Genomic DNA, 57671 nt, shown 5'->3' on the forward strand with positions numbered 1-57671 from the left:
AAAAAACCGCAGCGCCCGTTCTGAAAAGCCGCTCCGTGCGCAGAAATGAGGCCCGCCGCGGGTACGCCAACCCGCCGACCTTCGTACGCATCCCACTCTGCGAGACTTATGACAACGCAACCGTCTCTGTCCCGGCCGGTTGCGCTTGTGGACACGGCGTGCCCACAGGTACACTGGTCTATGTAGGGCTGTCGACGTACAGACGCCAGCGCTTTGGATGGGGGCCGTGTGACCATTTACCGCGACAGCCGCAATTCGACCGCGGGCGACGGCAGCCGGGAAAGGGGACGATCATGGCGGGCGCGCATCAGGCTCCGGCGGGGGCGACCTCTCGGCAAAACGCGATAACCGGGAGAATGTGCGTGATGGTCTGCATGCTGCCGGCCATGCTGATGAGCGGGGTCACAGGGGCCGCACAAGACCATGGCGCGGTACTGGGATGGGGAGCGCAGGTTCTGGTTCAGCCTAGCGAATTGACCAATCTCGTGTCTGTCGCGGCGGGCGGGCAACACAGTCTGGGCCTGAAGGCGGACGGGGCGATCGCGGCCTGGGGGTGCAACGAGTACGCCGAGTGCACTGTCCCCGCACCCAACACCGGCTTCGTCGCCGTCGCCGCAGGCTCGTACCACAGCCTGGGCCTGAAGGTCAACGGCTTGATCGTGGCGTGGGGCTCGAACGACTACGGCCAGTGCAGCGTCCCGGCGCCTAATGAGGGCTTCGGTGCCATCGCCGTCGGCTGGGTGCACAACCTCGGTCTCAGGGCTGACGGGTCGATCGTGGCATGGGGACTCAACGACTACGGCCAATGCAACGTCCCCGCGCCCAATAGCGATTTCGTAGCCATCGCGGCGGGCGGAATGCACAGCCTGGGCCTCAAGGCCGACGGGTCGATCGTGGCATGGGGACTCAACGACTACGGCCAATGCAACGTCCCCGCGCCCAATAGCGATTTCGTAGCCATCGCGGCGGGCGGGATGCACAGCCTGGGCCTCAAGGCCGACGGGTCGATCGTCGCGTGGGGAGTGAACAACTACGGTCAGTGCAGCGTGCCGGCGCCGAACAGCACTTTCGTTGCCGTCGCGGCGGGCTATTGCCATAGTCTGGGCGTCAAGGCGGACGGCTCGATCGTGGCGTGGGGTTGGAACGACTCCGGCCAATGCTGTGTACCGGTGCCGAATAGCGGCTTCGTCCACGTCGCGGCGGGCCATGATCACAGTCTGGGGCTCAGGTCGGACGGGTCGCTCGTGGCGTGGGGAGACAATGAATGCGGCCAATGCAACGTCCCGGCACCGAATAGCGGCTTCATCGCCGTCGCGGCCGGCGATCGGCACAGCCTGAGCCTCAAGGCTAACGGGTCAATCGTGACGTGGGGCTACAATCGCTACGGCCAATGCAACGTCCCGGCGCCCAACGACGACTTCACCGCCATCGCGGCAGACGGCAGCCACAGCCTGGGCCTAAAGGCCGACGGGGCGATTGTGGCGTGGGGAGACAACTATAACGGCCAGTGCGACGTCCCGGCGCCCAACGGGGCTTTCGTCGCCGTCGCGGCCGGCAATCGGCACAGCCTGGGCCTAAAGACGGATGGCTCGATCGTGGCGTGGGGGAACAACGATTATGGCCAATGCGATGTCCCGGTGCCAAACACCGGTTTCATTGCCGTTGCCGGGGGCCTCTGGCACAGTCTTGGCCTGAAGGCCGACGGATCGATCCTGGCCTGGGGCTGGAACAACTGGGGCCAATGCGACGTCCCAGCGCCCAACAGCGACTTCGTCGCCGTCGCGTGCGGCGGGCTGCACGGTCTGGGCCTCAGGTCTGACGGGGCGATTGTGGCGTGGGGAGACAACCGCGCCGGCCAATGCGACGTCCCAGCGCCCAACAGCGGTTTTGTCGCCGTCGCAGGGGGCGAGGCCCACAGTCTGGGCCTCATGGCGAATGGGACGATCGTAGCCTGGGGCGCCAACGATGTGGGTCAATGCGACGTGCCGGCCGCCAACACGGGCTTCGCTGCTATCGCGGCGTGCGGAGAGCGGAGCCTGGGGCTGAAGGGCTACCTGCGCGGCGACCTGAATTGTGACGGCGAGGTCGATTTCCGCGACATCAACCCGTTCGTGCTCTACCTCAGCAACCTCGCGGCCTGGCAGGCCACCTACGATAATTGCCCGCCGCAGAACGGCGACATCAACGGCGACGGCCTATTCCCGTCGTTCGCAGACATCAATCCATTCGTAGCGCTGATCGCCAGCTACTGAAAATGGCCATCGTCCTGCCCACTCTCGAGGAGGGAAGGGAATCCATGTGGGGGCCGCGTTCCGGCGGCTGAAACCGCGGGCCGTGTTCGTACGCCGCGGCGGGGCGAAAAGAGAAGGGTGGGCTTCGCCATCCAGGGTCTGAGACCCTGGCAAACATCGTGCGCCCTACGGGCGACGAGGGAGAAGGCACGGAGGCAAGCGACGGAGCGACGGAACGACGAAGCGACGAAGCGACGGACAAGTGAGCAAAGCAGAGCTTTGCTCTCCCCCGGCTTAGCGGGAGCTTCGCACTCCCGGTCCTCTGTGAACCTCTGTGCTCTCGGTGCCTCCGCGATGATCCGTGCGGACGCCGTCGCTAGAGCAGCGACTTCAGCGTCTTGACTACGTAGTCGACGTCGCCTTCCGTCATGCGGTTGTAGAACGGCAGCGCCATCGTCCGCGATGCCAACGCCTCCGTGATCGGGAAATCGCCGGCCCGGTAGCCGAGCTGCTCCTGGTAGAATTGCTGCAAGTGGATCGGCGGGAAATACACGTTGCAGCCGATGCCGCGGGCCTGGAGCTGCTGCAGGATCCGGTCGCGGTCGGCCTGCGTGTAATCGTCGCTCAGCCGGACGACGAACACGAACCAACTGATCTTCGCGTCCGTCGGGACCTTCTGCAGCGACACGCGCGACTCGCCGGCCAGACGCTGGCGGTACAGGCCGGCGACGCGGTCGCGCTGTGCAAGGATTTCACCCAGGCGCCGCATCTGCACCGTGCCAAGCGCGGCCTGCATATCGTTCATGCGGTAGTTGTAGCCCAGCCGGGGATGCGCCAGCCAGCCGCCGTCCGGATCGCGTCCCTGATTGCGGAGCGACCGGACCTGGAACGCGATCTCGTCGTTGTTCGTGATGACCATGCCGCCTTCGCCGGTCGTCATTTGCTTGTTGGGATAAAAGCCGAACACGCCGGCCTCGCCGACCGTGCCGCACGGCCGGCCCTTGTATGTCGCGCCGAGCGCTTCGCACGAGTCCTCCAGCACACGCAGGTGGTGGCGACGGGCGATTTCCCAGATGGCGTCCATATCCGGCGGGGCCCCGAAGACGTCGACCGGCAGCAGCGCCTTGGTGTGCGGCGTGATGGCGGCCTCGATGCGGGCCGGGTCAAGCTGCCAGGTCAGCGGGTCGATGTCGACGAACACCGGCTTGCCGCCGTCGAACATGACGCTGTTGCTGGACGCGATGAACGAGAACGGCGTCGTGATCACCTCATCGCCGCGGCCAACGCCCAGCGCCCGCCAGCACATGTGCAGGCCGGCGGTGCCGCTGCTGCACGCGATGGCGTGCTTGACGCCGAGCCGCTTGGTGAACTCGGCCTCGAACTCCGGGATGCGGGGCCCGAGGCTGAGGCGCTCCGAGCGCAAAACGGCGACGACGGCGTTGATCTCGGCCTCGGTAATATCCTGGGCGGATAGATTGATCTGACGTTTCACTGCAATCTCCCAACCGCCGCGTCGCGGACTGCTGCACGCCGACGGCAAAGCCCGGTATCATATCGGCCAATGGACGACGCTGCTCGCTCACAACGCTGGCTGCCGAACTTCCGGCGGAGCATGAAGTACTTACGCCCGCACCGGCGGCCACTGGTTATCGGACTGTTGGCAGCCGTCGGCGTCAGCATCTTCTATACGTTCAGCGTGTCGAGCATCGTGCCGGTTTTGAAGATTATTTTCGCCGAACACGAGACGCTCGTCGACTGGCTGCACCGGTCGGAGGCGGAGCGGCGGCTGGGGGCCGTGCTGGCCGGGGACCTGCCGGACGACGCCCGTGGGCTGACGCTGGTCGATGTACGGCCGAATTCGCCGCTGGCGCGGGTGTTGCACGCCGGTGACCGGATCGTGGCGGTCGCGGGCGCGCCGGCGACGTCGTACGAGGTCATGCGACAGATCGCGCTGCTGCCGGGGACCGCGCTGGCGGGCGTCCACATTGTCGGGAGCAATGATGCCACCCGGGAGTTGACGCTAAACCTGAAGCCGCACGGCTGGTGGTGGAGCACGGCCCAGCGGGCGGCGGCGTGGCTGCCGGTCGGACGCACGGCGGCTGACCGCTTCAACATGCTGGTGGCGATCATGGGGGCGGTGGTCGTCATTTCGCTGCTGGGCGGCGTGTGCCGGTTTGTGAATGAGGGGCTGGTCGCGACGGCGGTGCAACGGACGATGCACGACGTGCGCACCGCGCTGGCCGACCACACGCTGCGCTTGCCGGTGCAGTGGCACAGCATGCAGCCGGCGGGCGACACGCTCAGCCGGTTCGCGACGGACATCGGCAAGGTGGAGGTCGGGCTGTCGACGCTATTCGGCAAGGTGACGCGCGAGCCGCTGAAGGCGTTGGGCGTGTTGACGCTGACCGTGCTGATCGACTGGCGGATGCTGGTCATCGCGATGCTGGGTTTGCCGATCGGGGCGGTGGCGATCCGCACCTTCGGGCGGCTGGTGAAGCGGGCGCAGCGGCGGGCGTCGGAATCGTGGGGGCGGCTGCTGGACCATCTCGGCGAGCGGCTCAGCGGCATTCGCGTAGTGAAGGCGTACAACATGCAGGACGCCGAGAGCCGGCGCTTTGCCGACGAGGGACGCGTCCTGACGCATGCCCAGACGCACATCGAGCTTGTGGACGCGGCAAGCAACCCGGTGCTGGAGATGCTCGCGTCGCTGGCCATCGCCGCATTCATCCTGTACGGCGGGAGCCGCGTGTTTCACCACGAGCTGGAGCCGCAGATGCTTTTCGGGGCGGTAATCTGCCTCGGCGGCATCTTCGACCCGCTGCGCAAGATGGGCAATGTCATGAACCGGCTGCAGGCGGCGGAGGCGTCGGCGCAGCGGCTGTTCGAGGTGCTGGATACCACGACCGAGGAGGCGAACGGGGCGACCGGCAGGCGTCCGCTGCCGCCGTTCCAGGGGGAGATCGAGTTTCGCGGAGTGTCGTTCGCGTATCCGTCGAACCCGGGGCGGCTGGTGTTGAATGATGTGAACCTGCGGGTGCGGAAGGGGCAGGTGGTGGCGCTGGTCGGGGCGAATGGCTCCGGCAAGACGACGCTAATGGCGCTGCTGCTGCGGTTCTTCGAGCCGACGCGCGGGCAGTTGCTGATCGACGGGCAAGACATCGCGGGCGTGACGCTGCGCTCGCTGCGGGAGCAGATCGGGCTGGTGACGCAGGAAGCCGTGGTTTTCTCCGACACGGTGCGGGCGAACATCGCGTATGGCGCGAACGGCGTGGCGGACGCGGACATTCGACGGGCAGCGCGGCTGGCGCGGGCTGAGGACTTTGTTGACTGCTTGCGGGTGGAGCACAGCGGGCGGACGACGACGGGCTACGACGCGCAGATTAGTGGGCGGACGCTGTCCGGGGGGCAGCGGCAGCGGATCGTGCTGGCGCGGGCAATCCTGCGCGACCCCCCGATCCTGATCCTGGATGAAGCCACGAGCCAGGTGGACAGCGAATCCGAGCGGAAGATCCAGGAGGCGCTGGAGGACGTGATGCAAAACCGGACGACGTTCATCATTGCCCATCGGTTCAGCACGATCGCGCGGGCGGACATGACCGTAGTCCTCGACGCCGGCCGCGTAGTGGGTGTCGGGCGGCACGAAGAACTGGTCAAGACCTGCCCGTTCTACGTCACGCTGGTGCGGACGCAGTTCGCGCAGGGGGTGTAAGGCGCGGGGCATCCGGTCCCACGTTCCCACGCCTCGATCCCTTTCTCCGTGTTCCCTGTTCCCCGTTCCCTGTTCCCTCAATCTCCGCGGGGTCTTGCGATTCTGGCCGACCGTCGTATTATCTTGACCTATGGCAGACCACGCACATTCCTCGAAGGTAATCGGCGAAGCGCTTACGTTCGATGATGTCCTGCTTGTGCCGCGGCGCGCGTCGGTGCATCCGCGCGAAATCGACGTCAGCACGCAGCTCACGCGCAAGATCCGGATCAACATTCCCCTGCTCAGCGCGCCGATGGACACGGTGACCGAGAGTAGCTTGGCCATCGCGCTCGCGCAGGAAGGCGGCCTCGGCATCATTCACCGCAATCTGAGCATCGAAGACCAGACGCGCGAGGTGCACAAGGTAAAACGCTCGGAAAGCGGCGTGATTCTCGATCCGGTGACGCTGCGGCCCGAGGACCCGGTCGAGCGGGCCGAAGTCATTATGCGGCTGCACAACGTGAGCGGTATCCCGATCACGCACGCGGACGGTGTGCTGGTCGGCATCCTGACGCGACGTGACCTGAAGTTCCTCCAGTCCGCGGGCCTGCGCGTCGCCGACGTCATGACCCGCGACAACCTCATCACCGCGCCGCCGAACACCAAGCTGGACGAGGCCGAGGCGATCCTGAAGCAGCACAAGGTGGAGAAGCTGCTGCTGGTCGATGAGCGTCGCCGGCTCGCCGGGCTGATCACGATGCGTGACATCGAGCGCTCCCGCGAGTTCCCGCAGCGCTGCTCGGACGAGCGCGGGCGGCTGCGCGTCGGGGCGGCGATCGGCGTGCATGACTACGAGCGGGCGGCGCAGTTGATCGGCGCGGACGTGGACGTGCTGGTCGTCGATACCGCGCACGGACACAGCGACGCCGTGATCGAGACGGTTAAGGCGCTGCGCAAGCAGTACAAGATTGAGATCATTGCGGGCAATGTGGCGACGGCAGATGGCGTGCGCGACCTGACGGACGCCGGTGCCGACGCGGTGAAGGTCGGCATTGGGCCGGGGGCGATTTGCACGACGCGGGTGGTCGCGGGGGCCGGCATTCCGCAGATCACGGCGATCTTGCAGTGTGCGGCGGATGCGAAAGTACCCATCATCGCGGACGGCGGAATCCGCTTCAGCGGCGACGTCGTGAAGGCAATCGCGGCCGGGGCTTCGTGCGTGATGCTCGGATCGCTGTTCGCGGGGCTGGAAGAGTCGCCGGGGCAGCTCGTGCTGTGGAAGGGCCGGCGGTTCAAGGAATACCGCGGGATGGGGTCGCTGGCGGCGATGGCGCTGGGGAGCGCAGAGCGCTATGGGCAGTCGGCGGACCAGCCGAAGAAAATGGTGCCGGAGGGCGTCGAGGGGAGGGTTCCCTACCGGGGCCGTTTGAGCGAATATGTATACCAACTCGTCGGCGGACTGCGGCAGGGCATGGGTTACGGCGGCGTGCGGAGCATCGACGAGCTGCGCGAGCAGGCGCGTTTCGTTCGCGTGACCCACGCCGGGATCGTGGAGTCGCACCCGCACGACGTGGTGATCACGAAGGAGCCGAGCAACTATGCCATCGACCTGGCGACCGATGAGTAAGATCATGAGCTCACACGCGGCAGGCGTTCGGTTGGCGCTCTTGGCACTGCCCCTCCTGATCCTGGCGGTGGGCTGCACCTATGTGCCGAACCAGTTCAAGGAGGACGGCCCGTCGACGACGGCGAGCTGGGACTCGCCGACGGCGGCAGACGTGAAGGCCCGCTACGCGGCGGCGGAACCAACCAATCGCGGCTGGCAACCGACCACGGTGGCGCCCGAGAGCGGCATCGTCAGCCACCTGCCGCTGTACATGGAAGACCCGTTCGAGGACAAGGGGCACGGGCGGACGGACGAGACGCATCCGCACGACGTCTACCGCGGCGGCTGGGAAGACTACGTCGCGATTCCGTATGGATTTTCGCGGTTCACGGGCAACTGGCTGATGTTCCCCGTCAGCGCGGTCGTCACGACGCCGTGGACGATCATGGAGAGCGACAGCTACCTGAGCCGCCAACTCCTGGGCTATGACCACGACGCGGTGCCGACGCCGCACCACGTTTTCGAGCGCGAGCCCGGCACGCCGGAGCCGGAGAGCACGCCCCCACCTGCGGAGCCGACGACTACAGGCGCGCCCACGTAGGGCCTCGCCAGCACGTGGTCGCGGCGCGCGTCAGCCGCGGTCGGGGCGCAGCTTGCGACAGACGGCCACCAACTGCGTGGCATGGTCCGGATCGCAGTAGCCGATCTGGGCGATAAGCGTATCCAGCAACCGGTAATACGGACGCACGAGCCGGTTCCCGTTGCGCCGCAAACCGCCGAGCGCGTAGTCCCCGGCCTGCAGGCACATGCACAGGCGGTAGCGCAGTCCCTGTTTCAGCATGCCTAACAGCCGTTCGATTCGAAACCAGGGTTGCAGCGTTGCCGCCAGCGTTTCGGCCGTGAAGTGCTGGAAGTGCTTCGCGGACACGGGCAGCGTGGCGGATGGAACGGTTACAACCAGGCATCCGTCAGCGGCGAGGCTCGCGTGCACGTGGGCAATCACCCTGCTCAGTTGCACCGGCTCGATGTGCTCCAACACCTCCATCATGATGGCCAGATCGAAGTCGCCGCGGGGTACCTCTTGAGTGATATCGCCAACGGTGAAGGAGGCCCCCGGTACGAAGGCACGCGCAAAAGCGATGGCCCGTGGTGAGATATCCATGCCGGTCACGGGCACACCGGCGTGCGTCAACTCGTAGCAGAGGCGGCCATCGCCGCAGCCAATCTCCAGCGCGTGCCGGGGATGAAGCGACCGGATCAACGCGACAATCTCTGTACGGTAGTAGTTGTATAGCCGGAAGGTCCAGGAAATCCGCGACAAAAGCGTGAGGTAGTGATACGGAAACTCGTACTCAGCCTCTTGAACGCGCTTGGGATCGGTCTGCGTAAGGACCGACATGATCGCTTCTCCGGTCAAAGTGCTGAGCATGTCAATGAAGCGCGAACGCGCACGGCGGGCCAGCAGGGTCGTGAAAAGCGGCGTTCGCGATCCGATGCTTCCCCACGCATCACACTGTCGATGGTAGCGCGGCGTTCGCGGAAGGTCAATTTCGAGCTAGCCCGAGCCCACGGGCAACGTGCGGCGCAACTCGCAGGCCCGCAAAGCCGAACCCTATTCCACGGCAGGAGGTTCGGGCGCGGAGGCGACGGGAGGCGGCGCCGCAGCCATGAGCGGGTCGCCGTGGTGCCATTCGCCGAGACCTTCCATGGGGAAATCCACCTGCGTGTAGCCGCGGCCGCGCGCCAACTCGGTAACGGCGGCGCGCAGCTCGGGGGGTGCATCCGCGTGCGGGATGAGCATCGCGTAGGTGCGGGCGCCTTCGCGATCGGTGGCCACGGTTGCCAGCCCCACCAGGCGCGGGCCACGAAACGCGCCCTGTAGGCTGCAGGCGCCGCGCTCCTGGTGCGCGATCAGATCGAGCGTGAAGGCCTCGGCGATTACGGCAGATTCCTCGAGCGGCACACGCGGGTCCGGCCCTGGTCGGTACTGCAGGAGCGTCACCATCGCCGGCCAGGCGGCGCGCGTCAGTTCACGCACCGTGACCCCATCGGCCGCGGTGACAAATGGGTCGCCCGTCACGCCCGCTCCGGTCCGGCACATCGTCAGCCGGTCGTACGGCGCCCAGGCCGCGCGGCGGAGCGGGGCAAACCCGAACTTGCGGTACAGCCCCTCATCAAGCTCGGTCGTCGTGCCGAGGAGCAGCCACTTGCCCCCGGTCATGTCGAACCACGACAGCAGGGTCTCGACGAGCTGCCGGGCGTAGCCGCGGCGGCGATGTTCGGGACGGGTGAAGCAGTGTCCGAGCAGGCCCACGTCGCCGCACTTATTGATGCAGGCACTCGCCAGCAGCGGGCCGCCGGCGGGGAGCACGGCGTAGGCGTCCTGCGCCCCGGGCACACCGGTCACGAAGCGGCGTTCGAGGTCGGTGAGCCAGGGTTCGCCCTTGTGGCGCAGAAGCTCCTGGATCGCGGGCCAGCGCGCCGGAGCGGGCGGGATGATGAGAATGGGCTTCATCGTGGCGCCTGCGGAAGGAACCGCCGTGCGCACCCGGGCGGCGCACAACGGCAGCATCCTACGCGCCGGGACTGACTTGTCCAGCCCGACCGGTAGGTGCGCGCCGGCCGCGTGCGAAGGGCGCTTCAGCGCCGGCGCGTCCGGTACGGAATCGGCTCGCCGTCCGGGTGTTCGTCGCGGACTTCCCAGAACTCGACGGCGTCGGTGCGCAGGTCGAGCGTGGCAACGGTGTGCGTCATCGCGCGGTGGAGGGCCCCCGGGTTCAGCACGCGCACCGTTCCAACGCGCGCGAGGGCGAGGAGGTGCGTGTGCCCGTGCAGAACATAGTCGCAATTGCCGAAATCCGCCGGCGGGGCCCCGGTCTCGAGCAGCGTGTTCATCAGGCGCCGGAACTCGGCCTCGTGGCCATGAAACACGGCCAACGACCGCCCGTCGAGCTCGATGCGCAGCGGGCCCGCCTGCGACATGGTAAGCCCCAGGGCGCTGGCGTAATCCTCCAGCGCCGGGTCGGGGCAATCGGTGTTGCCGCAGACAATCCACAGGCGCAGGCCGGCCAGTTCGGCCAGCACGCCGTCACCGCCCACGTCGCCGCAATGGACAAACGCCTCGGCGCCCACGCGGCGCAGCAGGCGCACAGCGATGGCCGTGCGCTCCTGCTGACCGTGGGTATCGGAGAGGACGCCGAGGATCACGGCAAGCATCCTACACGGGATCAGGAGCGCAGGCTGGCCAGGAACGCCGCCATGGAATCGAAGCGCTGCATGCGCTCGAGCAGCGTGGTCATCTGCTTCGGAATGGGCAGGTCGTCGAGCTGGCGGCGAAGCAGGTAGACCTTCTCCAGGGTCTCGCGCGGGAGCAGTTTTTCCTCCTTGCGCGTGCCGGACTGGCGCAGGTCCATCGCCGGCCAGATGCGCAGATTCGCGAGATCGCGGTTGAGGACCAGCTCCATGTTCCCGGTGCCCTTGAACTCCTGAAAGATGAAATCGTCGGCCCGGCTGCCCGTGTCCACGAGGGCCGAGGCGATGATCGTGAGGGAACCGCCGCCCTCGACGGCGCGGGCCGAGCCGAAGATCTGCTTGGGCTCCTGCAGGGCGCGGATGTCGAGGCCGCCGGTCATCGTGCGGCCGCTGCTGCCGACGAACGCGTTGAACGCGCGCGCCAGGCGCGTGATGGAGTCGAGCAGGATGACGATGTGCCGGCCCATCTCGACGAGTCGCCGGGCACGCTCGATCACCAGCCGGGCGACGCGGATGTGGGAGTTCACGTCCTGGTCGTTGCTGGAGGCGATGACTTCGCCGCGCACGTTGCGCCGCATCTCGGTCACCTCCTCGGGGCGCTCATCGACCAGCAGCACGATCATGTACACGTCGGGGTGATTGGTCGCGATGCCGTGCGCCATCTGCTGGAGCAAGATGGTCTTGCCGGTGCGCGGCGGCGCCACGATCAGGCCACGCTGCCCGCGGCCGATGGGCGTGAACAGGTCGACGACCCGCATGGTCAACGGTCCGCCCGGGGTGTCGAACCGCAGCACCTCGTGCGGATCGATGGCCGTGGTGTCCGCCAGCGGCGGCGGCGGCATCCAGTCCTTGGCCGGCTGGCCGTCGATGGCGTCGATGCGCAGCAGCTTGAAGCGCCGGTTGCCCTTGTTGTCAACGCGGCCCGCCGGCCCGCGGAGGAGTTCGCCGCCGCGCAGCGCGAATTTGCGTACGGCGTCGGATGACACGTAGGGGTCATCGACGTGGACGGCGAGGTGGCGCTTGGGAGAACGGATGAAGCCGGCGCCCTGATTGTCGAGCTCGAGGACGCCCTCGACCACGTTGGTTTCGGCGGCGGCATCGCCGTTCCCGGCCCGCTGCGGCTTTGCATCGGGCGCGCGCTCCGTCGCTTTGCGTTCGTCACTTGGCATGGATTGTCCTGAAGCGGCCCTGTTGAGGGCACGTGTGTACCGACCCGGGTGACGACCATTGTCGAGGGGCCGTCTCAGCCTCGTACGGATGACGAGAACACCCACTCCCCGTGTCCGCAGGCAGGCTGCGCCGCGCTTCCAGCGGTGCCCGCGAGTGGCTCCATGGTTAGTCTACCCACCCGCCCGCGTTTGGACAACCGTCCCGGACCCGCGATTTGCCAGGTTTCATTCCTCCAGAGCCACGGGATTCGCTAAGGTCCCCACACCTTCGATTTCGACTTCGATGCGGTCGCCGGCGCGCAGGAAGACCGGCGGCTGGCGCGCCAGGCCGACCCCCTCGGGGGTGCCGGTCAGAATCACCGTGCCGGGCAACAGCGTGAACTGCTCCGACACGTAGCTGATCAGCCTGCGGCACGAGAACACCATGTCCTGCGTGTTGGCGGACTGCATCAGCTCCCCGTTGAGCCGGCTGCGGATGGCACAGTTGTCGGGGTCCAGCTCGTCGCGCGTGACGAGCCAGGGCCCCAGCGGGCAGAAGGTGTCGAAGCTCTTCGCGCGCGCCCACTGCTTGTCGTTGCGCTGGCAGTCGCGGGCCGAAACGTCATTCGCGCAGGTGTAGCCCAGCACGAAATCGAGCGCTGCCTCTGGCGACACGCGCCGCGCCTGCCGGCCGATAACGATGGCGAGCTCGGCTTCGAAGTCCACTTCGTGGGGGGCGCTGCGCGGCAGCCGGATGGGCTGCCCGTCGGCCAGCAATGCGGTCGTAGCCTTCTGGAAGATCAGCGGCGCCGCGGGCAGCTGCGACCCGGTTTCGGCAGCGTGGGCCCGGTAGTTGCGGCCGATGGCGAAGATGTTCGGCGGCTCGACCGGCGGCAGGAACGCGTGGACAGGCACGTACTCATCGGCGAAAGCCAGCGCGCCGAACAACTCACCCGCGAGCGGCTGGGCGACGTGCGGATCCACCAGCCGCCCGACGAGCTGCCGTCCATCCGCGTCGACAAAACGCGCCAGCTTCATGCGCGTACCCGGACCTCGTGAGCGGTGCGAGGGCTGCGGCTCAATAGAACACGGTCATGATCAGGTGCGGATCGACGTGCTTGCCCTCGACGACGCCGATCGTGCTGGTGGCGAACTTGATCTCGATGGCATCATCGGCGTCGACCCACTCGTTGATCTGCTCGCACATGTATGCGATCGGGCCGTCGGCGAGCTTGCAGTGAAACGTCTTGCAGCGCGTGGCGTTGGGCGATCCACGGAGCAGCGGGCGGTGAAAGGCCTGCTCGACCACTTGCCCGACCGACAGTTTCGCCGGGCCGCCGCCGCCGCCCGTGCGGACGGCGGTCGGCTTCTTGTCGTAGGCGATCGGCTGATCGAGGACGGCACTCGGTCCGCCCGGCTCCACCTCCACGACGGCCACCGGCTCATCGCCGCCGGGCACGTTGCCGATCGCCGGCAGGCCCGCGGTTGAACCCGAGCGCTTCTCGCGCACACAGAACGGGCACAGCAGCTTGCCCTCGACGTGCTCGGCGGTGCCCTTGGCCAGGTGTTCGGGGTAGATCGTCGCGCCGCACTCCGCACACAGATCGAAATGCTCTTCGTCGCCGGCCATTGCGCGTACTCCTTCTAACGCCCCGGCGACCCACGTCCCGTCTCGCCCCACGACCGGCGAGCAGGGTCGTGCCCGACAGCCAAAGCTCCGCCGCGCGCGGCAGCACAACGGATCGCCCAGCGTCCGGGTCGCCGTGGTGGCGCTCCATGCCTCCAGGCGTTCGACATGTTCCAGGCTCATTCTAGCCCGACGGCCCGCGCCGCGCCAAGCGCCCAGCATAGTCGCCGGATCCCGTCGCCGCGCAACGCGGAAAGCAAGCTGCCAACCGCGCGGCCGCCGGTACAATGGACACATGGCGAAGAAGCGTCCAGGACGCAAGATGCGCGTCGACTTCCGGCAGAACCGGCAGGTCCGGGGTCGCACCGACGACTGGACGCGGAGCTGGCGCGCCGGCGAGCAGCAGGTCGAGGAGACGCAGCGCCGCGAGTCGGTCCGCGCCAAGGGCGAGCTCTCGCGCAAGCGGACCATCCTGGTCGACGCCCAGGACATGCCGACCGTGGACGAGGCGCTCTGGCGGCGGGGGACCGTGACCAAGGTGCACGGGCTGATCGCTTATGTGAACGATGAGCAGGGCCGCAACTGGGAATGCACGGTGCGTCGGGTGCTGCGCACGCTGCTCATCGCGCACCGCGCGCCGGTGTCGGTCGGCGACCGCGTCTGGTTTTCCGACCAGTCGCAGGTCACGGATGGCCGGGCAGCCGGCGTCATCGAGCGCGTCGCACCCCGCAGCTCAGAGCTCTCGCGGCGCGACGCCCGGCGGCGGCAGCATACGATCGTCGCCAACGCGGACCAGTTGCTGGCCGTGGTGAGCGTCGCGCAGCCGCGGCTCCGGCCGCACCTGGTGGACCGCTACATCGTGGCGGCGATGAAAGGCGCGCTCCGCCCGATTCTGTGCTTCAACAAGATCGACCTGCTGGAGCGCGACGAGCAGACCGACGACGACGACGCGCCGCAGAACGGTGCCTCGGTCCAGGACGTGATCGCCGAGTTCCGCGCGCTGGGCTACTGCTGCCTGTGTACGAGTGCCGTCACGGGTGCGGGCGTCGAGGACCTGCGCGCGGCGCTCACGGGCCACATGACAGTGCTCTCCGGCCAGAGCGGCGTGGGCAAGAGCTCGCTGATCAACAAGCTGCAGCCCGGGCTGGACCTGGCGACACGCGATGTGAGCGACGAGAACGAGAAGGGCCGGCATACGACTTCGCTGGCGGAGCTGCTGCCGCTGAAGTGCGGGGGCTTCGTCGTGGATACGCCGGGAATCCGGGCCTTCGACTTGTGGTCCGTGGCGCCGGGCGAGCTCGAGGCGTGCTTCATCGAATTCGTACCGCACGTGTCGCACTGCCGCTTCAGCGATTGTGCGCACCGCACGGAGGATGGCTGCGCGGTGCGGGCCGCCGTCGAGCGCGGCGAGATCAGCCAGCGGCGCTACTACAGCTATCTCAAGATGCTCGAAGAGGTCTAGCGCGCGGCACGCCGGGCGCAGAGCACCAGCAGAACGAGGGCCAGCGCAGCCGCGGGCTCCGGTGTCAGCGTCATCGACAGGGCGAACTTGTAGCCGTCCTCGCCCTTGTCAGTCGGATAGGCCGGCAAGACCAGTGTGAGCAGCCGGTCCGTCGGGACGGGCCACACCGTTCCGACGGGCGGGGCGCCTTCGATCCCGAGCGGCACAGCGAGCAGTTCCAGCGTATAGCTGCCTGTCTTGGGCGGGGGCCAGCCGTAATCGGGCTCGATCGAGAAGGCCATCTGGTCGCCGGGGTAGGTCAGGTCGGCCCAGACGTAGATCGGGACCCACACCTTGGCGACGTCGGGCGTCAGGACCGCCCGCCAGTCGTTGTAGTACATGCCCGTCGGGCCGGACCAACCGTCCGCGCCGGTCTCGTGATACACCCCCGCGTAGCCGAGGCCGCCCTCCACAGGCAGCGGGGTGTCGAGGCCGTCATCCCAGTCGTCGGTGGCGTCAGACCTGACGCCGAGTCGGCCGGCAACTCAGCAAGAGCCGCCAAAGGCATACCGGAACGCAAAATCAAGGTCGGCTTGCGCCGTCGCGGTGGTCGCCGCCAGCAGCGCGGCGGTGACGAAGAACAGACGTGTTTTCATGCGGGGGCCTCGCCTCCCAGCGCGTTCGGCCGGCTCGCCACAGCGCTTGTCGTTCTGATTACTTGTATCCCAATACGGACGGCGTGTGCAAGTGGAAACTGGATTGCCCGGCGCGCCGTGCAGCCCGATAAGCAGCCCATGCGATGCCTCAGAACTAGCCCGACAGGTGTGGTGTGGGCACCTTGCCCGCCCCTGCGACGGAGGAGACGCCCGTGTACCACCCCTGTTGTAAGGCACTTTCGAGACGGCAGGGCCCTAGACTCGTTTGGCGGCCCAGCGGACGGCGTTGTAGAGGATGCGGCACACGTCGGGGTTGTAGTACGTGGGCACGGACTCGTGGCCGGGCCGGAAGTAGAAGACGCGCCCGATGCCCATCCCCTGCCCGACGCCCTGCCCCGGGCCGGAAGCGAAGTCGGTGTCGATACCCGCCCCCACCGTCCAGGCGAGGCCGGAAGGGAAGAATTCGCCGCCGGCGGGGAAATAGGATTGCAGGATGACGACATCCGGGGGCGGAACGTCGTAGGGGGCGCCGTACATCTCCTCCTGGGCGAGCGTGAAATCGTGCACGCCCTGCGCGATGGGGTGGTGCGGAGCACAGACGTGGATCTCTTCCGGCTGCTCGTCCTCGCGCCAGCCGCCCTTGAGGTGGCCGGTGCAGTTCAACACGCGTTTGAACGGCTTGGCGTAGTGCGCGGAGTGCAGCGCAATGAACCCGAGGCCCTCTTCCCGGACGCGCTGGACAATGCGGTCCACGGCGGCGTCACTGACCTCGGCGTGGCGGACGTGGCCCCACCAGATGAGCACGTCGGTCGTCGCCAGCGCCTGCTCCGAAAGTCCCTGTTGCGGGTCGTCGAGGTGGGCCGTGCGGACGTCCAGGTGGGCGCCCCCCAGCTCGATCAGCCCGCCGGCAATCGCACTGCGAATGTTGTGGCGATAGACCTCGACCGGGACATGCGGGGCGTTCTCATCCCAAACCAAGACGCGAATCGGTGCGGCGGTCATGGTTGGTCTCCCTTCTCTCGCCCTCCATTGTGCAGCGCCAGGCTGCGGAGGGGAAGCAAAAACCGGGGGAACCGGGGCGGGCGGAGGGTCTGGTCGAACCGGCCGGGCCGGTCAGAACTCCGTGGGCACCGTGAACGAGCCGCCACGGCCGGGAGCATAGGTCTGAAGATGAAGTCAGAAGCGGCCGTGCGCGTGCACGCGGCTGAACGCGAGCGGGCGTTGGCTTTCGATGGACGGGAGGTCGGGAACCCGCTGCACATCGAGGCAGCGGGCGGATGACCGCTGGGCGCGCGAGAGAAGCGATGACGAGCGATGTCGTACGGAATCCCCACTGAATTGAGTAAGAACGCCCCGCGCGGCGGCACATGACCACTTGCGGTCATTGGTTGCTCACATCGTCGGCGGTGTTCGGCAGACCGTCGGGACCAGCGCTGCACAAGCGATATGGTGTTGCAGCCGCGCCGCCAAGGCGCTGGTAGAGGTATTCAGGCCCCCACGGGTCGCGCAGGATGGTCTCGTGCTGGATGAATGGACCTCCGGCGCGCTGCCAGCGGGCACGAGCCGCAACGTCTGGTGGCGCGCTGACGAGGGCGTGCAGCCCCGCGGCGGTCGTTGGGTAGTCGCCCAACGCGGAGCGGTACGATTCGAGCGCCAAGGCAAGCTGCCCCCGGCGACCGACCGCCACCTCGGCAAGTGCCCTTCTGGCGGCGTCGGCAGACCCATCGCGCGGCGGCACGCCGCAAGTCACGAGGTACAGCAGGACGGCACTCAAACTCACGATGCCGGCTGACGCGATCATCTGGACGGGGCCACCGCCAACGTACTGGCGCAGCGTGTTCGGGAGCATACGACCGCTCTACCGGCGAGGTTGACCTATTTGCGCCACTTCTACGCGCCGGGCACCGTGATGGTTGCAGCGACGCCGGGGCAATCGACGACTAACGGCCACGGTGCCATGAATCGTGCAGAGCATGGGGAGGGTGAAGAGCACGCACGCTTCTCTCGGAACCCGCTCGCTGGCGCTCGGGGCTCTGATTGGGGCGCTGGGGGCACAACTTGACGGCCGGCACGCCACCTCGGAAGATGCCGGCACGCTTGCCGCGGACCGCGCGGGCCGTGCCGGCGATACCCTCATGCTGGGAGCGACGTGAGCATCACTGCGCGAAAGATCGCCCTGCTGGTCGTACTCGCGGTGATCGGACTCGGGCTGGTCGCCTGGGAAATGACGCGGCTCATGCGGCCACGCGCGTTCAACGTCCGGTCGGCCACGATCACGAGGATCGACCCCGCGCGACGCAGCGGCGAAGTGGAGTTCATCCACCCGAAGAGCGGACAACTGACGATCGTGGCGGCGGAGAACATTCCCGAAGATTGCGAGATCGAAATCGACGGCCACCCGGCGACGGTCGACGATGTGCGGGTGGGAGACGCGGTGGCGATCACGGGAATGTTCTATCCGCAGAACCAGTCGGCCGTGCCGCGGTCGATCCATGTCACCCGCATGAACGCAGCGACCCAGCCAACCAGCGCTGCGACCGTGCCGAGCACACAGCCGTAGTCACATGGACCGACTGGCCCATCACGCCCCCGCATCGCCCGGCCCGGCCGGACGATGGCACCTGCTGGCCGCCGTCGGGCTGCTGCTGGCCGGTGCCGCAGCGCACCTGGTCTACCTGCTCAACCACTGCCCGCTCGACCTGTCCGGGGACGAGGCCCACTACTGGGAATGGGCGCGACGCCTGGACCTGAGCTACTACAGCAAAGGCCCGCTGGTCGCGTACATCATCGCGCTGGGGCGGTTGCTCCTGGCGAAATGGTCGGAACACATGGTTGGCCACGAGGCACTGGCCGTCCGCGTGCCGGCGCTCGTGCTCTCGGTCGCAACGGGGCTGGGGATCTACACGCTGGCGGCGGCGACGCTGCGTAGCTCACGCCTGGCGCTGGCCGCTGTCGCGGTCACCTGCACGATTCCGATCTTCGCCGTCGGCGCGATTCTGATGACGATCGATGCGCCGCTGGCGTGCCTGTTTGTGTGGACGCTGGTGGCCGTGGAGCGCGGGTTGCGCACCGGGCACAGAGGACCGTGGCTAATTGCGGGGCTGATGATCGCGCTGGGCATCCTGGCGAAGTACACAATGGTGCTGATTTTTCCGATGGTCGGGCTGACGCTGCTGTGCGTGCCGCGCTACCGGGCCGTGCTGCGCCGGCCGGGACCGTACGTCGCGACGCTGATCGGTGGGCTCGGCTTTGTGCCGATTCTGCTTTGGAACAGCCGGCACAACTGGGTCAGCTTTCGGCACGTCGCCGGGCAGGCGGGCGTGGCAGGCGGGCCGGCAATCGAGTGGCTCGGGCCGCTGAGCTACGTCACGGGGCAAGCCGCGGTCGTCGGCCCCATCTGGTTCGTCGCCACGCTGTGCGCCGTGGTGGCGTTGTGGCGACGACCCGGCGCTGAGCCCGGCGAGCTACTCGAGCCGGCGGCAACGCGCTTCCTGATCTGCGCGACGGTTACGCCGTGGCTGGTCTTTCTTGCGTTCAGCCCGATCACGAAGATCCAGCCGAACTGGCCAGTCCTGGCGCTGTTGCCGGGCACGGTGCTGCTGGTGGCGTGGTTGGCGCGCCTGCTCCGGCAACCGGCCACGCGTAGCACCGGGCGCGTGCTGATCGTCGCCGGGGTACTGCTCGGCGCGGGCAGCGTGGCCGTGATGCACTACAGCCATTGGCTGACACCGGCATTCGCGTGGCTGGCGCGCCGCGAGCCACCGTGGAACCTGACGCCCGTCGCGAAGTACGACCCGACGGCGCGGCTGCGCGGGTGGTCACAGCTTGCGGCGGCGGTCGACGAAGTGCTGGCAACCGAGCGGGCGGCCGGGCGCGAGCCGTTCATCGTGACGGACGACTACCAGACGGCCAGCGAGATCGCGTTCTATTGTCCGGGCGAGCCGGCGGTGTATTGTCTGCAGGCAGTGCTCGGCAACCGGCAGAGCCAGTACGACATCTGGCCAAACCCGATTCGCAACGCCGCGCAGTTCATCGGGCGGCCGTGCATCTACGTGGGCACGCTGAAGCCGGAGCTGATTGGGCAAGGCGCCTCGGCGCACGTCGCCTTACGCGGCGCGCGGCTGGCAACGACGGTGGAGCACCGCGTGCGTGGACACCTGTACCGCGTGTGGCCGGTGTACGTGTGCGAGGAGTTCGCCGGGCTGCCGCCGGAGCTGGGCCGGCCGGCGGAGGAATACTAGCCGTGCGCGGGACGCCAGACATGGCGGTGCAGCAGTCCGCGGGCGCGCGGCGCAGCAAGGGCCTGTGGATCTGGACGGGGCTGGCACTGCTGCTGATCGCCGTCGGGCTGGCGGGCTTCGACCGCTGGTTCTATGAGCACGTGTCGCGCGTCCTGAACACCGAGGACCGGCCGCTTGATCACGACTTCTACAGCCTGACCAAGCCGTTCTGGACTGTGTGCCGGTTCGTGTTCGGGAACGTACTCGGAGCGCTGGGGCTCTGCGCCGCGGTGGCGATCCTGCGGCCCGTGCGCTGGCGCACCGTCCTGGTCGCGTGGGCGATCGTGGCCGGCGTGGCGCTGACGGCGAACGTGGCCCAGCGGGCAATCGGGCGGCTGCGCCCGAACCGCGCCGAATCACATCTGGCGTTCACGCAGCCATTCGCGGAGCTGCTGACCAGGCCGCGGGTTTCGTTCCCGTCCGGCGAAGCCGCGACCGCCTTCGCGCTGGCCTGCGTCCTGGTACACCTCGTCCCGCGCGGCCAGCCGGGCTTCTATGCCCTGGCCACCCTGACCGCCGGGGCACGGCTCGTGAATGGCGCGCACTATGTAAGTGATGTGGCGGCGGGCGCGTTGCTGGGTGCGCTGCTCGCCGACGTGCTTTTCTGTTGGCTCGGGCGAACGCGGGCCGGACCGCGTGCTAATCCGACAGAGCCACCGGGGTCGGCTTGACCACCGGTAGCGGCAGACCGAGGTCCGGACTCGTTGTTTTCGCCTCGTCGTCTTCGGGCGCCGCCTCGAACGCGACGCGCGACCGGAGGTGCATGCGGAATGAGTCGTTGATCTTGTCCACGCGCGGCGAGGGCCGCGGCGCGAAGCCGTAGCGCTCCGCATCGTGCGGGGCCTGGATCTTCGCCATGCGTTTCCAGCCGCGGTTCATGCCCCACACGAAAGCCGCGGTGCTGAGCGAGCGCGTGCGGACGAGTGAGCGGAACGCCCGCTTGAGCACCCAGGGGCGCTGCGCGGCGGCGTAGCGCAACTCGTAGATCGCCTCATCCAGCTCCCGCGCCGACATGCGTTGCGGCTGGTAGACCGTCTCGGTGAACGTGTGGCGTTCCCAATCCTTCGGCCAATCAAGCGGCAGCATTCGCCCCTCGGAGCGCAACCGGTCGAACATCTTCGTGCCGGGCAGCGGCGTCAGGTTCGTGATCTGGATGATGTCGACGCCCATCTGCACCGCGGTAAGAGCCGTGTCGGCGACGGTCTGCGGCGTGTCCTCGTCGGAGCCGATGATGAAGCCGCCGAAGACGGCGATACCGGCCTTGTGAAAGCCGTTCACAAGCTCGGGGTAGCGGGCGAGATTCTTGCGGTTGATGCCCTTGTGGTAGCTCTTCAGGGCACGCTCGTTGAAGGTCTCGAACCCAACGAGCATGCCGCGGCAGCCGGCCTTGTACGCGAGGCGCAGGCCTTCCTCGTCCTCGCCCATGTTGATCGTCGTCTGGCTGAACCAGAGCCGCGACTTGCCGTGCCTGATAATGGCCCGCAGCAGCTCCTTGGCCCACTCGGCATGCTTCGCCCCGACGCCGAAGAAATTGTCGTCCACGACGAAAATGAACTTCTTCGGGGTCTGGTTCCATTCGGCGATGATCGAGCTGATCGAGCGGCGACGGATGCTCGGGCCGTTGAATTTCGTCACGGAGCAGTATTCGCAGCCGACGGGACAGCCGCGTGAGGTCTGGAGGGCAGCGACGTCGTACACGCCGTTGATCGGCCGGAGCGTCTGCCGGCCACGGCCCAAATCGAGCTTCTCCAGATCGGAGAGCGTGCCGTCGTAGCGCGGCTGAAGGCGGCCAGTAGCGGCGTCCGCGATGATTTGTGGCCAGATCTCGTCGCACTCGCCGACCGCGACAGAGTCGAAGTACTCCGCCGCTTCGTCCGGGCAGGCCGAGGCATGTGGGCCGCCCATGATCGTGGGGATCCCACGCTCGCGGCAGCCGGCGGCGATTTCGTAAGCGCGCGTGGCGCCGCTGGTATACGACGTGATGCCGACGAGGTCGTAGCGGCCGTCCTTGATCAGGGCGTCGGTGGCCGCGGTCCCGAATACTTCGTCGATGATGTCAACCTGATGCTCCACCGGCACGAGGTCCGCGAGCACCTGTAGCCCGAGCTGCGGGATGTAGGTGCCGATCGTGTGGTAACCCTGCGTGCGGCGGGTGATGGGATTGACGAGAGCTATACGCACAGCGCGTCCTTTCGCGTCGGCTGACGACGATCATGGCCGGAACCGCGCGCCCGGCCCTGGCTGAGGCCCGAACCATTAGCGCATTCTATCCGGCGGGGGACGGGCCGCCAGTCGCCAATGCCGAGTCGGCTAGATCTTGATGAAGATCCGCAGGCGGTAGAGCGGCCACATCAGCACGCACCAGACGGCGACGTAGGCGAGTGCATAGAGCAGCGAGGCGACCTTGGGTGCGGCCCAGGACGCCAGGTACGTGTCGTAGAGGAATTTCTGAACGGTCAGCGTCTGGCCGTCGGCGAGATGCACTGACCACGACATGAGCAGCTTCGCGCCGACACTCGACGCGAAATAGACCGCGATGGCGTTGGTGCCGAAGATCAGAAACGGCCGGGCCCAGCCGCGGTAGCCGTGCACGTCGATGAGCCAGAAGCAGGCCGCCAGGAAGTGCATGGCGAGGCCACCGGTGACGAGGACGTAGGAGCTGGTCCAGATCTTTTTGTTGAGCGGCATGGTCAGCGCGACCCAGAGGCCGATGACGAGCAACACGTTGGCCGCCAGGAAGAGCCAGCCGACGCGGTCGCGTTTCTCGCGGGTGGTGCGTAGCCAGCCGCCGGTGAGGACGCCGAGAAGGACGGTGGCGACGGCGGGGACGGTGCTGAGCAGGCCCTCGGGGTCGGGGCGCTCCTTGTAGAGGTGCACGCCGAGCAGCTTCACGTCGATCCAGTCGTGGAGGAGGCCTTCGGGGCGGGCCGCGGCATCGGGCATTTGGTAACCATCCGGCGCGTGGCAATAGGTCATGATCGCCCAATAGCCGAGCAAAAGCGCCACGACGCACAGCACGCGGAAGGTGACCCCGCCAAGCATGACAATGACGGAGGCGAAGAAGTAACACAGGGCAATGCGCTGGAGGACGCCGGGGACGCGGAGCTTGCTTTCCTCGAAGGCGCCGAAGTTGTAGATGAACAGGCCGACGGCGCCGGCAAGCAGCAGCCACGAGATGAGCTTCCGGACGCGTGGCGCGGTCAGTTTGGGCCACGAGAGCGGCGGCTCGTCCACAAACAGGAACGCGAGCCCGACGATCACGGCGATGTAGGGCAGGGCCAGTTGCCACGCGGGCCAGGTCTGCAGCGCTGGCCAGCGCGGGAAAGCCGCCATGAGCAGGCCGAGGACGAGGATGATGATCGTCCGGCGGACAACGTGCTCGAAGAGCCGCAGACGGGAGGCGCCGTCGGCAATTCGACGATCAAAGGAAAACGGCAACGCCACGCCGACGATGAACAGGAAGAACGGGAAGACGAGGTCGGTCGGGGTGAGGCCGTTCCAGGTCGCGTGGGCCAGCGGGCTGAACAGGTTGCCCCAACTGCCGGGGTTGTTCACCAGGATCATCCCGGCGATCGTGATCCCGCGGAAGACATCGAGCGAAACGAGCCGTTCGGCCGCGGGTTTGGTCGTCAGCGGAGGCAGTGGCGCCGCGACGGCAGCCGCTCCGCCGGCATCCGGCAGCGGTGTAGTAGGTTGTGTGTCCATGCGGATGGTCTACCACAAACCGGGCGGCGCGACCAGCAGTGCTGGACACCTGACTGTTGCAGTGCCTCAGAATCACCGCAACACAGTTGGTACGGAAATCTTGCCCGTTCCCGCGACGGACGGGACGCCCATATCACCCCCGTTATGAGTTACTTCCAGCCAGGCAGCACACCAGGTGCATCAGTCGTACAGGTCCACCTCAACATCACCCACCTTCGTCGCAGTAAGGCCGCTGGTGTCGCGGACTTCGACCGTCACGGTCAGGACGTATACCTGGTATGCGCCCGAGACTGGCGCAGGATGCAGGATGTCCTCCGCGTCCGTAACGTGCTCGCCGCGCTGCGCCTCCTCGCGCGTGTAGGCGTGGGCGAGCGTCGAATCGGCTGACCAGTCGATGTCGTACACGCCATCGCCGTCGAGGTCCCAGCGGTACTGCAAGCCGGTCTGGCCGTCCTGCTCGTCCCAGGTTTCGGACGCATCAAACGTGACGGGGGCGGCAGTGGTCGCACCCGCGGTGATGGCCACGCGGCTGACCGCATGTCCGAGCATCGCGTGCGGCGCAGTGTTGGCCGCGGCGCCAACGGGCACGAGGGTGGTCGTTTCCGCCGTCCGCCCGTTTTCGTCACGGACTTTGATGGTGTAGTGCGCCACGGTCGCAGCGCGGTTCTGCAGGCTGATCAGGGCGATCGCATTTCCGCCGTGCGTGGTGGTATTCTGCCAAAGCGGGGCGGACAGGAAGTTCGACTCGACCACCTCGAGGGTCGCGGACGCCTCCGCGTCGTACCACTCGAAGTACATATAGCTATCGGGGCCGGCCTGCTGGGCGGGCGTGACGTTCAGCACAACAGTGAGCGGCTCAAGCGTGTTCGGGTCAACCGTACCCCCGCTCGGAGGGCAGCCAGGCACCAAGGGCAGCAGCATGAGCAACTCCAAGAACCCCGCTCTTCGCCAAGACTTCTGCCACGCCATGTTCACACTCCTGATTTCCAATCCGTGCCGCGACACGCGGCAACGACGCCGGACGGCACGCCGCGACCCTGATCGGATGGCCACACGGCAACCCGGTTCCGCGCGTGGAGCACGCGCACCGGCACCGCTTCCGGCATGCGTCTGTGAGCCATAGTGCTGCGCTGCTGACAATCTGACAACGGGGCGCCGCTTTTTCCGGCTCGCGCGCCGGCCGGATCGCGCAGAGCTTGGGTAACGTGCGCCACGCACCGTGGCGACCGATAAAACGGCGCCCCTGTGAGCACGAGATCATGCCGCGCTCCACGTATCGGGCCGCCACAGCCCGCCGACCGATGATTACGGCAGGCAGGCGCGGATGCGCCCTGCGTAGAGGGAAATCGAATCGTGTGGCAAGCGTTGACACCGTCGATTTGCCGACCCCGCATCGTCCGGCGTTGTGCGTTCTCGCTGGTCGAACTGGTGTTGGTGATCGTGATCATCGGCATTCTGGCGGCGATCGCAGTCCCGCGGTTTACGCGTGGCTCGACTGCGGCCGCCGAGGCAGCGCTGAAGGCCGACCTCAGGCAGCTACGAACGGCGCTCACGAGCTTCGCGGTCGAGCACAACAACACGTTTCCAGGGCCACTCGGGCAGGACGTCGCCGACCAGCTCACGCGGTACTCCAACCTGGCGGGTGACACGGCGGACACGCGCAGCACCGCGTACCGGTTCGGGCCCTACCTGCATGCGATCCCCCCCTGCCCCGTCGGCGAGAACGCCGGCAAGGCTACGGCCAGCGCGATCCTGATCTCGACGGACAGTCCGCCGACGCCGGTGCCGGCGTCCGGCGAGGGCTGGGTCTACAACGCAACGACGGGGGAGATACTGCCGAATACGAACATGAAGGCCGAGTCGGGGGTCAAGTTCATCGAAGCGGAAGCGACGGCAGAGGCGCTGCCGTTGCCAGGGCCGTGAGAACGTAGTATGGCCTGTGGCCAAGCTGACAGGCGATCGGGTTCACCACCAATACGCAAGGCACGAAGCGAATTGCGGCTGAATGCGGCGGCGGTCAGGCTGCGACCTTGTCGGCCCAAGGTTCGGTGCGGCGCGCCGCGAATCCGCAGACTGTCTACCAGGTCGTCCCTTGCGGGCCGTCTTTCAGCTCTATGCCCAGTCCGGCCAGGCGCTGCCGGATCTGGTCGCCCATGGCGAAGTTCTTCGCTTTGCGGGCTTCGGCGCGGAGGTCGACGAGGAGCTGGATTAAGTCGTTGCGGGCTTTCTCGGCCGCCGCTCCGCCGGCCGTGTCCTGCCACTTCAGACCGAGCACGTCGGTGACCAGTCGCTGCATAAGCGTGTCCGCCGCCAGCAAGTCCGTCGCCGGGACGCCGTCGCGAATCCAGGCCCCGGTCTGACGGGCCAGATCGAACGCGGCCGCGATGCCGGCGGCGGTGTTGAAGTCCTCGTCGAGCGCTTCGCCAAAGCGCTTCTCGATATCGGTCAGGGCGGTGCGGACCGCTTCGGATTGGGCGACCACGGCCGGGCGCGTCGGCGCGGGGCCGCTACGCCAGGCGGCCTCCGAACGCAGCGCTACCGCTTGGCCCGTCGCTGCCGCTCCGGGTTCTGAAAGGCGGGCGAGGGTGGCTTTGCGCAATTCGCGGACGGCGTCCCGCAGCTTGTACGAGCCGGCCTCCGCCGCCTTGAGCGCCTCATTCGAGAAATCGAGCGGCGAGCGGTAGTGGCTGCTGAGGATGAAATGCCGGATCACCGCCGGCTCGAACGTCCGCTCCAGCAGCGGATGGCCCTCGTAGAAGAGCTGCTTGAGCGAAATGGCGTTGCCCAGGCTCTTGCCCATCTTCTGGCCGTTGAGCGTGACCATGTTGTTGTGCAGCCAGTAGCGGCAGAACGGCTGGCCGGTGACGCACTCGCCCTGGGCGATTTCGCATTCGTGGTGCGGGAACTGGTTTTCGAGGCCGCCGCCGTGAATATCCAGCGTGACACCGATGTACTTCTGGCTCATGACGGAGCATTCGAGGTGCCAGCCGGGGAAACCGTCGCCCCACGGGCTGGGCCAGCGCATGATGTGGCCGGCTTCGGCGCGCTTCCACAGGGCGAAATCCGCCGGGTGCCGTTTTTCAGGGTTCACCTCGACGCGGGCCCCGGCTTCCATCTCCTCCACGCTGCGGCCGCTGAGCCGGCCGTACTTGCTGAACGACGCGACGTCGAAATAAACCGAGCCGTTAACCTCGTAGGCGTGGCCCTTGGCGAGTAGCTCTTGGACACACGCGATCTGCTCGGGGATGTGGCCGCTGGCACGCGGGCTGATGTCCGGCCGCAGGACGTTCAGCGCGTCCATGTCGTCGAAGTAGCTGCGCGTGAAGAGCTCAACGACGGCCATGGGGTGCAGGCTGCGCCGTCGGCCTTCAGCGATGATCTTGTCCTCGCCGGCGTCTTCGTCGTTGTCGGTCATGTGGCCGACATCAGTGATATTCTGGATGTAGGTGACATCAAACCCGCGGCAGCGCAGCCAGCGCAGGATCGCGTCAAAACTGACGTAGCTCTTGGCGTGGCCGAGGTGGCTGTGGCCGTAGACCGTCGGGCCGCAGACGTACATGCCGACTTGTGGCGGGTGCAGCGGCACGAATTCCTCGAGTTTCCGACCGAGCGTGTTAAAGACCTTCAATCCCATGTCTGCACCTGCGCCTTGTCCGCGTAATCCGGCAACCACCATTCTACGCCAAATCGAGGACAGGCCAAACAGCGGGGACCGGGCCGCGGCGGCGTTGCCCGCCCGACGCGACGGCGAGTATAGTGGCTCCGCATGTCGCCCTCGGGGCCCGGGAGCAGCGGCCCGCGATGACGACCAGCGGACGATTGCCGTGCCGACCGAAGCGCCCCTGCCCAGACTCGCCGATCCTGCCAGCGCCCGCCGGTCGAAGCGCCGATGGTGTACGGACGTGATCGCGGGCCTGATTCTGGTGGGCATCTCCGTTGCCATCTACGCGCCCAACCTGCAGGCCGGCTTCCTGACGTGGGACGACGACCTGATGGTGCTGGCGAACCCGCTGGTGCTGTCGCCCAACGGGTTGTCTGCAATCTGGAGCCGGACGGCACACACACACGGCTGGCCGAACTACCCTCTGTTCTACACGTCACTGTGGCTGAATCATCGGCTCTGGGGGCTGGAACCGGCGGCGTACCACGCCGCGAACATCGCCCTGCACGTGCTGAACGCGGTGTTGGTGCTGGCAGTACTGCGGCGTTTGGGGCTGGGCCGCGTCGCGGCGTGGCTGTGCGCGGCCGCCTTTGCGCTGCACCCGCTCCAGGTCGAGTCGGTGGCGTGGGTCACCGAGCGGAAGAACGTGCTCTCGGGCATGTTCTACCTGCTTGCCCTGCTGCTGTACGTCCACCATCGGCGGTCGGGACGCTGGTGGGCCTATGGCGTGGCATTTGTGGCGTTCGTCGCCGCGCTGCTCAGCAAGACGGGCACGTTGACGTTGATCCCCACGCTCCTGATCGCGGATTGGCTGGTGTTGCGGGGCACGAAGGACACGGCGCGACGGACACTGTCGGCGAGCCTGCTGCGCCTGGCACCGTTCGTGATCGCGGGCGTGATTGCGGCGATTGTGCTCGTCGGGATCGAGCAGCCACCGCAAGAGCCCGTGCCGCCCATGCTGCGTCCGCTGCTCGCCGCGCGAGCACTCTGGTTCTACCTGGGCAAGCTGCTGGTGCCAGTCGGGTTGTGCCCGATCTACCCGCGCTGGACGGTAAGCGGGACGACGCCGCTCGCATGGTTGCCGCTGCTGGGCTGCGTTTTGGCGCTGGCGGCGGCGATCCGTTGGCGCGCGCACCTGGGTGGCCTCGTACTCTGGGGGCTGGGCCACTTCGTAGTCACGCTGCTGCCGGTGATCGGGCTGGTGAGCTTCGCCTACCACGACCACTCGTTCGTCGCCGATCGGTTCGTGTATCTCGCGTGCATCGGCGTGTTCGCGGCGATGGCGGCCGCAATGGAGCGCGTGCTGGCGGCTCTGCGCGCAAGCCGCGCCGTACGACTCAGCGTGGGCGGCGCCGCGCTGGCCGCGGTGCTCGCATTGGCGGCGTTTACGTCGCGGCAGATACCCGTGTGGCACGATTCCTATCGCTTCTGGTCGACGGCGGTCGCGGCCAACCCGGAGAGCTTCTGGGCCCAGCATGCTTTTGCCATTCAGTTGTGGCAACGCGGGCGCACCGCGGAGGCGTTAGAGTGCTGGCGCAGAAGCGCGGCCCTGTCACCCGATTTCGTCCACGCCCAGATGATGATCGGGCTCATGCTCAAGGAAATGGGTGACCTGGACGCCGCGGGCACGCAACTGAGCCAAGCGGTAGGGCGCGTGCCGGGCTACCCTCCGCTGCGGGCGGTGCTTGCGGACGTACGCGCTGCGCAAGGCCAGTGGGCCGAGGCACTGCAGACGCTGCGCGAGATCGTCGCCGCCGATCCGAACTGCGCGACGGCGTGGGAGCGGCTGGCCTGGATTCTGGCGACCTCACCGGATGCGCAATGGCGCCGGGCAAACGAGGCCGTACGCGCGGCCCAGCAGGCGGCGCGGCTGACGCGGAACCAGGCTGCGCAGCCGCTGGACACGCTCGGCGCGGCATACGCTGAGGCGGGGCTGCTGGACAAGGCAATCGACGCGGCGGAACACGCACTGCAGTTGGCGCGGCGCGACGGCGACGAGTACCTGGCGGCACAGATTGAAGCACGGTTGGCAGGCTACCGGGCGGGCCGGCCGTTTCGCACACCACCGCCGATGTCACAACCCTGACCGCGTGGAAGACCAGCCCAGACTGCGGCGGGGTCAGCCAGCACGACGGATCGTGCCGTGATGTCATCCAGCAGTGCATTCGGTGGGGCCGGGATCTCGGCCAGCTTCAGGACGATCCGCACGACGTCGGTCATGCCGGCCGGGGTGCGATAGTGGCGCAGAAAGCGGCGGGCCACGAATTGCCGGATGACTTCGTCGAGCCCATCCGTCGACACTGCCCCGAGCACACCGACACGCGCGGCGGCCCGGCGGGCGTCACACTGCGCCACAACGCCGTAGAAGCGTTCCACCAGGTCCGGCGCGGCGGCGAGCAGGTGATGATCCAGCGCGAGTTCCAGGCACATGTGAACCAGGAAGTCGATCAGCGCCGGATGGACGGCGTCACCGTCGATGGCGGCGCGCAGTTCGCGTTGCCAGCGCAGGAAGACCGGCAGCACGTGAAACGCGCGATCCACGGCGACGTGATTCAGCAGCCCGGCCTGCAATTGCACATCCACGCGGTCCGCCAGCGTCGCAGCGCGCACCGCCGGCCAGCGAATGCGGTGGCGGCGCGAGTAGCGCAGCCACAGATCGGGCAGGACCACGCCGAGCGCGAAATATGGCTCGACGGGCCGGCCGCAGACCTCGTGGTTGTAGACGAAATGCGCGAGGTAGTTCATGCACGCCGTCCGGGCGCGTCCACAGCGCGGTGCGCGCGGCGCGCATAGTACCGGGCAACACGTCGCCAAGTCACGCGGGCGGCCCGGTCCCGAACCGACCGGCCGCCCGCGGACAGTTACTGTCGCGCTGTCAGCGCACCGCCGGACTGCTACGGATTCGACAGCAGCGCCACGAACGGGTTGATGTCACCGAAGCCGACCGTGCCGTCGCCGTCGATGTCGCAATTCCACGAGTCGCAGGCCGGGTAGGCGGTCTGCCACGCGGCCGGGTTGCTCAGCGCCAGCACGAACGGGTTGATATCGCCGAAATCGACCACGCCGTCGCAGTTGGCATCGCCCACGAGGCCCGGCTGATTCGGACAGAGCGTCCCGTCGCCGCGGTAGGTGCCGGCGGCGGCGCGACATTGCACCGGAGTCAGCGTTTCGCAAGCGCCATCGGGGAGGAAGCAGCCGCCTTCGGGCGTGGCACAAACATCACCGGTGCCGTCGGCGTCGGTATCCTCCTGGCCGGGATTGTACGTGTGCGGGCAGTTGTCACACGCGTCGCCGACGCCATCTTCGTCGCCGTCGAGCTGCCGCGGGTTGTGGGTCGCCGGGCAGTTGTCGGCGGAGTCCGCGACGCCGTCCGCGTCGGCATCCGGCGGCACGTCGACCAGCGGCACGACAATGATCAGGCCGGTGATCGTGTTATCGAGCGTGGCACGGGCGACGGGCAGGTACTGTGTGCCGAAGCGGGCGTAGGCGAGATCGATGCCCACGTCGATGTCCGCCCCGAACTCGGCTTCGTAGATGCGCGCGGCAAGCTCGTCGATGACGGCCTGGCGCGGACGCAACATCAGCCCGGGGCGCAACTGGAACTGCGGCCAGATCGCGAGCAGGCGCGAAATCTGGCCGTAGTTCGAGACGGCGGCGCGCACCTGCTCGTCCAGCACGGGCAAGCCATTGATCGAGCGCGGAATCGTGACCATCCGCTCCGTCTCGTGCGTCGAGAACGGCGTGCCGCTCGGATCGTCATTCTCGAAGTCACTGCCCGCGACGGTCTCGACGCGGGTCGCGGCGAGGTCGGCTTCCGCGGTCGGGATCGACAGTTGGTTCATGAAACCGAGGACCAGCCCCAGCGACGCGGTCTCAGGCCAGGCGGTGTGCGGGTCGCTGTCCCAGTTGAACAGCCGGGTGCGGTTGATGTAGCGCACACGCCCGCGGTCGGTGTCGATCTTGATCACCTTCGTGCCCGCGGTGTCCCGGGCCTCGATCAGCCAGCCGTCCGCAACGATGTCTTCGGGGGTGGTGTCCCCCAGCGCCGTGGCGATCCGACCGGGGAGCGCCGACGGGAGCCAGTCCGGACCCGGTGCCGGCGACAGGATGGAGCTGTCGAACGCCGGCAAGAGCAGGCCAACGGACAGCGCGTAATCGGACTCGGTCAACGGGCGCGGCAGGGGTGGGATGTCGTCCACTTCGCGGAAACCCTCGGCCAGCGGGGCGGGAAACGGATCGGCGGGGGCTTGGGTGGGCACGCAGCCGGTGTAGACGCCGCCGAGCGGCGGGCGCCCCTTCGCCTGTGAGCCGATGAGGTAGATCACGCCATGCCAGGTAGGGTTCACCGGGTCGGTCGGCCAGACGTCGTTGTAGCGCTCGGCGTACATCCGGGCCCAGCAATTACTCTGGCCGTTCGGCCCGATGCCCGCCCCGCGCGACACCGGCACCTGGTCACGACGTTGTGGCGTGGGATCGTCGTCATCGCCGAAGCAGCGATAGACGTACAGGTTGTCGAGCCAAGCCAGCGCGATCGGGCAGTCGAACGCGTCGTCCGCGAAATCGCGGTAGCGGAACGGCCACGAACTGTAGATGTACATGACGCCTTCGAAGCCATTGATTTGGTGCACGCCCTTGAACGAGCGCGACCAGTTCGGGTGCCAGTCCGTCGCGTCCATGCTCACGCACGAGGACAGGTGCAGGAAGTCCAGGTCGATGTCGCCGAATTCCATGTGCCCCTGCCAGGTCCAGCAGTTGCCGTCGCCGGGCTCATCGCTGAACATCTGCCCGCACCAGGCGCCATCGCTGCCACTGCTACCGTGAAAAGCGACCATGCACGCGTCCACATCATCCGGCCGGTCATTCCAGTGGTCGCGCCCCCAGCTCACCACGTTCACGTCGGTGAAGTCGCTGTCCCGGATGTAGCCCGCCCCGCCGGACCAGGACCCGTGGTAGAAGCCGTCGCGCCACCAGAATCGGTCGCCGTGTCCCCACGGTGGCGGCAGCGGATTGGTGATGTCGTTGTACCAGGCCGCCACCATGTCGTCCCACGAGCTGCGGTGGCTGCCTTCGCAGTTGCCGTCCCAGCGCGAGACCACGCGCACCAGGGCTTCGCGCTCGCCGAGGGGCGGCACGGTAAAAGCCTGCGCGGACACCGCGCACACTCCGGTGCCCAGACACAGCCACACTCTTCGCAAGTCCATCGGTACTCTCCTCGTTGCAGGTGGAAACGCGTGCGCAGCACAAAGCAGATCAGCCACCCACACGCGGGGCGGAGACAGGGGATCACGATTGCACGCGAGACCTTCGGCCACCTGCATCATAGGTCGCGCCGCGCGACAAACCACCGGAAAATCCCGAAGTTTCCGCGGGAGCGCCAACACCCAAAACGGAGATCAAACCACGAGAATCCCCCGACCAAGCGCCACCGCGGCCGACCGACCGCGTCAGGCAAGTGCCCGACGCCGGGCCACGAGGTTGCCCGGCAACCGGCGAATGAGACCCTTTAACTCCAGGGCGGTCAGCGCGCTCAGCACTTCCCCCGGCGGCAGTTCCGCCGCACGCAGGATCGCGTCCGCCAGCATCGGCTCGTTGGTCGTCACGGCGTAAACGCGCTGCTCCGCCGCGGTGAGCGGACCCGCGGTTACCGGCGGCGCCGGCGCCTCGTCCGCCGCACCCGCCGGTCGCTGCGCGGCGCTGTCACGGCGGCCAGCGTCGATCGTCCGGCCCACTTCCCCCAGCTCGTCGAGGATGTCTTCGAGGCAGGTCGTCAGTTTCGCCGCGCCGTCGCGGATGAGGGCATTCGTGCCGCTGGACAGGGGATCCTGCACGCGGCCGGGAATGGCGAACACCTCCCGGTTGTACTCGTTCGCGAGGCGTGCCGTGATCAGCGCGCCGCTGCGCTGCGCCGCTTCGACCACCAGCGTGCCGAGGGACAGCCCGGCGATGATCCGGTTACGCACCGGGAAACTGCCGGCGTGTACATCGGCGCGCATCGGCAGCTCACTGATCCAGGCGCCGTGCTCGAGCAGCTTCTCGGCGAGCGCCTGGTTCTCGGGCGGATAGATCTCGGTCAGGCCGCGCCCCATGACCGCCACCGAGCGTCCGCCGGCCTCAACCGCCCCGTGGTGCGCGAAGGCGTCGATGCCGCGCGCCAGGCCACTGACCACCGTGAACCCCGCCCCGGCCAGCAGTTCCCCGAACCGCCGGGCCTGCTCGCTGCCGTAGATGGTGCACCGGCGGCTGCCGACCACCGCGACCGCGACGGCGTCGGTCGGCCGCAGCTCGCCTTTCACGTACAGGACAATCGGCGCATCCGGAATGCGGCGCAGGCCCTCGGGGTATTCAGGATCGCCGCGGGCGATGATGCGCACGCCGTGCTGCTCGGCCGCCTCGATTTCCACTTCCACGGGCGCGCTGTCCCGCGCGCGGGCGATCTTGTCAGCCGTGTCCCGGCCAATGCCCTTGACCTCGCACAAGGCTTGGGCCGAAACGCCCAGGGCGCGCTCCGCGTCGCCGAACTGAATCAGCAGGCGCGAGAAGATCAGCGGACCGACGCCGTCCGTCAGGGCCCAGCGCAGGCACGTCGTTCCCGCAGCGGTGATCGTCTGGCTCATGTGCGCCTCGTGGCTGAATGCGGACCCTGCCCACGGCGCCGCCAATCTGCGCGGTTTGCACCCGGTGTGCAACCCCGGGCCGGGGTGCCGCCGATAGGTAACGGCGAGATCCACGGGTCCATACGACCGGGCGCGCCGGTGTGTGGCACGTGCCTTGCCCATGGAAACACGGAACGACAGTGGTCCGCCCCGGCCCGCAAGCGTGGACCGTGGCCTGCGCGATTGGAAGCGGAGCAAACCATGACAAATCGAGCCCGACAGTCGGTTCGACACCCGTCCGGCAGGCGTATCTCGTGCGCCCTCGGCGCAATGCTTGCGCTGGCGGCAACCACGACGACCCTCTGCACCGGCTGCAGCGACGAAGTTTCGGACGAATTCCGGGCCGCGGCCAGCGCGTCAATCAAGAACGGCCTCGGCGCCATCTTCGACGGCCTCCTCGAAGGCGTGTTCGCGGTCGCGACGCCGGACTCGACGGACGACACCAGCGATTAGCCGGGCGCCCGCTCAGCGCAGCGCGCGAGCCGATCGCCCGCGGCCCCGTAACGGCTCTCGTACGTGGCCTTCATCTGGGCGACACTGCGCTGGTACTCGCGGGGGGTCAGACCGTGCCCGGCCCCCGGCACCAAATCGACCACGGCATCACTGCCCAGCGTCCGCAGCGCCGTACGCAACCGCACGAACGCCCGCTCCAGGTAAAACTCGTCCTGGTCCCCGCACACCAGGTGCAGCTTGCCGCGCAACCGCGGTCCCAGGGTCGGCCACTCCGCTTCGATCTTCAACCGGATATCGTACTGCTTCCAGGCGGTCGCCACCTCCGGGTCGATGCGCCCCGTCCTCCGGTCCCACAGCGGACGCGGGCGGCCGTCCGGCCCACGCGGGCTGAAAACGGCCTCGAACGACTGCAGTTGCCCGCCGCGCCCCAGAGTCGCCTCCAGCCGCCAGAAATCAGGCGCCCGCAACCCTGGCCCCCACGGACCCGGCCGCGAGACGCGATTGGGATTGCCCTCGGCGTCGTACAGGAAGTTCGCATCCGGTGCGTAGATGTCCAGGAGCTGAAACGCCGAGAAATCCACCGGGTCCGGCGACAGGGACCAGACGCCGCCGAACGCGTCGGGGTGGGTGATCTGCAGCCAGAGGCTGCTCCAGCCGCCGGACGAGACCCCCGTGACGTAGCGTGCCCCGGCCTCCGGGATCAGCCGGAACCGATGTTCCAGGTACGGAATGAACTCCTCCACGAGCGCGGTGCCCCAGGGGCCATTGTTCGCCGAATCCGCGAAGACGTGATGCCCGGTCGGACAGTCGGCGTCCAGAAGGACCACGACCGCGTCGAAGTCTTCGGTGGCACACGCGTACTGGAACAACTGACCCATCTGCGTGTCCAGGATGGTGCCGCCGAACCCGGAAATGACATAGACCGTGGGAAAGCGCTGGTGCGGGCTGGCGTCGTATGATTCCGGCAGCAGCACGGCTGCGTACATGTGCACGTAGCGGCCGTGGAACGCGCTCAGACGCCGGCTCATCAGGCGCGCGTACTTGACCGATTCCGAGTCTACGAGCCGCAGGGCCGGGAGGCGCTCGTTGATGGTGAGCCGCAGCGTCGCGGGCCGCGCGGGATCGTGGGTCAGCTCGGTCACGTCGCTCACGGCGTTGCCCGGAGCGCGCAACACATCGTGCGAGCGCGTGTCCAGATTCAGCACGGCTTGCACGCGGTATTCGCCGGCGGGCAGTTGCGCGAGGTCGTGCGGGTGACCCAGGCAGCGCGCGGGGTCGAGCTGCAGGACCTCGCCGGGTGCCCAGTTGACGACGTCCTGCGCGAAGAACGGCTGACAGTCGAACCACGCCACACCGTCCAGCGGGCGCTGCTCGGCGCGCGTCGTCGTGACCACGTAGACCCGCCCGGTATAGGGTGGGCGGCACACGCGGGCCTCGAACATGATCTCGATCTGCGGCGGCGCGGCCCGGACCGGCGCCGCCCCCACTAGTGCGAGACAGCCGGCAAAGAGACAAATCCGAAGCAGCGGCGAATGCGGCCGGCCGATGGACATGCTATGCTCCTGAGACCCGGAGCATTATAAGGAGTCTGGGAACGAGCATGCTAATCCGCCTGGCGCACAGCCCCGATCCCGACGATGCGTTCATGTTCTACGGCCTGGCGCGCGGCGCCGTCGATCCCGGCCCTTACCAGTTTGCGCACGTGCTCGCGGACATCCAGACGCTCAATGAGGAAGCGCGCCGGGGCACGTACGAGATCACCGCGATCAGCATCCATGCGTACCCTTACGTGGCGGACCGCTACGCGCTAACCGCGTGCGGCAGCAGCATGGGCGACAACTATGGGCCGTTGCTCGTCAGCCGTGCGCCGCTGACGGTGGCGGAGCTGGCCGGGCGCGCGATCGCGGTGCCGGGGCTGCTGACCACGGCTTATTTGACGCTGCAACTGCTGCTCGGCCGCGACACGTTCCGGCCGCAGGTGCTGATGTTCGACACGATTCCGGACGCGGTCGCGCGCGGGGTGGTGGACGCCGGCCTGTTGATCCACGAGGGGCAGCTCACGTACGCGCGACAGGCACTGCACCCGGTGATCGACCTGGGCGCGTGGTGGCACGCGCGGACCGGCCTGCCGCTGCCGCTGGGCGGCAACGCGGTCCGGCGCGACCTGGGCGGGGCCCGCGCGCGCGAGCTGTCCGGGATCGTCCGGGCAAGCATCGACTACGGGCTGGCACACCGGGCGGACGCGGTGGATTACGCGCTGCGGTTCGGGCGGGGCCTGGATGCCGCCCTGGCCGACCGCTTCGTGGGCATGTACGTCAACGAGTGGACGCGCGACTACGGGCCGCGCGGCCGGGAGGCAGTGCAACGGCTGCTGGCCGAAGGGGCCGCCGCCGGGCTTGTGCCGCCGACCGGGCCGCTCGATTTCGTGTGACGGTTGGGAGCTTCAGCCTTCGGCGGAGAACGAGCCGGGCTCCTGCGCGGGTGTGGCTGGCGACGCAACCGGCGCGGTCGGCGCGGACGCATGCAGTTCCTTGCGCAGCTTCTCGATCAGCAGGACCCACGTTTCGCGCTCATACCGCAGCGTGCGGAGCGCGTCGTGCAGCGCCTTCTCGTCCTGATGGACATTCGCATCCACCAGCCGCCGGAAGACGAAGTTGTAAATGGCGGTCATGCGGTCCGCGAGCTCGGGATTGACCTCCCGGCGAATGCCATTGGCAAGCTCGAGCACGATCAACTGGGCGCGTTCGAGCGCCAGGAAGGTGGCCTCGCGGTCTTTGGCCTGCAGGGCCTCGAGGCCGCGGGTGGCGAACTTGATCGCCCCATCGAACAGCATGAGCTGCAATTGCTCGGGGGTCGCGGTGAGGACCGCATTCCGCAGGTACGTCTGGGACGGTGCCGAGTTCTGGCTCATAGGCCCTCTATCGTCTCAAACCACGCGGGCGGTCATTACCGGCGCCCGCCGCTCGTCTGAACAGCGCCACTAGGATCCGGAGCTGCTGGAGTAGTTCATCAGCCACTCCGTCGACAGCGAGGCCAGCGCCGCCTGTTGCGACTGCAGTGCGGCCAGCGCTGTTTCCATCGCCTGGAACTGGGTCAGCAGCCGGGCCCGTTTGCGCTCCAGTTGCTCGTTCATCTGCGTGACCCGCGCCTGCAGCAGGTCCGAATTACTCTGCAGCGTGTCGGCCCGCCGGTTGATCAGGCCCTCGCTGCCCGTGATGGCTTCCAGCGCCTCCTTCATCTGCGCCGCGGCACCCGTGGTTTCGTCGGTGAAGAACCGCTCCACGGCCGCGGGGTCGGCCTCGTATGTTTCGCGAAACGCGGTTTCGTCAAAGCTGAGCTTGCCGCCGCTGGACACTTTGATGCCGAGATCGGACAGGCGGTGGAGCAGGCCGCCGCTCACAAAGGTCGTCGTCGCCAGCCGGCCCAGGCGACTCCGGACCGTGTACAGCGTCCCCTCGCCCTGCAGGATGGCCGCCGTTTGGGTGTCGGCGTCGTAAGCGCCAGCCTCCTTGGCCGCGTCCAACGCCGCGTTGAAGTCGTCCACGAAGCCCTGCAGGCTGGTGACGAGTGTTTTCAGGTCGCGGCCGACCGTCACGGTGACCGCCTGGTCGCTGACCGCGTTCGCAGTGAATGTCAACCCTGGCACGACGTTGCTGAAAGAGTTCGTCGCGCTGGTCAACAGCACGCCGGAGTCCGCGTTGCCGCCAAAGTAGACGCGCGCGTCCTGCGCACGGGCCAGCGTGGTCACGCCCAGGTTGGCCGCGCTGTCGTCGATGATGAGCTCGCCCCGAGCGCCGCTGACACGGGCGGCGATATTGAGGCGAAATGGCGACACGCCGGTGCCGTCGTTCAGCACGGTGGCGGTGGCCAGCGTCGTTTCGGCGCCGATGCGGCTCGCGAGCCCGCTGAGCGTGTCGCTGCCGCCGATGGCCAGGCGGAACTCGAAGGCGCCGTCAATCTGCCCGTTCTGGGCTGTGCCGAGGATGTTCAGGTCCTGCGCGGTCCGGCTGCCGTCCTCTTCGATCTTCAGCGTGCCCGCTCCGCCACCGGTGTCGGTGATGAGCAGGCCGTCACCCGTGGCATTGATGCTCGCCTGGACGCCAATCGTGAGCTTGTTGATGGCTTCGATCACGTCCTGGAGCGTCTCCAGCGACGGCGACGACAGGTCCAGCGTGGCCGCAGCACCGCGTGAACCGGTGATCTTCACCTTGCCGCGCGAGATGCCCCGCCCGTTATTGAGGCTGTCCAGACGCGTCGCCTCCGAGATGTAGCGCCGCTGCAGGTTGTTGCTCCTGATCTCGCTGGCGGTCTGGGCGAGCCCCAGCGACTCGGCGAAGTCCCCGCCCAGCGTGATCGGCGTCGCGCTGCCGAGGTTCCGGACCAGCAAACGGGTGCCGGTGTTGTCGTAGCCCGCTTCGATGCCGAGGCTGCCGCCCCCACCGACATCGGTCGCCTGATTGATCAGCGCGATCACGTCCTCCAGCGTCTGGGCGCCCGCCACGTCCACCGTGGCGGTCTTGCCGTTGGCTTCGATCGTCAAGGTGCTGCCGGCGAAACCGGCGCCACCGTTCAGCGTCCGCAACAGTACCGTGTTCAGGCTGCCGATGATGCGCCCGCCGACTGCGACCGCCCCGCTGCCCGTGTCTTCGTACGTGCCGGCCGCGAACCCCAGATCCTCGAGGGCCCGCGAGCGCGACGTCGTGCTTGGCGGCGTCAGCACCATGGCCCCGCTCGTCGTACGCAGTTCCAGCCGCTGGCCGTCGCCGGCGATCGCGGCGGTGACGATCGGCTGGCCGTCCGTGGTTTCGTTGTTGACGGCGTAAGTAATGGCCGTCGCAACGTCGGCCAGTGTGTCCATGTGCAGGATGTCGCGTCCGGAGATCTTGCCCGACGACGACGTGCCGTCGATGCCCAGATCGCGGGCCGCATTGCCCGTGACATCTTCGATGATGAAATTGCTCCGCTGTGCCTCGTCCAGGCCGCTCACGTCGGTCTTGTCGCTGACGACCAGGCGGCTGCCGGTCAACACAACCGAGATGCGCGCGTCCCCGAAAGCGTTCTGCAGCGCCGTCCGTACGTCGCCAATCGTCCTGGCGGACGAAAGATCGACCGTGGCCGAGCGCCCGTCGCGCGCCGTGAGCTTGAGGGTACCCAGCCGCACGCCCTGCCCGTGATTGAGGCGCCCCAGCCGCACGTCCGCCCCGATGATCTCACTCAGGCTGACGCTGATGTCCTTGCCGCCGGCCTGGATGGTGAAGTCGCCGCCGGCGATGGCGGTCCGCACGCCCAGCCCGTCGTTCAGGCTCGCCAGCGCCGTCGCGTTGCTCAGGTACATGATCGTGCCGCCGATCAGCTCTCCGGTGCCCTGCGAGTGGCCGGCGCCGAAGCCCAGGTCGGCGGCCGCCGAGCCCGAGACCTCCTGCACCCGGAGCACGTTGCCCGCGCCCGACGTGTCCTTGAGCACAAGGGCATCCCCGGTCACGTTGGCGGAGACCTGGATCCCGGCCGCGTTGATCTTGTCCAGCACCTCGCCGACGGTGAGCGCGTCGCTGATGTTGATCGTCGCCGCCTGCGTCCCGTTGAGGATCTTGAATGTCCCGCGCCGCACGCCCGCATAGCCGTTCAGCTCGTCCAGGCGCGTCGACGCGTTGACGCGCGCTTGCGCGGATTCGATGGTGAGCGTGCCGGCGCTCAGCGGCGCGCTTGCATCCGCGAAGCCGCGCGTGACGAACTGGTTCGTTGAGGCCAGGGCGCGCACGACAAAGCTGTATGCCCCGGGCTCGGCGTTCGAGGTCGTGCTGGCAGACAGCACATCCGGCAGCGACGAGGTGGCGGTCGCCGCCCGAAACGGGTTCGAACTCGACAGCACCGTCACGCGGCTGAGCAGCGCCGTGATCCGCGCTGAGATGCTCAAGTACGCCGTCTTTTGCGCATTCAGGCCACTCACGCGCTTCAGCAACAGGTCACGCGGCGCCGCATCGACGGCGATCAGCTTGTCGACCAGACTCTGGTAGTCCAAGCCGGAAATCAGGCCCGTACCAGACGTTATGGTGCCCACGGCGTTCCTCCACGGAAACAGTTCGCTCGGGCGGCGCGCACAATCGCCTGTCATCCGTGCGTATCGGATTGATATATGGCAAGGTGGATTCCTCAGCCGGGAATTCGCGCCCGCCGCGGCGGGACGGCCGATAATACAGAGCGAGCGGCGCAAAACTAGGGCCGCGTCGCAGTGCGTGCACCGCGACGCGGCCCGTCGTATTCATGGTCCCAAGGCCCGGTCACTCACGCGACCGGAACCATTCAGCCTAGCGCCGACGCAAAACCAATGCCAACGCCAGCAACGCCAGCGATGCCGGCTCCGGCACCACCTGAATCGCGCCAGTGCTGTAGTTCACCGGCACAAAACCACCATTGATGAACCCTTCCGTCAGATCACCCAGTCCCGGCCACGGATTGCTGTCGCCCGGTACCAGCGCGGCGGTGCCCAACCCGTTCAGCGTCAAGGTCACCGTCGCCAACAGAATGTCATCGCCCCAGACCTGCGCCGGCGGCTGAACCAGCCCCGCCAGCCCATCGCCATCCGGTGCAAACGCTTGGTCGAACAGCGGCCCAATCACCACATCCAGGGCCGTGTACGACACGTTCATGGCGCCGCCGATCGTCAGGTCAATTCCAAAACCCTCGATCGCGACGTCTTCCGGAATGTCCGCCAGGATGTCAATCGTCGCCGTCCCATTCGACAGCGGGACTACCTGGAAGACCGGGCTGATCGATACCTCGATCACGCCGGCCAGCGCGGGGCCCGCGAGCAGCCCCAGCACCAGGGCACCACAACACAACGCTCGAATTCTCATAATCCCTCATCCTCCTCGAAGATCGCGCCCGCCAGCAGCGGTGCGCACAAGGCTCGTTCCAACACACACCCGCCGGGCCACCGCCGGCAGCCACACGGCCGCCGGCGGCGCCCAGTCGGATCAATAACCTACCGAATCACCGGCGTCGGATTCTGCACCGGCGACACATTCGGAACCGGGGTCGGCTTCGGCACGACGAAGATCTTGCCGTTCGCCATCCGGTAGCACATCCGCCACGCACGGTAGTCCACCAGCGTGATGCAGTTGTCACCATCCATGTCGGCGGCCGGATTGTACTTCACGTCGCCCACACAGGTGCCGAACGCGTCGAGGAACGCCCAGTAATCGTCGAGATCGACATCGCCGTCCTCGTCGAGGTCACCGCACAGCTCGCACTCGTCGGGTACGCCGTTGCCGTTCCAGTCACTGCTGCATTCCGGACCCGTGCAGTAGCCGCCCCACTGAGTGCCGATATCGCACTCGTCGGGGATGCCGTTCTCGTTGCAGTCGTTCGGCGGAGCGCCGAAGCTGATCTCCGCCCGGAGCAGCCAGTTACCCGGCAGCCCAATCGCATCCATGTTGTACGTGTTCGCCGGATCCCAGAAGTTCGGGTCGTACGGGGTGCTGTTGAACGTCACCCAGGACTGACCCTGCGGCACGGTCTGATCGAGCGGGCCGGGGTACTTGCCAGCCGCGTGCTGGAACGAAGCGCCCACGAAGAAGCTCCCGCTGACCTGGACCGAAATCGGCACGGACTGGAACACATCCGTGTCGATGCTGCCCGCTTCGATCGTACCGGTGGCTTGCGCCAGCAGGACGGCGTCGAGCGGGTTACCGTCGCCGTTCGGATCACTCCAGACGTAGACGCCGAACGAAGCGCCCGGCGTGGCGCCGGAAGAGCCGGGGTAAGACGGCGAGCCGAAGCAGGTCTGAATGGCCTGGATCGTGCCGGGGTCAGTCACCGTGAAGTGGTTCACCCAGGCAAACGCGCCGCCGGCCGTGAGGCCGACGCTGTTCTCGCTGGTGCCGTCGTCCCACAACAGGATGTCGCGATCCTTGCTCCAGATCTGGCACTCGTCGGGGATGCCATCGGGCTGGCAGTCCTGGCTGGCACCGCTGGCGATGTCGCACTCGTCGGGGATCGCGTTCTCGTTGCAGTCCTGGCTGGTCCCGTTGGCGATGTCGCAATCGTCCGGAATCAGGTTGCCGTTGCAGTCGTTGCCTTCGAGCTGGCACTCGTCCGGAATACCGTCGAGGTTGCAGTCGAGGCTCGTGCCGCTGGCGATGTCGCAATCGTCGGGCCGCCCGTTGCCGTTGCAGTCCACTTCGCACTCATCGGGGATCAGGTTGCTGTTGCAATCCTGGCTGCAATCCGGCCCCTGGCAGATCGGCGGAACGTCGCAATCATCCGGGATGCCGTTCTGGTTGCAGTCGGCACCACCGGCGCCACCTTCAGCGCGGACCATCCAGTTGCCCGGCAGGCCGTAGCTGTCGATCACGCCCGGCGGGAGTTCGCACGCGCCGAGGTTGTTCGGATCCGGCGGATTGACCGAGTCGCCGGCGACCCAGCTCTGGCCCTGCGAGGCCGTCATGTCGATGCGAGCCGGGTACTCACCAGCGACCGTGCCGATGATGACACCCACGAAGAAGTGCGTGCCATCACCACCAACCGTGACATCCGGGATGTCGACCAGGTTGAACGTGTCCGTGTCGGAGTTCACGACGGCCGTGTCGGCCTGCGCCAGAACCTGCCCGTCGGTCGGGTTGCCGTCCTGGTTCGGATCGCTCCAGACATACACCGTCGCCGGCGTGCCATCGGGGACCATGCCCCACGCGATGTTGACGGCGGTGATCTTGCCGGCGTTGGGCGCGACCGTGAAGTGGTTCATCCACACCACGTAGCCGCCCGCGGTCAGGCCAATCGAATCCTCGCCGACGCCGTCATCCAACTGGTAGGTGTAGCGCGGGCCAAAGCCGCCGAGTTCGCAGCCGTCGGGGATACCGTTGCTGTTGCAGTCGGCGCACCACAGCTCGCCCTGGCAGTCGGCGATGTCGCACTCGTCCGGGATGCCGTTGTCGTTGCAGTCCTGGGAGTAGCCGGACAGGATGTCGCACTCGTCGAGAATCCCGTTGCCGTTGCAATCGATGAACGGCTCGCATTCATCCGGAATCCCGTTGAGATTGCAGTCGTCCGACACGCCGTACAGGATGTCGCAGTAGTCATCCACGAGATTGCCGTTGCAGTCGAGGAACGAGCACGTCGTGAACGGGCCGCCCCAGAAGCCGTCGCAGTTCGAGGGCAGTTCGTTCGAGCAGGTGTCGTCGAGATGGCAGCAGGCGCCTTCGACTTCCCGCACGTTGACCGTGTAGTCCTCGACTTCGCCGTAAGTGGTCGTGCCACACGGCGAGGGGTTGCTGTTCGCATAGTCGATGCGGATACGCAGCCGGGTTGGCCCCGGGGTCGCCGTCATCGGCGGCGTGATCGTGAAGTTGTACGGGCCGACGCCGTTGACCGTGCCGATCAACTCGCCGTCGTCGTAGAAATCCAGATCCTGGTTCCAGTCGACCCACACGGCGCAGATGTCCGACGTCCAGATCGGGTTGCCGTTCGTCACGGTGAGAAGCGAGCCCGCACCGTAGGCAACATCCGCGACGAGGTACGTGTAGTCCTCGTACTGGCCAGCGCCGCAACCGCTCGGGTTGTTAATGGTCTCAATCTGCACGTTGCTGATGTACTCGTCGCAATACAGCGCGCCAGCCGGGCAGTAGAACGGCACGCAGGGGTTCGGATCGCAAGGCGCGAGGTCACCCTGCCACAGGCCACCCAGGTTCGTGCACTGCTCGATCGTCTGGTTCGGCACGCAGGTGCCGTCCGGCAGGCAGCAGGCGCCCTTCGGCAGGTAGCACGGCTCACACGTGAGCGTCGCGTAGTAGTCGAGCGTGCAGGGGTAGTTGCCCCACTCGGACGGACCGACCCAGAACCAGTAGGTCCCGGCCGGGACGCAGCCGGTCGCGATCGTGACCGGCGTGCACTCCGCGGCGGAGGCACTCGCGATAATCGAATATGAGGAGCAGTCATCCGGACCCGCGCCGGCGATGATGAAGATCAGCACCGGGAATTCGGCCTCGGCCGTCCAGGTGAAGATCGTGTCGCCCGTCGTCGTCAACTGATACCAGTCGGTGTCGCGGAGTTCGGTATCGGCCCAGGCCGAACCGCAGACGGTCTGACCGCACTCGATGGGCGCGAACGCCACCGGCACGGCATTGCAGCCGCCATCGGTGTCTGCGCCGCAGGGCTCCGGCTCCTCGACGCTGCTGGGCGGGCAGATCACGATGCACGGGCACTGGGAGCAGACCGTGTAGGGCCCCAGCCAGTTGTCCGCGCACTCCGCCTGCGTGGTGATGTCGCACGTGCCATCCGGATGGCAGCACGCACCTGTGAGCTGACCGCACGCCGGCGACAGGTCCGCGCACAGCGTGTCCATCGCGAAGCGGCCGCCCAAGGCCAGGCAGTCCGTCCCCAGCACGTTGTCCGTGCACTCGGGGATCCAGTCGAGGCAGCAGGCGCCGTAGACCGGCGGGCACTCGCCGCCCGTCAGGCAGAACGCGAGGTTGTCGCCGAGCGGGTTCAAGGTGCCGCCGCTCGCCTGGTAGGAAACGAAATCGCCCACCGGCGAATTCATCCACAGGAACGCGCAATCCGCGCTGTTGATCAGGCTCTTGATCGAGATCCAGCCGTCGCTCTGCAGGCTGCACGGCACCAGATCCACGCTGAAGTAGTACATCTCGTAGCCGGCGTAGTTGTACCCGGTGTCCACGGCGGTCGGCGTCACCATGTACGCGGCCGTCTGGGCGCCCGGCATCCCGCCGGCATCCTGGTAGAACTTGATCTCGAATGTCAGGTTGGAAACGTCGCAGGGCGACCAGCCATAGTACGGGTCAAAGTACAGCGGCAGGCCCCACCAGTGAACGTCGCCGATCTGCTCGGTCACGCCCGAGAAGTTCTCGTAGACCGTGTAGTCGAACGCGGACGTCACGGCGCTGGTATAGGCGCCCCACGCGTCCTCCGGCAGCGCGGGCCGCTGCCCGAAGAGCGAGCCTTCGGGGCAGGTCGGCACCGGGGCGCCGGGCAGGACGTCGATGTAATACTGGCCGCAGCTTGAGCCGTAGCCGTCCACCACGATGTAGTACGTGTGCCCCGCGCTCACCGCGACGCTGGCCAGGCGCGAGACCCAGCTCGAGTAGGCCGGCGACGAGCACGAGTCGTCGTTGCAGCCCATCACCAGGCCGGGGCAGGTGTCTTCATACACGTAGAGCTTGCTGTCGTAAGCCGTGGGGCCAACGCACAGCGTAATCTCGAGCACTTCGTTGACGGCCGGGGTGTACGCATACACCACGTCCGCCGCGGTCGACCCGGTGTACGGGCAGACTTCGTCGTAGTTGTTCGAGTACGAGCACGTGTTCCCGGAGTCGGTGAACGGAATCGCGGTAATCACAAACGCATCGGCGCAGGTGTCACCACCGACCCGCGCCTCGCTCGCCACTTCCATGTGCCGCGTGGCCGTCGGCACGGCAGGCGTCTTCGCCCGCGCGCTGGCCGTGGCACTCGATACGCCCGCCGCCGTCATGGCGCCACGAACCTCCGGTTTAGCCCCGGACGCCGGTGGCGTGGTTGCGATGCCGGCTGGCGCTACGGCGGTGTCGTCCACCGCGGAGGTCGCCGCGCGGGCGGCGGCGAACCCATTGACGGGTACCGCGCTGTGCGCATCGCGCGCGTTCTGCAGCGGTACCGTCGCGGCCACCAGCACCAGGCTCGTACACAGAAGTGCGAGCCCGAGCTGCACGTCCCATCTGGCTCTCATACGTTGCCTCCTCTACACACGATGATGATGGTTTCAGTTACGGAACAACGCGCCCCGCAACCAAGATGTGCACGCAAAAAGACCCCCGCGCCGTGCCCCCGCGCACGGCGCGCACTGCCACTGCCGTGTGCAATACGACGAAATGCTCTTTCCCCTTGCCGCATACTGATGCAAGCCGCAAGAACTGCTAGTTGCCTCTCCGACACCCTACCCCATCAGATTAATCCCTCGTCCGGTAACAGTCAAGCAAATTCCCGGGCAGCGTAGCGCGGGCGAGGGGCGGGCGCCCGGCCACGCAGGTTGGTGCCAAGAATCCCGCCGCTAATGAGTTACGTGCAGCGCCCATGCCGAACTGATACTTGATGCCGAACTCGCCGGCGAATACCCGTCGATTGCCCGGCGCATGACAAAGGCCGCGCCGCAGTGCGTGCACCGCGACGCGGCCCGTCGTATTCATGGTCCCAAGGCCCGGTCACTCACGCGACCGGAACCATTCAGCCTAGCGCCGACGCAAAACCAATGCCAACGCCAGCAACGCCAGCGATGCCGGCTCCGGCACCACCTGAATCGCGCCAGTGCTGTAGTTCACCGGCACAAAACCACCATTGATGAACCCTTCCGTCAGATCACCCAGTCCCGGCCACGGATTGCTGTCGCCCGGTACCAGCGCGGCGGTGCCCAACCCGTTCAGCGTCAAGGTCACCGTCGCCAACAGAATGTCATCGCCCCAGACCTGCGCCGGCGGCTGAACCAGCCCCGCCAGCCCATCGCCATCCGGTGCAAACGCTTGGTCGAACAGCGGCCCAATCACCACATCCAGGGCCGTGTACGACACGTTCATGGCGCCGCCGATCGTCAGGTCAATTCCAAAACCCTCGATCGCGACGTCTTCCGGAATGTCCGCCAGGATGTCAATCGTCGCCGTCCCATTCGACAGCGGGACTACCTGGAAGACCGGGCTGATCGATACCTCGATCACGCCGGCCAGCGCGGGGCCCGCGAGCAGCCCCAGCACCAGGGCACCACAACACAACGCTCGAATTCTCATAATCCCTCATCCTCCTCGAAGATCGCGCCCGCCAGCAGCGGTGCGCACAAGGCTCGTTCCAACACACACCCGCCGGGCCACCGCCGGCAGCCACACGGCCGCCGGCGGCGCCCAGTCGGATCATAAACCTACCGAATCACCGGCGTCGGATTCTGCACCGGCGCTACGTTCGGAACCGGGGTCGGCTTCGGCACGACGAAGATCGTGCCGTTCGCCATCCGGTAACACATCCGCCACGCACGGTAGTCCACCAGCGTGATGCAGTTGTCGCCATCGGAATCCGCGAGCGGGTTGTACTTCAGGTCACCTTCGCAGGTGCCGAACGCCGCCAGGAACTCCCAGTAGTCATCGAGATCGACATCGCCGTCCTCGTCGAGGTCGCCGCACAGCTCGCACTCGTCGGGTACGCCGTTGCCGTTCCAGTCACTGCTGCATTCCGGACCCGTGCAGTAGCCGCCCCACTCGGTGCCGATATCGCACTCGTCGGGGATGCCGTTCTCATTGCAGTCGTTCGGCGGAGCGCCGCACGTACCGTCAACCAGGAACGGGAAGTCCTGGACGTACGTGCCGTCCAGCGCGTTGGCCCAGGCACCGCTGCTGCTGGTGTACTGCAAGGCGTTGGCACCGGGCTTGCCCGTCAGACCCAGGATGGTCACCGGCGGAGCCCAGGGACCGGACGTGCTGGTCCCCGCGAACGAGTAATCGACCCAGTACGTGCCCGGCGGGAGCTGTACCCCGACCGTGCAGACGCAGGTCTGGATCTGCCGCGTGCAGTCGATGGTCGGGAGCGTCCGGTAGATGCCGGAAGCCGCGACACTGGCGAGCCGGTTGGTCGTCAGGTCGCCCCAGATCACGCTGCCACCCGCGTTCGGCGGGCCGTCCCAGATCTGCATCACCACCGAGTTGATCGTCGGCGGCGTAGCGCCGGTCTGGTACGAGTAGACCGTGATCGTCTCGATCATGCACAGGTTCTCCAGCGTGAAGTCATCGGCGATGCGGTTGCCGGCGCTTTGCTGCGCGCCCCAGCCGTAGGTGCCAAGGCCCAGGCTATCCTGGAGCACGCTGGTCTGGCCACCGCAGCCGGTGCCCGTCGCCATCGGACCGTTGTCCCACAACAAGTCGCGCTGGCCGCGGAGCTGGCACTCATCCGGAATGGCGTCGCCCTGGCAATCCTGGCTCGTGCCGGCCGCGATGTCGCACTCGTCCGGAATGCCGTTCGGCTGGCAATCCTGGCTCGTGCCATCCGCGATGTCGCACTCGTCCGGAACCGTGTTGCCGTTGCAATCCTGGCTCGTGCCATCCGCGATGTCGCACTCGTCCGGTACGGCATTCAGGTTGCAGTCGAGGCTGTAGCCGCTGGAAATGTCGCAGTCATCCGGGCGACCATTGCCGTTGCAGTCCACTTCGCACTCATCGGGGATGAGGTTGAAGTTGCAGTCCTGGCTGCAATCCGGCCCCTGGCAGATCGGCGGAACGTCGCACTCATCCGGAATGCCGTTGGCATTGCAGTCGGCGCCGCCGCTGCCGCCCTCGGCACGGATCAGCCAGTTGCCTTCCAGGCCGGCGATCGTGTCGATGTTGATCGGCGGCACATCACCGCCACCCAGGTTGTTCGGGTCGAGGTTGAACGTCGTGTCGCCCGCGATCCAGCTCTGACCGTTCAGCGCGCTGTTCTGGTCGACCGACGCCGGGTACTCGCCACCGGCGTGCGCGATGTAGGCACCCGCGAAGAAGCTGGTGCCGGCGGGCCCGACGTTCGTCTTCGAGATGGAGACGGTCGTCAGGATGTCCGTGTCGGCGTTGGCCACCACGGTCGGACTCGACGTGAGCACCTGGGCATCGGTCGGGTTGCCGTCCTGGTTCGGATCGCTCCACAGGTACACGGTGCACTCCGTGCCGTCGGGCACATTGCCCCACGCCACGCTGATCGAGATGATGCTGTCGCCACCCTCAACCACGATGAAGCGATTCATCCAGGCGATGGTGCCGCCAGCGGTCAGACCGATCGAGTTCTCGTGCGTACCGTCGTCATACTGGTACGTCACGCGGGCCTTCGCCCCGAGCTGGCACTCGTCGAGGATGCCGTCCGGCTGGCAGTCGAGAGCCGTGCCGCACACATCCGGATACACCGTGCCGCAGTTACCGGTGGCACAGCCACCCGGCAGCTCGCACGCGTCCGGAATCCCGTTCTCGTTGCAGTCCTCATCGCACTCGTCGGGCACGCCGTTCAGATCGACGTCCACGCTGTAGCCGCTCGCGATGTCGCACTCGTCCGGGATGCCGTTGTTGTTGCAGTCCTTCGATTCACCGTTGAGGATGTCGCAGGTGTCATCGGCGCCGTTGGCGTTGCAGTCCTCACCGCCGCACGCGGTGTTGTCGCCGACGTAGATGCCGCCGGCGGCCACGCAGTACGGCTGGTACGTGACGTAGCAGCTCCCGTCCGGCTGGCAGCAGGCACCCTGCGGCCAGGCGTTGCAGACGATGTTCAGGTTGAACCCGCCGCAACCGGTGCTGTACGACGCCACGCGGATCCAGACTTCCTGGCCTTCCACGAGGTCGACGCTCAGCAGTGACAGTAGACCGCTGCCGGCATCGTCGTCGCAGGCCAGTTCGGTGCCGCCGCACGCGTCGTACACGGACAGGACCGTGTCACTCTGCGAGCTGCCTTCCGTGTCCATGACCACCGTGCCGACGCAGGTCGCGGTGTAGCGATACCAGACGTCCTTGTGGGAGTTCGTCTGGCACGAGGCCGTGCCGTCGTCGGTCGCCGCGCAGTTGTCGCCTGTCGCGGCCGGCGTGCCGTTCGTGACGACAATCGCGTTCGCGCACAGGTCATTGGTCATCGGCGGCGGGCACTCGCTGATCGTCATCGTGAAGTCCGAGCAGGTCGGGCTCGGCCACGTGTCGATCATGATGTAATACGTCCCGGCCGTCAGGTTCACGGCATTAATCACCGGATTGCCGCTCGAGTTCGTGTTGAACGCGAGGCAGCTCGCGCCCGGCGGGCAGGCCGTGTCAATCGCGACGCCCAGCCAGGTCAGCACGCCGTCGACGGCAATCTTGATGCACATGTCCTCGGTGACGGTCAGCTCATACAGGATATCTTCGCCGCCGTCGTAGGAGCCGAGGCAGGTGTCGGCGTAGTCATTGCCACGCCCGCAGGTCGTATCCGTGTCCACGTAGGGCAGGCTCGCCACCGACAGCACGATCGGCTTCGGATTGGCGCAGTTGTTGCCCGGCTGCGGGCAGGTGTTCGGCGTGCAGGTCGTGCCGGCGCCATAGAACATGCCGCCCAGCGCGTCGCACGCGGCCTGGTCCAGCGTCTCCTGGCAGGAGCCGTCGATGAAGCAGCACGCGCCCACGCACGGATTCGGCGTGCACAGCGAGCCGTCACCGTGATACACGCCACCGCCGGCGAGGCAGTCCGCCTCGCTCACCGGAGCCGTGCAGACGACGCCCACGCAGCAGGCGCCTTCGGGGGCGGCCGGACGCACGTTGATCGAATAATCTTCGACCTCACCGTAGGTGGTGATCCCACACGGATCCAGCGTGCCGGTGTACGTGATGCGGACACGCATCCGGGTCAGGCCTTCCGGCGTACCAACGGGCGGGGTGATCATGCCCGTGTACGGACCGTTGCCCGGCGAGCCGGCCATCGTGAAGGCTTCGCCGGCATCGTAGAAGTCCATATCCTGGTTCCAGTCGACCCACACCTTGCACTGGTCGCTGCTGTAAGGGTGACCGTTCGTGACGGTGATGGCGTAGCCAATGCCGATGGTCATGTCAGTGACCAGGTAGGTGTAGTCACCGTAGCCGCCAGGCTGCGAGCAACCGGTCTGGTTGTCGATCGCGCCCACCTGAACACGGCTGATGTACTCGTCGCAGTTCGTGTAGCTCGAACCGGCGTCGCAATACGTCGGGACGTGGATGTTGGCCACCACGTTGAGGGTGTAAGCCCCAACCGACCCGTTGGCGGCGTCATACATCACGGGGTAGTAGTACGTGCCATCGGGCAGGTTCTTCCAGGTCATGCTCACGTTGCCGTCCGGGCAGCTCCACGACCAGGGGCTGGCCGCGGACGTGAAGGTCGTGCAGGGGCAGCCGGTCATCAGGTTCAGGTACGCATTGCCCCAGACCGTCGCGGTGCCGCAGTAATCCAGCGTGATGTCCCAGCCCGTCGCCGAGCCGGTCACCGTGAAGGCTTCCCACACGTTCGGCGTCGGGAACTGCGTGCAGTCCGGCTGCGCGCAGGTGTTGTCGCCGTAGAACGTGAACGGCACGCCGGCCGTCAGCGTCGGGATGAAGCCGCCGTAGTAGTCCACCAACTGCTCGCAGGTGTCGTTCGGGGGATAGTTGCCCGCACACGGGTCACCGGCCGCATAGTAGCTCAGCGTGAAGGTGTTGGCGGCCGTGCCGGTGCAATTGTGCTGGTTGTAGGACCGATAGGGGGCGATGACGACGTAGTAGGTGCCGTTCGCCGTGCAGGTCCACTGGAAATCATTGGGCAGCCACGTGTTCGGGCCGCCACTGCAGGAACCGTCCACGCCGGCCAGGATCGCGCAGTTCGTGTCGCAGATCTTGATGTCGGCGTCGAAGTTGCCCGTTCCGATGCTCCCGGGCTCGAGCGGGCACAGGTCGAAGTGATAGATCAGCCCAACATAGCCGTTGAAGCTGGCGTACCACTTGCCCTCGGTGGCGCAATCAGCGCTCACGCTGTAGCCCCAGACGTCGGAGCCGATGTCGCCCAGCGCGGCGGTGGGCGCCAGGCAATCGGCGCACGCGCGCACGGTGCTGGTCTGGTCCCAGCCGTATTTCGCGGCGGCCTCCTCTTTGGCGCGCCGCTCGATGGTCGCGATGGACATCGCCCCCGAATCGACCTCTTTGATCGACTCGGCGACGCTGCGTTCGGCCACGGCGACCGGATGCGCAGCCGAAAGCTGCGCGGCGCTGGCCGCCTGATTGGCCTGCGCCTCCGCCGCGCTCTGAGCGCGATCTACCTGTGCTGGCACCGAGGCAGCCACCAGCATCAGGCTCGTACACAAAAGTACGAGGCCCAACTGCACGCCCCAACTCGTTCTCATGTCCTACCTCCTCTTGCACGCAGACTGCGCTGTGGAGCACGCGCTCCACAGTCACGGGTTCTCATTCTGCGAACTGCAACGGTGCATGACGCACAGACATGCTCCCCGCAGGGCACTACACTGAGGCGGGATGCCTTTTCCCCTTGCCACACACAGAAAGAGGCACATACAGACTTGAAGCACCGCCTCTACTTCACCCTCACCAGCCACAGTAAAGCCCCGTCCGCTAAGTGTCAAGAGAAAAGGCCTCCCGCCGGGGTCCATCGGCCACAAAGTTCGGGATCGCTCCCGGACGACGTCTCCAAAAAAGCAGGCCGCACCGTGATACCATAATCACGGTGCGGCCTGTCGAGTTTCCGTCAGTCGCGGCCCGTTCGTGGACCGCGCTGCGGCGGCCTAGCGCCGACGCAGAACGAGGCCCAAAGCCAGCAGGACCAGCGACGCCGGCTCCGGCGTCACCTGGATCGCGCCGGCGGTGTAGTTCACCGGCACGAAGCCACCATTAATGAACCCTTCGGTCAAGTCGCCCGCGGCATTGCTGTCGCCGGGCAGCAGGGTCGTCGTGCCGACAGCGTTGAGCTGGAGCGTCACGGTGGCCAGAAGGATGTCCGTGCCCCAAACGACGTTCGGGGGCTGGACGAGGCCGGCCAGGCCGTCGCCATCGGGCGCGAACGCCTGGTCGAACAGCGGCCCGATAACCACGTCGAGGGCCGTGTAGGACACGTTCAGGTCACCACCCAGGTTCAGGTCCATCCCGAACCCCTCGATGGCAACGTCTTCCGGAATCGTGGCCAGGATGTCGATCGTCGCCGTCCCGGCGGAAATATCGACCGACTGGAACGCCGGGCTGATCGTAACCTCGATCACGCCGGCGAGCGCCGGGCTGGCCAGCAGCCCAAGCAGCAGAGCGCCACAACACAGTGCTTTCAGTTTCATGATTTTCAATCCTCCTCGCGGATCAATCGTAATTCGTACTCACGAACAGGTTCAGCCAAGCGAACCGGGCGTCCGCCGGCGGGTTGTGCCCGCCGGCGGAGCCCGATTGGACCATGCGTTAGCGAATCACCGGCACCGGCTTCAGAACCGGCGCGGGGGCCGGCATGGGGACCGGCTTGGGCGCCACGAACTTGAAGCCGTTGGCCATCAGGTAGCACTCGCGCCAATTGCGGTAGTCAATCAGCGTGATGCAGCCGTCGCCGTCGGAATCCGCGAGGGCGTTGTACTTGATGTTGCCTTCGCAGGTGCCGAACGCCGACAGGAACTCCCAGTAATCGTCGAGGTCGACATCGCCGTCCTCGTCCAGATCACCGCACATCTCGCAACTGTCGGGCACGCCGTTGCCGTTCCAGTCGCTTTCGCAGGCGGCGCCTTCGCAGTAGCCGCCCCACTGGGTCCCGATATCGCATTCGTCGGGGATCCCGTTGGTGTTGCAGTCATTCGCCGGAGCGCCGGCCGCCCCGTCGATCAGCAGCGCATCGACGTTGCCCTGCGCGCCATCGACGCCGACATAGCGGATGCCGAGGCGGAAGGTCTGCGGCGGGGCCGCGACGGTGTAGCTGAACGTCGCCCAGGTCCAGTTCGACACCCAGTTGTCAGTGTCAAGCTGGGCGATGAGGATGTCGTCACCGTCGTTGACGTTCGGACCGATGACAATCCACGCCTCGACGTCGTAGTTGTCGTATGGGGTGATGCCCCAGTAGACACTGCCCATCGTGGCGCCGCTGAGGGTGAAGTTGCCGAACAGCGTCATCGGGCCCGAGATCAGCCACTCATCCTGCGGGACCAGCGCCGGGTCGTACTCACACTGCGCACTGGCCAGGCCCTCGTAGTACGAGCCGGTGGTCTGGAACCAGGTCAGGTTGCCGCTGTGGGTCGCGATCGCCGTCCAGCCGGCCGGCGGCACGCCGCCTTCGAAGCCTTCGGTCAGGATCACGTCGCGCTTGCCGGCGAGCTGGCACTCATCCGGGATGCCGTCACCCTGGCAATCCTGGCTCGTGCCGGCCGCGATATCGCACTCGTCCGGAACGCCGTTGCCATTGCAATCCTGGCTCAGGCCGCCGGCGATGTCGCACTCGTCCGGAACCGCGTTGCCGTTGCAGTCCTGGCTCGTGCCTTCGGCGATGTCGCACTCATCCGGCACGCCGTTCAGGTTGCAGTCGAGGCTGTAGCCGCTGGCGATGTCGCAATCATCCGGGCGGCCGTTGCCGTTGCAGTCGTCTTCGCACTCATCGGGGATGAGGTTGAAGTTGCAGTCCTGGCTGCACTCGGGGCCTTCGCAGATCGGCGGAACGTCGCACTCGTCCGGAACGCCGTTGCCGTTGCAGTCGGCGCCGGCCGCACCGCCCTCGGCGCGGATCAGCCAGTTGCCTTCCAGGCCACCGATCGTGTCGATGTTGATCGGCGGAACGCTGGCCGCACCCAGGTTGTTCGGGTCGAGGTTGAACGACGTGTCGCCCGCGATCCAGCTCTTGCCGTTCAGCACGCTGTTCTGGTCAACCGACGCCGGATACTCGCCGCCGGCGTGCATGATGTACGCACCGGCGAAGAACTTCGTACCGGCCGCCCCGACGCTCGTCGTCGGGATGGTGACGGTCGTCAGCACATCCATGTCGGCATTCGCGACCATGGTCGGCGCCGAGGCGATGACTTGCGCATCGGTCGGGTCGCCGTCCTGGTTCGGATCGCTCCACAGGTACACGGTGCACTCCGTGCCGTCGGGCACATTGCCCCACGCCACGCTGATCGAGAGGATGCTCTCCGCACCCTCGACGACCACGAACTGGTTCATCCAGGCGATGGTGCCGCCGCTGGTCAGGCCGATCGAGTTCTCATGCGTACCGTCGTCATACTGGTACGTGATGCGGGCCTTCGCCCCGAGCTGGCACTCGTCGAGGATGCCGTCTTCCTGGCAGTCCAGGGCCGTGCCGCACACATCCGGATACACCGTGCCGCAGTTACCGGTGGCACAGCCACCCGGCAGCTCGCACGCGTCCGGAATCCCGTTCTCGTTGCAGTCCTCATCGCACTCGTCGGGCACGCCGTTCAGATCGACGTCCACGCTGTAGCCGCTCGCGATGTCGCACTCGTCCGGGATGCCGTTGTTGTTGCAGTCCTTCGATTCACCGTTGAGGATGTCGCAGGTGTCATCGGCGCCGTTGGCGTTGCAGTCCTCACCGCCGCACGCGGTGTTGTCGCCGACGTAGATGCCGCCGGCGGCCACGCAGTACGGCTGGTACGTGACGTAGCAGCTCCCGTCCGGCTGGCAGCAGGCACCCTGCGGCCAGGCGTTGCAGACGATGTTCAGGTTGAACCCGCCGCAACCGGTGCTGTACGACGCCACGCGGATCCAGACTTCCTGGCCTTCCACGAGGTCGACGCTCAGCAGTGACAGTAGACCGCTGCCGGCATCGTCGTCGCAGGCCAGTTCGGTGCCGCCGCACGCGTCGTACACGGACAGGACCGTGTCACTCTGCGAGCTGCCTTCCGTGTCCATGACCACCGTGCCGACGCAGGTCGCGGTGTAGCGATACCAGACGTCCTTGTGGGAGTTCGTCTGGCACGAGGCCGTGCCGTCGTCGGTCGCCGCGCAGTTGTCGCCTGTCGCGGCCGGCGTGCCGTTCGTGACGACAATCGCGTTCGCGCACAGGTCATTGGTCATCGGCGGCGGGCACTCGCTGATCGTCATCGTGAAGTCCGAGCAGGTCGGGCTCGGCCACGTGTCGATCATGATGTAATACGTCCCGGCCGTCAGGTTCACGGCATTAATCACCGGATTGCCGCTCGAGTTCGTGTTGAACGCGAGGCAGCTCGCGCCCGGCGGGCAGGCCGTGTCAATCGCGACGCCCAGCCAGGTCAGCACGCCGTCGACGGCAATCTTGATGCACATGTCCTCGGTGACGGTCAGCTCATACAGGATATCTTCGCCGCCGTCGTAGGAGCCGAGGCAGGTGTCGGCGTAGTCATTGCCACGCCCGCAGGTCGTATCCGTGTCCACGTAGGGCAGGCTCGCCACCGACAGCACGATCGGCTTCGGATTGGCGCAGTTGTTGCCCGGCTGCGGGCAGGTGTTCGGCGTGCAGGTCGTGCCGGCGCCGTTGAAGACACCGCCCAGCGCGTCGCACGCGGCCTGGTCCAGCGTCTCCTGGCAGGAGCCGTCCACGAAGCAGCAGGCGCCCACGCACGGATTCGGCGTGCAGTTCGAGCCGTCACCGTGGTACACGCCACCGCTCGCGAGGCAGTCCGCCTCGGTCACCGGCGCGGTGCAGGTGACGCCCACGCAGCAGGCGCCTTCCGGAGCCGCGGCACGCACGTTGACCGTGTAGTCCTCGCACTCGCCGTAGGTCGTCGTCCCGCAGATCGGCGGCGCGGTGCTGTAGCTCAGGCGGACGCGCATGCGGGTGTTGCCCAGCAGCGCGCCGACCGGCGGCGTGATCGTCGTGGTATAGGGGCCAACGCCGGACCACGTCGTGATGATCGCCTCGCCGGCGTCCTCGAAGTCCAAGTCCTGATTCCAGTCAATCCACAGCGCACCCTTGTCGCTGCTGTACGGGGTGCCGATGGTCACGGTGATCAGGTAGCCCGTGCCGATGGTCATGTCGGTGACCAGGGCGGTGTAATCGCCGTAGCCGGTGCAGGCCGTCGCGTTGTCGATCGTGCCCACCTGGACGCGGGCGATGTACTCGTCGCAGCCGCCGCTCGCCTCGCAGTAGCTCGCGACGTGCGGGTTCGCGACGACGTTGACGACGTAGGGGCCAACGGAGCCGTTGGCCGCGTCATACATCACCGGGTAGTAGTACGTACCGTCCGCCAGACCCTTCCAGGTCATGGTGACGTTGCCATCCGGGCAGCCCCAGGACCAGGGGCTGGCCGCCGCCGTGAAGGTCGTGCAGGGGCAACCGGTCATCAGGTTCAGGTACGCATTGCCCCAGACGGTCGCGTTGCCGCAGTAATCCAGGGTCACGTCCCAGCCCGTGGCCGAGCCGACCAGCGTGAAGGCTTCCCACACGTTCGGCGTCGGGAACTGCGTGCAGTCTGGCTGCGCGCAGGTGTTGTCGCCGTAGAACGTGAACGGCACGCCGGCGGTCAATGTCGGGATGAAGCCGCCGTAGTAGTCCACCAACTGCTCGCAAGTGTCGTTCGCGGGGTAGTTGCCGGCGCACGGGTCGCCTTCCGCGTAGTAGCTCAGCGTGAAGGTGTTGGCGGCCGTGCCGGTGCAATTGTGCTGGTTGTAGGCCCGATAGGGGGCGATGACGACGTAGTAGGTGCCGTCCGCCGCGCAGGTCCACTGGAAATCATTGGGCAGCCACGTGTTCGGGCCGCCACTGCAGGAACCGTCCACGCCGGCCAAGATCGCGCAGTTCGTGTCGCAGATCTTGATGTCGGCGTCGAAGTTGCCCGTTCCGATGCTCCCGGGCTCGAGCGGGCA

38 protein-coding genes (1 of these 38 running past the window's edge) are annotated in these 57671 nt (G+C 67.0%); 12 read left to right on the forward strand and 26 right to left on the reverse strand.

Going from position 1 to position 57671, the window contains the following annotated elements:
* Positions 1 to 362: 362 nt before the first annotated feature.
* Positions 363 to 2252: a hypothetical protein gene (locus KA383_18965; protein ID MBP7748200.1), complete on the forward strand. Its 1890-nt coding sequence runs from the start codon at positions 363 to 365 to the stop codon at positions 2250 to 2252.
* Positions 2253 to 2607: 355 nt separating this feature from the next.
* Here KA383_18965 and KA383_18970 read toward each other — a convergent pair whose 3' ends face one another.
* Complete coding sequence (locus KA383_18970) at positions 2608 to 3723, reverse strand: DegT/DnrJ/EryC1/StrS family aminotransferase (GenBank protein MBP7748201.1); 1116 nt, start codon at positions 3721 to 3723, stop codon at positions 2608 to 2610.
* A gap of 120 nt (positions 3724 to 3843) precedes the next feature.
* Here KA383_18970 and KA383_18975 point away from each other — a divergent pair, with 120 nt between their 5' ends.
* The 3 genes from KA383_18975 to KA383_18985 all read left to right on the forward strand — a co-directional run bounded on the left by KA383_18975 (position 3844) and on the right by KA383_18985 (position 8126).
* Positions 3844 to 5940, forward strand: a complete 2097-nt coding sequence (locus KA383_18975; protein MBP7748202.1) for an ATP-binding cassette domain-containing protein — start codon at positions 3844 to 3846, stop codon at positions 5938 to 5940.
* 130 nt (positions 5941 to 6070) lie between these two features.
* Positions 6071 to 7546: an IMP dehydrogenase gene (gene guaB, locus KA383_18980; protein ID MBP7748203.1), complete on the forward strand. Its 1476-nt coding sequence runs from the start codon at positions 6071 to 6073 to the stop codon at positions 7544 to 7546.
* A gap of 4 nt (positions 7547 to 7550) precedes the next feature.
* Positions 7551 to 8126: a hypothetical protein gene (locus tag KA383_18985; GenBank protein ID MBP7748204.1), complete on the forward strand. Its 576-nt coding sequence runs from the start codon at positions 7551 to 7553 to the stop codon at positions 8124 to 8126.
* A 30-nt stretch (positions 8127 to 8156) separates the two neighbouring features.
* Here KA383_18985 and KA383_18990 read toward each other — a convergent pair whose 3' ends face one another.
* The 6 genes from KA383_18990 to KA383_19015 all read right to left on the reverse strand — a co-directional run bounded on the left by KA383_18990 (position 8157) and on the right by KA383_19015 (position 13555).
* A complete protein-coding gene (locus tag KA383_18990) occupies positions 8157 to 8924 on the reverse strand; it encodes a class I SAM-dependent methyltransferase (protein ID MBP7748205.1) in 768 nt (255 codons plus the stop codon).
* 213 nt (positions 8925 to 9137) lie between these two features.
* On the reverse strand, positions 9138 to 10040 hold the full coding sequence (locus tag KA383_18995) for a GNAT family N-acetyltransferase (GenBank protein MBP7748206.1): 903 nt from the start codon (positions 10038 to 10040) through the stop codon (positions 9138 to 9140).
* Between the two features lie 125 nt (positions 10041 to 10165).
* Positions 10166 to 10732: a metallophosphoesterase family protein gene (locus KA383_19000; GenBank protein ID MBP7748207.1), complete on the reverse strand. Its 567-nt coding sequence runs from the start codon at positions 10730 to 10732 to the stop codon at positions 10166 to 10168.
* A 20-nt stretch (positions 10733 to 10752) separates the two neighbouring features.
* Positions 10753 to 11946, reverse strand: a complete 1194-nt coding sequence (rho, locus tag KA383_19005; GenBank protein MBP7748208.1) for a transcription termination factor Rho — start codon at positions 11944 to 11946, stop codon at positions 10753 to 10755.
* A 225-nt stretch (positions 11947 to 12171) separates the two neighbouring features.
* Positions 12172 to 12963: a fumarylacetoacetate hydrolase family protein gene (locus tag KA383_19010; protein ID MBP7748209.1), complete on the reverse strand. Its 792-nt coding sequence runs from the start codon at positions 12961 to 12963 to the stop codon at positions 12172 to 12174.
* A gap of 40 nt (positions 12964 to 13003) precedes the next feature.
* Positions 13004 to 13555 carry a hypothetical protein gene (locus KA383_19015; GenBank protein MBP7748210.1) on the reverse strand — a complete coding sequence of 184 codons (552 nt, stop codon included), beginning with the start codon at positions 13553 to 13555 and terminating at the stop codon, positions 13004 to 13006.
* A gap of 292 nt (positions 13556 to 13847) precedes the next feature.
* On the opposite strand from KA383_19015, the gene rsgA reads away from it, so the two are divergent.
* Positions 13848 to 15014 (forward strand): ribosome small subunit-dependent GTPase A, encoded by a 1167-nt coding sequence (gene rsgA / locus KA383_19020; protein ID MBP7748211.1) that lies wholly within the window; start codon positions 13848 to 13850, stop codon positions 15012 to 15014.
* Here rsgA and KA383_19025 read toward each other — a convergent pair.
* From KA383_19025 to KA383_19035, 3 genes are all read right to left on the reverse strand, one after another.
* The gene (locus tag KA383_19025; GenBank protein MBP7748212.1) at positions 15011 to 15466 is read right to left on the reverse strand and encodes a hypothetical protein; all 456 of its coding nucleotides are present in this window, start codon (positions 15464 to 15466) and stop codon (positions 15011 to 15013) included. The genes rsgA and KA383_19025 overlap by 4 nt on opposite strands.
* Positions 15467 to 15904: 438 nt before the next feature.
* A complete protein-coding gene (locus KA383_19030) occupies positions 15905 to 16651 on the reverse strand; it encodes a ThuA domain-containing protein (GenBank protein MBP7748213.1) in 747 nt (248 codons plus the stop codon).
* Positions 16652 to 17030: 379 nt separating this feature from the next.
* Positions 17031 to 17498, reverse strand: a complete 468-nt coding sequence (locus tag KA383_19035; protein MBP7748214.1) for a type II secretion system protein GspG — start codon at positions 17496 to 17498, stop codon at positions 17031 to 17033.
* A gap of 300 nt (positions 17499 to 17798) precedes the next feature.
* On the opposite strand from KA383_19035, the gene KA383_19040 reads away from it, so the two are divergent.
* Genes KA383_19040 through KA383_19050 form a run of 3 tightly spaced genes read left to right on the forward strand, consistent with a single transcriptional unit; the run spans position 17799 to position 20600 of the window.
* Positions 17799 to 18209: a hypothetical protein gene (locus tag KA383_19040; protein ID MBP7748215.1), complete on the forward strand. Its 411-nt coding sequence runs from the start codon at positions 17799 to 17801 to the stop codon at positions 18207 to 18209.
* A 4-nt stretch (positions 18210 to 18213) separates the two neighbouring features.
* Positions 18214 to 19890: a glycosyltransferase family 39 protein gene (locus KA383_19045; protein ID MBP7748216.1), complete on the forward strand. Its 1677-nt coding sequence runs from the start codon at positions 18214 to 18216 to the stop codon at positions 19888 to 19890.
* A gap of 2 nt (positions 19891 to 19892) precedes the next feature.
* Positions 19893 to 20600 (forward strand): phosphatase PAP2 family protein, encoded by a 708-nt coding sequence (locus KA383_19050; GenBank protein MBP7748217.1) that lies wholly within the window; start codon positions 19893 to 19895, stop codon positions 20598 to 20600.
* Here the strand turns inward: KA383_19050 and KA383_19055 are convergent.
* The 3 genes from KA383_19055 to KA383_19065 form a co-directional block, all read right to left on the reverse strand.
* Positions 20569 to 22110 carry a cobalamin-dependent protein gene (locus tag KA383_19055; GenBank protein MBP7748218.1) on the reverse strand — a complete coding sequence of 514 codons (1542 nt, stop codon included), beginning with the start codon at positions 22108 to 22110 and terminating at the stop codon, positions 20569 to 20571. The genes KA383_19050 and KA383_19055 overlap by 32 nt on opposite strands.
* A 129-nt stretch (positions 22111 to 22239) precedes the next feature.
* Positions 22240 to 23634, reverse strand: coding sequence for a DUF5009 domain-containing protein (locus KA383_19060; protein ID MBP7748219.1), 1395 nt, complete (start codon positions 23632 to 23634; stop codon positions 22240 to 22242).
* A 180-nt stretch (positions 23635 to 23814) separates the two neighbouring features.
* The gene (locus KA383_19065; protein ID MBP7748220.1) at positions 23815 to 24555 is read right to left on the reverse strand and encodes a hypothetical protein; all 741 of its coding nucleotides are present in this window, start codon (positions 24553 to 24555) and stop codon (positions 23815 to 23817) included.
* A gap of 432 nt (positions 24556 to 24987) precedes the next feature.
* On the opposite strand from KA383_19065, the gene KA383_19070 reads away from it, so the two are divergent.
* Positions 24988 to 25557, forward strand: a complete 570-nt coding sequence (locus KA383_19070) for a type II secretion system protein (protein MBP7748221.1) — start codon at positions 24988 to 24990, stop codon at positions 25555 to 25557.
* A 154-nt stretch (positions 25558 to 25711) separates the two neighbouring features.
* Here the strand turns inward: KA383_19070 and cysS are convergent, their stop codons facing one another.
* Entirely contained in the window at positions 25712 to 27268 is a 1557-nt protein-coding gene (gene cysS / locus KA383_19075) for a cysteine--tRNA ligase (protein MBP7748222.1), read from the reverse strand.
* A gap of 268 nt (positions 27269 to 27536) precedes the next feature.
* On the opposite strand from cysS, the gene KA383_19080 reads away from it, so the two are divergent.
* Entirely contained in the window at positions 27537 to 29381 is a 1845-nt protein-coding gene (locus KA383_19080; GenBank protein ID MBP7748223.1) for a tetratricopeptide repeat protein, read from the forward strand.
* Here the strand turns inward: KA383_19080 and KA383_19085 are convergent.
* The 3 genes from KA383_19085 to dprA form a co-directional block, all read right to left on the reverse strand.
* Complete coding sequence (locus tag KA383_19085) at positions 29330 to 30040, reverse strand: hypothetical protein (GenBank protein MBP7748224.1); 711 nt, start codon at positions 30038 to 30040, stop codon at positions 29330 to 29332. The two genes, KA383_19080 and KA383_19085, sit on opposite strands and share 52 nt — an antisense overlap.
* Before the next feature lie 149 nt (positions 30041 to 30189).
* Positions 30190 to 31137, reverse strand: coding sequence for a thrombospondin type 3 repeat-containing protein (locus tag KA383_19090; GenBank protein MBP7748225.1), 948 nt, complete (start codon positions 31135 to 31137; stop codon positions 30190 to 30192).
* A 1602-nt stretch (positions 31138 to 32739) separates the two neighbouring features.
* Positions 32740 to 33909 (reverse strand): DNA-processing protein DprA, encoded by a 1170-nt coding sequence (dprA, locus tag KA383_19095; protein MBP7748226.1) that lies wholly within the window; start codon positions 33907 to 33909, stop codon positions 32740 to 32742.
* Positions 33910 to 34149: 240 nt separating this feature from the next.
* Here dprA and KA383_19100 point away from each other — a divergent pair, with 240 nt between their 5' ends.
* Positions 34150 to 34401, forward strand: coding sequence for a hypothetical protein (locus tag KA383_19100; protein MBP7748227.1), 252 nt, complete (start codon positions 34150 to 34152; stop codon positions 34399 to 34401).
* Here the strand turns inward: KA383_19100 and KA383_19105 are convergent.
* Positions 34398 to 35954 (reverse strand): enterochelin esterase, encoded by a 1557-nt coding sequence (locus tag KA383_19105; protein MBP7748228.1) that lies wholly within the window; start codon positions 35952 to 35954, stop codon positions 34398 to 34400. The two genes, KA383_19100 and KA383_19105, sit on opposite strands and share 4 nt — an antisense overlap.
* A 47-nt stretch (positions 35955 to 36001) precedes the next feature.
* Between KA383_19105 and KA383_19110 the strand changes: the two genes are divergently transcribed.
* A complete protein-coding gene (locus KA383_19110) occupies positions 36002 to 36832 on the forward strand; it encodes an ABC transporter substrate-binding protein (GenBank protein ID MBP7748229.1) in 831 nt (276 codons plus the stop codon).
* Between the two features lie 12 nt (positions 36833 to 36844).
* Here the strand turns inward: KA383_19110 and fliS are convergent, their stop codons facing one another.
* The 8 genes from fliS to KA383_19150 all read right to left on the reverse strand — a co-directional run.
* Positions 36845 to 37312: a flagellar export chaperone FliS gene (gene fliS, locus KA383_19115; GenBank protein ID MBP7748230.1), complete on the reverse strand. Its 468-nt coding sequence runs from the start codon at positions 37310 to 37312 to the stop codon at positions 36845 to 36847.
* Between the two features lie 69 nt (positions 37313 to 37381).
* Positions 37382 to 40459 carry a flagellar filament capping protein FliD gene (gene fliD, locus KA383_19120; protein MBP7748231.1) on the reverse strand — a complete coding sequence of 1026 codons (3078 nt, stop codon included), beginning with the start codon at positions 40457 to 40459 and terminating at the stop codon, positions 37382 to 37384.
* 247 nt (positions 40460 to 40706) lie between these two features.
* Positions 40707 to 41255, reverse strand: a complete 549-nt coding sequence (locus KA383_19125) for a hypothetical protein (GenBank protein ID MBP7748232.1) — start codon at positions 41253 to 41255, stop codon at positions 40707 to 40709.
* 128 nt (positions 41256 to 41383) lie between these two features.
* The gene (locus KA383_19130; protein MBP7748233.1) at positions 41384 to 46117 is read right to left on the reverse strand and encodes a hypothetical protein; all 4734 of its coding nucleotides are present in this window, start codon (positions 46115 to 46117) and stop codon (positions 41384 to 41386) included.
* A gap of 499 nt (positions 46118 to 46616) precedes the next feature.
* The gene (locus KA383_19135; GenBank protein ID MBP7748234.1) at positions 46617 to 47165 is read right to left on the reverse strand and encodes a hypothetical protein; all 549 of its coding nucleotides are present in this window, start codon (positions 47163 to 47165) and stop codon (positions 46617 to 46619) included.
* Positions 47166 to 47293: 128 nt separating this feature from the next.
* On the reverse strand, positions 47294 to 52246 hold the full coding sequence (locus tag KA383_19140) for a hypothetical protein (GenBank protein MBP7748235.1): 4953 nt from the start codon (positions 52244 to 52246) through the stop codon (positions 47294 to 47296).
* Between the two features lie 396 nt (positions 52247 to 52642).
* Entirely contained in the window at positions 52643 to 53182 is a 540-nt protein-coding gene (locus KA383_19145) for a hypothetical protein (GenBank protein ID MBP7748236.1), read from the reverse strand.
* A 118-nt stretch (positions 53183 to 53300) separates the two neighbouring features.
* Positions 53301 to 57671 carry the 3' portion of a hypothetical protein gene (locus tag KA383_19150; GenBank protein MBP7748237.1) on the reverse strand. 453 nt of this gene lie beyond the right edge of the window, so the window shows 4371 of its 4824 coding nt (coding positions 454-4824); its start codon lies beyond the right edge, outside the window — the gene reads right to left on this strand; the stop codon is at positions 53301 to 53303.

The organism is Phycisphaerae bacterium (genome assembly GCA_017999985.1).
Taxonomy (GTDB): domain Bacteria; phylum Planctomycetota; class Phycisphaerae; order UBA1845; family Fen-1342; genus JAGNKU01.

Excerpts from the sequence above, each read along its gene's own strand:
- rho (MBP7748208.1), bottom strand. The coding sequence starts at position 11,946 with ATGCCAAGTGACGAACGCAAAGCGACGGAGCGCGCGCCCGATGCAAAG.
- KA383_19060 (MBP7748219.1), bottom strand. The coding sequence starts at position 23,634 with ATGGACACACAACCTACTACACCGCTGCCGGATGCCGGCGGAGCGGCT.
- KA383_19100 (MBP7748227.1), top strand. The coding sequence starts at position 34,150 with ATGACAAATCGAGCCCGACAGTCGGTTCGACACCCGTCCGGCAGGCGT.
- KA383_18990 (MBP7748205.1), bottom strand. The coding sequence starts at position 8,924 with ATGTCGGTCCTTACGCAGACCGATCCCAAGCGCGTTCAAGAGGCTGAG.
- KA383_19110 (MBP7748229.1), top strand. The coding sequence starts at position 36,002 with ATGCTAATCCGCCTGGCGCACAGCCCCGATCCCGACGATGCGTTCATG.
- KA383_19085 (MBP7748224.1), bottom strand. The coding sequence starts at position 30,040 with ATGAACTACCTCGCGCATTTCGTCTACAACCACGAGGTCTGCGGCCGG.
- KA383_19035 (MBP7748214.1), bottom strand. The coding sequence starts at position 17,498 with ATGCTCCCGAACACGCTGCGCCAGTACGTTGGCGGTGGCCCCGTCCAG.
- fliS (MBP7748230.1), bottom strand. The coding sequence starts at position 37,312 with ATGAGCCAGAACTCGGCACCGTCCCAGACGTACCTGCGGAATGCGGTC.
- KA383_19030 (MBP7748213.1), bottom strand. The coding sequence starts at position 16,651 with ATGACCGCCGCACCGATTCGCGTCTTGGTTTGGGATGAGAACGCCCCG.
- KA383_19125 (MBP7748232.1), bottom strand. The coding sequence starts at position 41,255 with ATGAGAATTCGAGCGTTGTGTTGTGGTGCCCTGGTGCTGGGGCTGCTC.
- KA383_19045 (MBP7748216.1), top strand. The coding sequence starts at position 18,214 with ATGGACCGACTGGCCCATCACGCCCCCGCATCGCCCGGCCCGGCCGGA.
- KA383_18995 (MBP7748206.1), bottom strand. The coding sequence starts at position 10,040 with ATGAAGCCCATTCTCATCATCCCGCCCGCTCCGGCGCGCTGGCCCGCG.
- KA383_19010 (MBP7748209.1), bottom strand. The coding sequence starts at position 12,963 with ATGAAGCTGGCGCGTTTTGTCGACGCGGATGGACGGCAGCTCGTCGGG.
- rsgA (MBP7748211.1), top strand. The coding sequence starts at position 13,848 with ATGGCGAAGAAGCGTCCAGGACGCAAGATGCGCGTCGACTTCCGGCAG.
- KA383_18985 (MBP7748204.1), top strand. The coding sequence starts at position 7,551 with ATGAGCTCACACGCGGCAGGCGTTCGGTTGGCGCTCTTGGCACTGCCC.
- guaB (MBP7748203.1), top strand. The coding sequence starts at position 6,071 with ATGGCAGACCACGCACATTCCTCGAAGGTAATCGGCGAAGCGCTTACG.
- KA383_19140 (MBP7748235.1), bottom strand. The coding sequence starts at position 52,246 with ATGAGAACGAGTTGGGGCGTGCAGTTGGGCCTCGTACTTTTGTGTACG.
- KA383_19145 (MBP7748236.1), bottom strand. The coding sequence starts at position 53,182 with ATGAAACTGAAAGCACTGTGTTGTGGCGCTCTGCTGCTTGGGCTGCTG.
- KA383_18975 (MBP7748202.1), top strand. The coding sequence starts at position 3,844 with ATGAAGTACTTACGCCCGCACCGGCGGCCACTGGTTATCGGACTGTTG.
- KA383_19065 (MBP7748220.1), bottom strand. The coding sequence starts at position 24,555 with ATGCTGCTGCCCTTGGTGCCTGGCTGCCCTCCGAGCGGGGGTACGGTT.
- KA383_19015 (MBP7748210.1), bottom strand. The coding sequence starts at position 13,555 with ATGGCCGGCGACGAAGAGCATTTCGATCTGTGTGCGGAGTGCGGCGCG.
- KA383_19130 (MBP7748233.1), bottom strand. The coding sequence starts at position 46,117 with ATGAGAGCCAGATGGGACGTGCAGCTCGGGCTCGCACTTCTGTGTACG.
- KA383_19105 (MBP7748228.1), bottom strand. The coding sequence starts at position 35,954 with ATGTCCATCGGCCGGCCGCATTCGCCGCTGCTTCGGATTTGTCTCTTT.
- KA383_19090 (MBP7748225.1), bottom strand. The coding sequence starts at position 31,137 with ATGAACCAACTGTCGATCCCGACCGCGGAAGCCGACCTCGCCGCGACC.
- cysS (MBP7748222.1), bottom strand. The coding sequence starts at position 27,268 with ATGGGATTGAAGGTCTTTAACACGCTCGGTCGGAAACTCGAGGAATTC.
- dprA (MBP7748226.1), bottom strand. The coding sequence starts at position 33,909 with ATGAGCCAGACGATCACCGCTGCGGGAACGACGTGCCTGCGCTGGGCC.
- KA383_19135 (MBP7748234.1), bottom strand. The coding sequence starts at position 47,165 with ATGAGAATTCGAGCGTTGTGTTGTGGTGCCCTGGTGCTGGGGCTGCTC.